The organism is Hymenobacter sp. (genome assembly GCF_036388155.1).
Taxonomy (GTDB): Bacteria; Bacteroidota; Bacteroidia; order Cytophagales; family Hymenobacteraceae; genus Hymenobacter.
Genome location: NZ_DASVSI010000025.1, coordinates 115,344 through 159,674, shown reverse-complemented (window position 1 = coordinate 159,674; position 44,331 = coordinate 115,344). Strand labels below are relative to the sequence as shown.

56 protein-coding genes and 3 pseudogenes (1 of these 59 cut by a window edge) are annotated in these 44,331 nt (G+C 63.3%); 32 read left to right on the top strand and 27 right to left on the bottom strand.

The genetic code is table 11. From position 1 onward, the window contains the following. The 4 genes from VF629_RS04045 to VF629_RS04030 all read left to right on the top strand — a co-directional run. A partial coding sequence (locus tag VF629_RS04045; RefSeq protein ID WP_331057169.1) for a M1 family metallopeptidase occupies positions 1-1,281 on the top strand: 1,281 nt, incomplete at its 5' end. Positions 1,282-1,502: 221 nt separating this feature from the next. Further along, entirely contained in the window at positions 1,503-2,048 is a 546-nt protein-coding gene (locus tag VF629_RS04040; protein WP_331057168.1) for a WG repeat-containing protein, read from the top strand. Positions 2,049-2,060: 12 nt separating this feature from the next. Next, complete coding sequence (locus VF629_RS04035) at positions 2,061-2,678, top strand: M949_RS01915 family surface polysaccharide biosynthesis protein (RefSeq protein ID WP_331057167.1); 618 nt, start codon at positions 2,061-2,063, stop codon at positions 2,676-2,678. Between the two features lie 58 nt (positions 2,679-2,736). Further along, on the top strand, positions 2,737-3,378 hold the full coding sequence (locus VF629_RS04030) for a hypothetical protein (protein ID WP_331057166.1): 642 nt from the start codon (positions 2,737-2,739) through the stop codon (positions 3,376-3,378). 137 nt (positions 3,379-3,515) lie between these two features. On the opposite strand, the gene VF629_RS04025 is transcribed toward VF629_RS04030, so the two are convergent. The 9 genes and pseudogenes from VF629_RS04025 to VF629_RS03990 all read right to left on the bottom strand — a co-directional run bounded on the left by VF629_RS04025 (position 3,516) and on the right by VF629_RS03990 (position 11,841). After that, on the bottom strand, positions 3,516-4,304 hold the full coding sequence (locus tag VF629_RS04025) for a hypothetical protein (protein ID WP_331057165.1): 789 nt from the start codon (positions 4,302-4,304) through the stop codon (positions 3,516-3,518). A 42-nt stretch (positions 4,305-4,346) separates the two neighbouring features. After that, positions 4,347-4,451 carry a WD40 repeat domain-containing protein gene (locus VF629_RS25765; protein WP_414653847.1) on the bottom strand — a complete coding sequence of 35 codons (105 nt, stop codon included), beginning with the start codon at positions 4,449-4,451 and terminating at the stop codon, positions 4,347-4,349. Positions 4,452-4,493: 42 nt separating this feature from the next. After that, positions 4,494-5,750 (bottom strand): annotated as a pseudogene (locus tag VF629_RS04020) (2OG-Fe(II) oxygenase); the annotation flags it as partial. Between the two features lie 143 nt (positions 5,751-5,893). Further along, the gene (locus VF629_RS04015; protein ID WP_331057163.1) at positions 5,894-6,805 is read right to left on the bottom strand and encodes a YwqG family protein; all 912 of its coding nucleotides are present in this window, start codon (positions 6,803-6,805) and stop codon (positions 5,894-5,896) included. Next, positions 6,802-9,342 carry a DUF4132 domain-containing protein gene (locus VF629_RS04010; RefSeq protein ID WP_331057162.1) on the bottom strand — a complete coding sequence of 847 codons (2,541 nt, stop codon included), beginning with the start codon at positions 9,340-9,342 and terminating at the stop codon, positions 6,802-6,804. The genes VF629_RS04015 and VF629_RS04010 overlap by 4 nt, the downstream gene beginning before the upstream one ends. A gap of 51 nt (positions 9,343-9,393) precedes the next feature. Beyond that, positions 9,394-9,786 carry a hypothetical protein gene (locus tag VF629_RS04005; protein ID WP_331057161.1) on the bottom strand — a complete coding sequence of 131 codons (393 nt, stop codon included), beginning with the start codon at positions 9,784-9,786 and terminating at the stop codon, positions 9,394-9,396. 213 nt (positions 9,787-9,999) lie between these two features. Continuing rightward, on the bottom strand, positions 10,000-10,503 hold the full coding sequence (locus VF629_RS04000) for a hypothetical protein (protein WP_331057160.1): 504 nt from the start codon (positions 10,501-10,503) through the stop codon (positions 10,000-10,002). A 6-nt stretch (positions 10,504-10,509) separates the two neighbouring features. Beyond that, positions 10,510-11,157, bottom strand: coding sequence for a DUF4241 domain-containing protein (locus tag VF629_RS03995; RefSeq protein WP_331057159.1), 648 nt, complete (start codon positions 11,155-11,157; stop codon positions 10,510-10,512). Positions 11,158-11,220: 63 nt separating this feature from the next. Further along, the gene (locus tag VF629_RS03990) at positions 11,221-11,841 is read right to left on the bottom strand and encodes a hypothetical protein (RefSeq protein ID WP_331057158.1); all 621 of its coding nucleotides are present in this window, start codon (positions 11,839-11,841) and stop codon (positions 11,221-11,223) included. Positions 11,842-11,994: 153 nt separating this feature from the next. Here VF629_RS03990 and VF629_RS03985 point away from each other — a divergent pair, with 153 nt between their 5' ends. From VF629_RS03985 to VF629_RS03965, 5 genes are all read left to right on the top strand, one after another. Continuing rightward, positions 11,995-12,570 (top strand): hypothetical protein, encoded by a 576-nt coding sequence (locus VF629_RS03985; RefSeq protein WP_331057157.1) that lies wholly within the window; start codon positions 11,995-11,997, stop codon positions 12,568-12,570. 119 nt (positions 12,571-12,689) lie between these two features. Further along, positions 12,690-13,937, top strand: coding sequence for a DUF3298 and DUF4163 domain-containing protein (locus VF629_RS03980; protein ID WP_331057156.1), 1,248 nt, complete (start codon positions 12,690-12,692; stop codon positions 13,935-13,937). A 156-nt stretch (positions 13,938-14,093) separates the two neighbouring features. Continuing rightward, complete coding sequence (locus VF629_RS03975) at positions 14,094-14,372, top strand: hypothetical protein (RefSeq protein WP_331057155.1); 279 nt, start codon at positions 14,094-14,096, stop codon at positions 14,370-14,372. A gap of 92 nt (positions 14,373-14,464) precedes the next feature. Next, entirely contained in the window at positions 14,465-15,685 is a 1,221-nt protein-coding gene (locus VF629_RS03970; RefSeq protein ID WP_331057154.1) for a hypothetical protein, read from the top strand. A gap of 33 nt (positions 15,686-15,718) precedes the next feature. Further along, positions 15,719-16,555 (top strand): hypothetical protein, encoded by an 837-nt coding sequence (locus VF629_RS03965; protein ID WP_331057153.1) that lies wholly within the window; start codon positions 15,719-15,721, stop codon positions 16,553-16,555. On the opposite strand, the gene VF629_RS03960 is transcribed toward VF629_RS03965, so the two are convergent. Then, on the bottom strand, positions 16,552-16,941 hold the full coding sequence (locus tag VF629_RS03960; RefSeq protein ID WP_331057152.1) for a hypothetical protein: 390 nt from the start codon (positions 16,939-16,941) through the stop codon (positions 16,552-16,554). The two genes, VF629_RS03965 and VF629_RS03960, sit on opposite strands and share 4 nt — an antisense overlap. A 101-nt stretch (positions 16,942-17,042) precedes the next feature. On the opposite strand from VF629_RS03960, the gene VF629_RS03955 reads away from it, so the two are divergent. Further along, positions 17,043-17,603, top strand: a complete 561-nt coding sequence (locus VF629_RS03955) for a hypothetical protein (protein ID WP_331057151.1) — start codon at positions 17,043-17,045, stop codon at positions 17,601-17,603. A gap of 46 nt (positions 17,604-17,649) precedes the next feature. On the opposite strand, the gene VF629_RS03950 is transcribed toward VF629_RS03955, so the two are convergent. Together VF629_RS03950 and VF629_RS03945 are read right to left on the bottom strand one after the other, a co-directional pair. Further along, positions 17,650-17,871 carry a hypothetical protein gene (locus VF629_RS03950; RefSeq protein ID WP_331057150.1) on the bottom strand — a complete coding sequence of 74 codons (222 nt, stop codon included), beginning with the start codon at positions 17,869-17,871 and terminating at the stop codon, positions 17,650-17,652. Between the two features lie 300 nt (positions 17,872-18,171). After that, positions 18,172-18,294, bottom strand: coding sequence for a hypothetical protein (locus tag VF629_RS03945; protein WP_331057149.1), 123 nt, complete (start codon positions 18,292-18,294; stop codon positions 18,172-18,174). A gap of 153 nt (positions 18,295-18,447) precedes the next feature. Between VF629_RS03945 and VF629_RS03940 the strand changes: the two genes are divergently transcribed. Both VF629_RS03940 and VF629_RS03935 read left to right on the top strand, forming a co-directional pair. Continuing rightward, a complete protein-coding gene (locus VF629_RS03940) occupies positions 18,448-19,050 on the top strand; it encodes a hypothetical protein (RefSeq protein WP_331057148.1) in 603 nt (200 codons plus the stop codon). A 36-nt stretch (positions 19,051-19,086) separates the two neighbouring features. Further along, positions 19,087-20,661 carry a TPM domain-containing protein gene (locus tag VF629_RS03935; protein WP_331057147.1) on the top strand — a complete coding sequence of 525 codons (1,575 nt, stop codon included), beginning with the start codon at positions 19,087-19,089 and terminating at the stop codon, positions 20,659-20,661. Positions 20,662-20,821: 160 nt separating this feature from the next. Here the strand turns inward: VF629_RS03935 and VF629_RS03930 are convergent, their stop codons facing one another. From VF629_RS03930 to VF629_RS03920, 3 genes are all read right to left on the bottom strand, one after another. After that, the gene (locus VF629_RS03930; RefSeq protein WP_331057146.1) at positions 20,822-21,100 is read right to left on the bottom strand and encodes a hypothetical protein; all 279 of its coding nucleotides are present in this window, start codon (positions 21,098-21,100) and stop codon (positions 20,822-20,824) included. 81 nt (positions 21,101-21,181) lie between these two features. Next, a complete protein-coding gene (locus VF629_RS03925; protein ID WP_331057145.1) occupies positions 21,182-21,892 on the bottom strand; it encodes a hypothetical protein in 711 nt (236 codons plus the stop codon). Between the two features lie 48 nt (positions 21,893-21,940). Then, a complete protein-coding gene (locus VF629_RS03920; RefSeq protein ID WP_331057144.1) occupies positions 21,941-22,621 on the bottom strand; it encodes a DUF6882 domain-containing protein in 681 nt (226 codons plus the stop codon). A gap of 196 nt (positions 22,622-22,817) precedes the next feature. On the opposite strand from VF629_RS03920, the gene VF629_RS03915 reads away from it, so the two are divergent. From VF629_RS03915 to VF629_RS03875, 9 genes are all read left to right on the top strand, one after another. Further along, entirely contained in the window at positions 22,818-23,396 is a 579-nt protein-coding gene (locus VF629_RS03915; protein WP_331057143.1) for a hypothetical protein, read from the top strand. 10 nt (positions 23,397-23,406) lie between these two features. Beyond that, positions 23,407-24,192 (top strand): hypothetical protein, encoded by a 786-nt coding sequence (locus VF629_RS03910; RefSeq protein WP_331057142.1) that lies wholly within the window; start codon positions 23,407-23,409, stop codon positions 24,190-24,192. A gap of 64 nt (positions 24,193-24,256) precedes the next feature. Continuing rightward, positions 24,257-25,057, top strand: a complete 801-nt coding sequence (locus VF629_RS03905) for a hypothetical protein (RefSeq protein WP_331057141.1) — start codon at positions 24,257-24,259, stop codon at positions 25,055-25,057. Positions 25,058-25,512: 455 nt separating this feature from the next. Further along, positions 25,513-25,887, top strand: a complete 375-nt coding sequence (locus VF629_RS03900; RefSeq protein ID WP_331057140.1) for a hypothetical protein — start codon at positions 25,513-25,515, stop codon at positions 25,885-25,887. A 500-nt stretch (positions 25,888-26,387) separates the two neighbouring features. Next, on the top strand, positions 26,388-27,227 hold the full coding sequence (locus VF629_RS03895; protein ID WP_331057139.1) for a serine protease: 840 nt from the start codon (positions 26,388-26,390) through the stop codon (positions 27,225-27,227). A 3-nt stretch (positions 27,228-27,230) separates the two neighbouring features. After that, entirely contained in the window at positions 27,231-27,839 is a 609-nt protein-coding gene (locus VF629_RS03890; RefSeq protein ID WP_331057138.1) for a recombinase family protein, read from the top strand. A gap of 435 nt (positions 27,840-28,274) precedes the next feature. Continuing rightward, positions 28,275-28,664, top strand: coding sequence for a hypothetical protein (locus VF629_RS03885; protein ID WP_331057137.1), 390 nt, complete (start codon positions 28,275-28,277; stop codon positions 28,662-28,664). Between the two features lies 1 nt (position 28,665). Next, a complete protein-coding gene (locus VF629_RS03880; protein WP_331057136.1) occupies positions 28,666-29,121 on the top strand; it encodes a hypothetical protein in 456 nt (151 codons plus the stop codon). Next, positions 29,064-29,381, top strand: coding sequence for a hypothetical protein (locus VF629_RS03875; RefSeq protein WP_331057135.1), 318 nt, complete (start codon positions 29,064-29,066; stop codon positions 29,379-29,381). The genes VF629_RS03880 and VF629_RS03875 overlap by 58 nt, the downstream gene beginning before the upstream one ends. Positions 29,382-29,419: 38 nt before the next feature. On the opposite strand, the gene VF629_RS03870 is transcribed toward VF629_RS03875, so the two are convergent. Then, a complete protein-coding gene (locus VF629_RS03870) occupies positions 29,420-30,073 on the bottom strand; it encodes a hypothetical protein (RefSeq protein WP_331057134.1) in 654 nt (217 codons plus the stop codon). Positions 30,074-30,754: 681 nt separating this feature from the next. Here VF629_RS03870 and VF629_RS03865 point away from each other — a divergent pair. From VF629_RS03865 to VF629_RS03850, 4 genes are all read left to right on the top strand, one after another. Further along, on the top strand, positions 30,755-31,249 hold the full coding sequence (locus VF629_RS03865; RefSeq protein WP_331057133.1) for a hypothetical protein: 495 nt from the start codon (positions 30,755-30,757) through the stop codon (positions 31,247-31,249). Further along, positions 31,141-31,932 carry an HNH endonuclease domain-containing protein gene (locus VF629_RS03860; protein WP_331057172.1) on the top strand — a complete coding sequence of 264 codons (792 nt, stop codon included), beginning with the start codon at positions 31,141-31,143 and terminating at the stop codon, positions 31,930-31,932. Before VF629_RS03865 ends, VF629_RS03860 begins: the two co-directional genes overlap by 109 nt. 3 nt (positions 31,933-31,935) lie before the next feature. Beyond that, entirely contained in the window at positions 31,936-32,253 is a 318-nt protein-coding gene (locus tag VF629_RS03855; protein ID WP_331057132.1) for a nucleoside triphosphate pyrophosphohydrolase, read from the top strand. 596 nt (positions 32,254-32,849) lie between these two features. Next, positions 32,850-33,005, top strand: a complete 156-nt coding sequence (locus VF629_RS03850) for a hypothetical protein (protein ID WP_331057131.1) — start codon at positions 32,850-32,852, stop codon at positions 33,003-33,005. A 48-nt stretch (positions 33,006-33,053) separates the two neighbouring features. Here the strand turns inward: VF629_RS03850 and VF629_RS03845 are convergent, their stop codons facing one another. Then, on the bottom strand, positions 33,054-33,623 hold the full coding sequence (locus VF629_RS03845) for a hypothetical protein (RefSeq protein WP_331057130.1): 570 nt from the start codon (positions 33,621-33,623) through the stop codon (positions 33,054-33,056). A gap of 531 nt (positions 33,624-34,154) precedes the next feature. Between VF629_RS03845 and VF629_RS03840 the strand changes: the two genes are divergently transcribed. Then, positions 34,155-35,276, top strand: a complete 1,122-nt coding sequence (locus VF629_RS03840) for an acyl-CoA desaturase (protein WP_331057129.1) — start codon at positions 34,155-34,157, stop codon at positions 35,274-35,276. A gap of 120 nt (positions 35,277-35,396) precedes the next feature. On the opposite strand, the gene VF629_RS03835 is transcribed toward VF629_RS03840, so the two are convergent. Continuing rightward, a complete protein-coding gene (locus VF629_RS03835) occupies positions 35,397-35,831 on the bottom strand; it encodes a hypothetical protein (protein ID WP_331057128.1) in 435 nt (144 codons plus the stop codon). Positions 35,832-35,935: 104 nt separating this feature from the next. Here VF629_RS03835 and VF629_RS03830 point away from each other — a divergent pair, with 104 nt between their 5' ends. Then, positions 35,936-36,352: an STAS/SEC14 domain-containing protein gene (locus tag VF629_RS03830; RefSeq protein ID WP_331057127.1), complete on the top strand. Its 417-nt coding sequence runs from the start codon at positions 35,936-35,938 to the stop codon at positions 36,350-36,352. 102 nt (positions 36,353-36,454) lie between these two features. On the opposite strand, the gene VF629_RS03825 is transcribed toward VF629_RS03830, so the two are convergent. From VF629_RS03825 to VF629_RS03795, 7 genes and pseudogenes are all read right to left on the bottom strand, one after another. After that, entirely contained in the window at positions 36,455-36,643 is a 189-nt protein-coding gene (locus VF629_RS03825; protein ID WP_331057126.1) for a DUF3606 domain-containing protein, read from the bottom strand. Between the two features lie 37 nt (positions 36,644-36,680). Then, positions 36,681-37,193, bottom strand: a complete 513-nt coding sequence (locus tag VF629_RS03820; RefSeq protein ID WP_331057125.1) for a hypothetical protein — start codon at positions 37,191-37,193, stop codon at positions 36,681-36,683. Between the two features lie 19 nt (positions 37,194-37,212). Beyond that, on the bottom strand, positions 37,213-37,452 hold the full coding sequence (locus VF629_RS03815) for a DUF3606 domain-containing protein (RefSeq protein WP_331057171.1): 240 nt from the start codon (positions 37,450-37,452) through the stop codon (positions 37,213-37,215). Next, positions 37,426-37,545: pseudogene (locus tag VF629_RS03810) on the bottom strand (DUF3606 domain-containing protein); the annotation flags it as partial. The pseudogene VF629_RS03810 and the gene VF629_RS03815, both read right to left, overlap by 27 nt. Positions 37,546-37,649: 104 nt before the next feature. Then, the gene (locus VF629_RS03805) at positions 37,650-38,093 is read right to left on the bottom strand and encodes a hypothetical protein (protein ID WP_331057124.1); all 444 of its coding nucleotides are present in this window, start codon (positions 38,091-38,093) and stop codon (positions 37,650-37,652) included. A gap of 262 nt (positions 38,094-38,355) precedes the next feature. After that, positions 38,356-38,790: a helix-turn-helix transcriptional regulator gene (locus VF629_RS03800; protein WP_331057123.1), complete on the bottom strand. Its 435-nt coding sequence runs from the start codon at positions 38,788-38,790 to the stop codon at positions 38,356-38,358. A 274-nt stretch (positions 38,791-39,064) separates the two neighbouring features. Continuing rightward, on the bottom strand, positions 39,065-39,376 hold the full coding sequence (locus VF629_RS03795; RefSeq protein WP_331057122.1) for a hypothetical protein: 312 nt from the start codon (positions 39,374-39,376) through the stop codon (positions 39,065-39,067). 111 nt (positions 39,377-39,487) lie between these two features. Between VF629_RS03795 and VF629_RS03790 the strand changes: the two genes are divergently transcribed. The 4 genes from VF629_RS03790 (at position 39,488) to VF629_RS25755 (ending at position 42,030) form a co-directional block, all read left to right on the top strand. Beyond that, positions 39,488-39,826 (top strand): hypothetical protein, encoded by a 339-nt coding sequence (locus tag VF629_RS03790; protein WP_331057121.1) that lies wholly within the window; start codon positions 39,488-39,490, stop codon positions 39,824-39,826. A gap of 556 nt (positions 39,827-40,382) precedes the next feature. After that, positions 40,383-41,030 (top strand): hypothetical protein, encoded by a 648-nt coding sequence (locus tag VF629_RS03785; RefSeq protein WP_331057120.1) that lies wholly within the window; start codon positions 40,383-40,385, stop codon positions 41,028-41,030. 401 nt (positions 41,031-41,431) lie between these two features. Further along, a complete protein-coding gene (locus tag VF629_RS25760) occupies positions 41,432-41,671 on the top strand; it encodes a transposase (RefSeq protein ID WP_414653846.1) in 240 nt (79 codons plus the stop codon). Further along, on the top strand, positions 41,668-42,030 hold the full coding sequence (locus VF629_RS25755) for a transposase (RefSeq protein ID WP_414653845.1): 363 nt from the start codon (positions 41,668-41,670) through the stop codon (positions 42,028-42,030). Before VF629_RS25760 ends, VF629_RS25755 begins: the two co-directional genes overlap by 4 nt. 86 nt (positions 42,031-42,116) lie before the next feature. Here the strand turns inward: VF629_RS25755 and VF629_RS03775 are convergent, their stop codons facing one another. Then, complete coding sequence (locus VF629_RS03775; RefSeq protein ID WP_331057119.1) at positions 42,117-42,650, bottom strand: SMI1/KNR4 family protein; 534 nt, start codon at positions 42,648-42,650, stop codon at positions 42,117-42,119. A gap of 250 nt (positions 42,651-42,900) precedes the next feature. Continuing rightward, positions 42,901-43,434: an SMI1/KNR4 family protein gene (locus VF629_RS03770; RefSeq protein ID WP_331057118.1), complete on the bottom strand. Its 534-nt coding sequence runs from the start codon at positions 43,432-43,434 to the stop codon at positions 42,901-42,903. 421 nt (positions 43,435-43,855) lie between these two features. Here VF629_RS03770 and VF629_RS03765 point away from each other — a divergent pair. Next, positions 43,856-44,331, top strand: a pseudogene (locus VF629_RS03765) (sigma-70 family RNA polymerase sigma factor) (its annotated part continues 97 nt past the right edge of the window); the annotation flags it as partial.

The following is a 44,331-nucleotide window of genomic DNA, read 5'->3' as shown; positions in this document are numbered from 1 at the left end:
CTCTACGACGTGGCGGCCCGCCGGTACGCTCCGTTTCCCGAGCAAATCCGCTTTGCGGCCACCGTGGGTACGGATGCCGGCCAAACGGTGGTGGCGCCGGGCACCCTGCGCCGGGCCTGGACCAAAGCGGGCCGTCGCTATTTCCACTACGCCACGGACGCGCCCATTCGCAACGAATACGCCTTCTTCTCAGCCGACTACGCGGTGCACGAAGGCAACTGGCACAGCCCATCGGCCGGCCCAGGGCAGGAAGTGGCCATCCAGATTTTTTATCCCCCGGGGCTCACGGAAAACCCCGCGCGGATGGTCCGCAGCGCCCAGGCTTCGCTGGACTATTACACCAAGCAGTTTGGGCCTTATCCGCACCGGCAGCTTCGTTTTGTGACCCATCCCAGCTACGCCTTCGGCCACCACGCCGCCCCCATCGACATTACTGCCGAAGAGGGATTTTTCCTCCTGAACCCGAAAGCGGATAAGCGGGGCTTCGACCTGGTAACGGCCGTGGTCGCGCACGAGGTAGCGCACCAATGGTGGGGCAACCAGCTCAAACAAGCCTATGTAGAGGGCGCCGGCCTGATTACCGAAAGCTTGGCCTGGTACTCGGCCATGGGCGTGCTAGAGGACAAGTACGGCGCCGAGCACCTGAAACGGCTCCTGAGTTTCCTGCGGGAAGAAAACGAAACCCCGCGCACCCGCGCCGCCTTACCGCTGCTGCAGGCCGACGACTTTTACCAGAACTACCGCAAAGGCCCCTTCGCGCTGTACGCGCTGAGCCAATACATCGGGCGGGACCGGGTAAACGGCGCGCTCCGGAATTTGCTGGCCCAGCACCGCCCCGGCACGCTGCCGCACCCAACTTCGCTGGACCTGTACCGGGAGTTGCGGAAGGCCACGCCGGACACGCTCCAGCCGCTGCTGCACGACCTATTCAAAGCCAACACCTTTTGGGAGCTGGCCACCGAAACCGCCACCGCCAAACAGCTCAAAGGAGGCGCCTGGCAGGTGACGCTCACCCTGCAAGCCAGCAAGCTGGTAGTGGACAGCGCCGGCACCGAAACGAAACGGCCGATGAGTGAGTGGGTGGAAATCGGAGCCTTCGCCGCGGCAACGGGAGAGGCGGGCAAGCAGCTCTATCTGCAAAAGCACCTCATCAAATCTGGCCAGCAGACACTCGTGCTGACGTTGCCTGACCGGCCCGCTAAAGTCGGCTTCGACCCACGCAATTTGTTAATTGATTGGGAGTTGGAAGACAATGCTAAGGCGGTAAAGGTAGAGAAGTAGCTGACTTGGAACAGTGCCCGTTCAGCGTACGCAACACCCTCGACGCAGCAACTGCGGCTTGGTGCTCCTGTCTTGGCAAGGTGGCGCCGCACCGAGCCGCTTACCTGGGTATGAGGTCTTGCCACTTTTGCGGCCCTGGGCGAACTTAGTAAAATTATCAGTCCGCTCAATCTTTGGTAGGTTGCGGCCGAATACCGGGAGGTCTTCCCCGTTTTGCCCTTATGCCGAAGCAGTCCGCTGCCCTGCTATTCCTTGTCTGCCTCAGCGCAAGCGCCTGCCATTTCGGCGAGCCTGCGCAGCAACCGGAAGGCCCGCTGCGCCTGGTGCAGCGCCCGTCCGACGACGCCTGCGCCTACGTGTCGGCGGCCGGCGACACAGTCATTCCGTTTGGGCGCTACGCCATGGCGGCCACCGAGCGGTTCGACAAGGTGGCGCTGGTGCGGCGGCCCGGCGGGGGCTGGGTGGGCATCGACCGGCAGGAGCGGGTGCTCTTCCACCCATTCCTTTTCGACAATGGCCCCGACTACCCCGCCGAGGGCGTGCTGCGCGTGGTAAACGCCGCCGGGCTGATTGGCTACGCCGACACCGCCACCGGGCGCGTGGTGCTGCCCCCGCAGTACGAAGCGGCTTTTCCGTTTGCGCGCGGCCGGGCGCGGGTGGGCCGCCGCTGCCGGCTGGTGCGCGAGGGCGAGCATTCGTACTGGGACTGCGCAGCGTGGCAGTCCATCGACCACCGCGGCCGCCCCGAGCCCGATTCCCTTCCCTAACACCTGACTTTGATGCTGCGTCCGCTATTCTTTCTGTCCTTGCTGGCCCTGCCGGCCCATGCGCAACTCACCAGCAAGCCGCTGGCACCGAGCGCCGTGCCGGCTACGCTCAAGCGCAGCGGCCGCGTGGTGCAGGCCCTGCGCTACACCGACCGCACCGGCACCTACACCGTGCTGGCCACCGAAAGTGGCCCCGGGCCCGACCCTGCCCCCCAAAGCAGCGACGGTCAGCGCGCCGACCTCTACGCCTACCAATACCCGGCCACCGGCGCCGTCCCCAGCTGGCAGGTGCACGACTTCGTGGCCGACTGCCCCCTCGACTTGGAGGCTCGCTTCCTGCCCAAAGGCCTCGCCGTGACCGACCTCGACGGCAACGGCACGGCCGAAGTCTGGCTGGTGTACCGCACCGTGTGCCGGGGCGACGTGGGCCCGAGCACCCAGAAAATCATCATGCGGGAAGGGCTGCGCAAGTACGCCGTGCGCGGCACCAGCCGAATTGCGCTGGGCGGCGGGCAGGCTGAGGGCGGCACGTACACGTTCGATGCGGCCCTGCAAGCCGCGCCCGCCGCCTTCCGGCAGCACGCGGCCCGGCTCTGGCAGCAGCACGTGCGGGAGAGCTTGGCAGAGTAGCCGGGCTATTTGGAAAGCGAGCCGGACGAGCATTTTACCTCCTCACTAGCGCAAGTTTATGCCTGCATCTGCACCGCTCCCCGCTGGTTTGGCCGAGCCCATTCCGTTCTACGTCACGCCGTACTATAACTCCGAAGGGCCCGAAATCAACGTTGGCCCGCTCAGCCCGGCGCTGCTTTATGCCACGCCCGACACCATCGGGCCCATTGCCGAAGGCCTGGCCCCGGCGCTGGCCTACCAGCCGGCGGTAGTGCTGTTCGTGCTGGCCGTGCGTCTCTTCGACCTGGGCCAGCGCGACGAGGGCCTGTACTGGTTTTACCAGGCGCAGTACCGGGCCCGGCTGCTGCACCGCGTGCTGGACCCCGAGCAGGTGGGCCAGATATTCGACCCGGCCTTCGAGGTGGATAGTGCCCATGGCGCCTTTATGGACTTGGCCGGGCCGTATTTCAACGGGTACGCCGGCTGCTCCCTGGAGCGCTGGCTGGGCACCATTGCCCGGGTGCAGGCCGACAACCAAACCGCCCCCGACTTTTCGCTCAGCTACCCCGGCTTGGCCCTGCGGCCCGCCGCCGAGTGGCCCGCCCTCAACCAGCAGGTAAACGACGGGATGAGCCAGCTGGCCGCGGCCCTGCGCGACGGCTGGGACGAGGTGCAGGCCGAGCGCCGCGCCAACGGCACGCACGAGCGGTTTTGCGGGTAGCGTTGGCGGCATCGGTGGCGCCTGGGTTGTTCCGATTGCCACGGTGGCAGCGGTTATCAAGGCATTGCCCGCGTTGCCGAGCACGCAACGAAGACCGGCAAAAGCTGCCCAATTTTAGGCGTGCGGGCTGTAAGGAATCATAGCACAAAGTCTTCGTCCGCCATGCGCACCACGTGGGGGCCGCGCCGTGGGTAATGGGTTGGGTGGCGGCCGCGGTGGCCGGGCTGGCCCCCGTGGGCGGCCAGGCAAGTGCGTACGGCCGTGGTCAGCGCGGTGGCATGGGTGTAGCGGAGGGGCTGCCCGCCTACGCCCTGGCGGCCGTTGGTTAAAAACACCATTAGGTTCACTTGGTCTGGCAGTTCGTGGTCAAAGTAGTACAGCACGTCCAGCCCGGCTTGCCCCCGCAACCCATCAAGGGCAATGATGAATGCGGCTTTTTGCGCTCGTGGGAGGTGGCAATCGAGGCGGAGCATTGCTACTTCGGCCCGGTGTTTCCGGGAGTTGGCACTCACGGCCTGCAGCAAGCCGTCGCCGTAACTGTAGAGCGGCGTGGGGTCCTGCGGTTGTGCCAGGTGCAGCAGGGTGGCTTCGGCGGGCAGGTCCTGGTCGGTGCGGGTGGCCTGATGCTGGCGCAACACGGCTTCCAGCTCACCGGCCACGTGAAAAATGTAATCGGTCACCGACCAGTCGCCCAGGGTAAGGCGCAACAGCTCGCCGTGGGCGTAGGCAAACAAGTAGCCGTCGGGGTAGCGTGCCGCCACGGCTTGCACGGCGGCCAGCAGGGCGGCTGGGTCGGGCGCACGCACGGTGGCCGTCAGCTCGGCCGGGCCGTCGGCGTGCCCGCCGAAGCCCGGCTGGAAAGTGAAGTAGTCGAAGTGGTAGAGCCCTTCGGGAAAGTCATAGTACCAGTACACGCCGAGCAGCATGGTGGGAAGGAAAAGAGGATTGAATAATGATGACTTGCGCGTTCAGGCCAGTTCCCAACTTCGCAGCGTGCCGTCGTAAGAAGCGCTCAGCAGCCGGCGGGCATCGGGCAACCAGGCCAGGGCCTGCACAAAATCGTCGTGGTGCATTTCCTGTTCGCAGCGCCCGGTCGAGAGCTGCCAGATGCGCACCTTGTTGTCTTCTCCGCCGCTGGCCAGCCGGTCGGGGCCCAGCCAGGCCAGGGCGCGCACAATGCCCCGGTGGGCGGCCCAGCGGTGTAGCACGGGCCAATGCGCGTAGTCGGGGCTGGCTTGCCGCACCTCGATGTGCCCTGTGTAGTCGCCGCTAATCAGCAGGCGCTGCTCCGGCTCGAACAAGAGGGCGTGCACGGGCGGCTGGCCGCTGGCGATGACGCCCAGCGCCTGCCCCCGCCGCCAGTCCCAGCGCCGGAGCGAGCCGTCCTCGGAAGCCGACACCAGCTGGCCGAGCGGCAGCGGCGCCACCTGCCATACCCAGTCGGTGTGGCCGGCCAGGGTGCAGTGCACGCGCCCGTCCACGTCGCTCACCTTGATGGTTTGGTCGGCCGAGCTGCTGGCAAACAAGGTGTCAGTGAGGGGCGCGATGGCCAGCACTGTGGCCGCGTGGAGGGCCAGCGTGCGCACCAACTCCACCGCGTCCGAGTGCTGCCGCCAGACCTTGATGGTGGCGTCGCGCGAGCCCGAGAGCAGCAGGGTAGGGGACAGCGGGCAGAGGCTCAGCACTGAATTCTGGTGGCCGGGCAGCGTCTGCCGCAGCCGCCCCTGCGGGTCCCAGACCTTGATGACTTTGTCGCGGCCGGCGCTGACGATGTTCGTTCCGAAGGCTGCTACTTGCCAAATGTAACCCAAGTGCCCGGCACCAAACGGAGCGTTTGTCTCCGGCGCGGGCCGGGCGGTGGTTTCGTAGAGAATGTCGCTGCGGAGCACGAATTTCTCGCCGTTGCCCAGCTGCTCGCCTTCGTGCCAGATGCGGTGGTCGAAGACGATGAGGTCGCCCCGGACGGGCTGGTATTCGGCCCAGATGGCGGGGTCGTCTTTGGTGCGGTAAAACAGGGTGCGCCCGCCGCTGAATTCGGTGGCGTCATTCAGATAAATCATGAACGTGAGCCGCGACTGCACCGTGGCCGACTGGTGGTGCACGCCGTCGAGGTGGCGGTGAAAGTACTGGCCCGCCGCGTAGCGGCAGAAGCGCAGCCGGGGGTTGAGTTCGCGCAGCTGCCACGGGGCCGCGCCCGGCTCGTCGGCGGGCAATTCTGTGGGCAGCACCGGCCGGATGGCGGCCAACAGCCGCTCGGCCAGGGCCTCGTCGTCGACCACCAGGCGCTCGTTGTTGCGGTAGTACGTGGGGTAGTGGGTGCTCGCGGCCTGAAAACCAACGCTGGCCGCGGCTGCCAGCAACTCTTCGCACATTGCCGCGGAGAAAGCGCCGGGCACCACAAAGCACAGCAAGTCGCTGCTGGGCAGCAGGTGAACGACGGACGCGGGCACAGGCATTGCCGGGAATGAGAAGGGTGAAAAAAGCCGACGTGAGATTATTTGGCCGTTTCCTCTGCTTAAAAGCACTGCAATACCGTCCACACCGCCCCAAAATCGCGCTGGGCTAAGGCAGTGCGCGGCAGGCAGAAGTAGAGGCGGCCCAGGTCTTCCCACATCATGTTGGCCTCGTCTTCGTGGCTGTCGAGTTGCAGCAGCACCTCCCAATCGGCGGCCGCCTGCTGGCGCCATGACTCCACCGCTGCTTCGCTGAAGCCCAGCGCCTCCCGCGTTTGCTGCATCGCCTGGGGGTTGCCGAAGCTGATGCCGCGCGACACCAAGGCGCACTGCTGGCGGATGGGTCCCTGAATGGCATCGGGCGTGCCAAAGAGGCGGCTGGTGCCGTCGCCGTGGCGGTGCAGCAGCCGCCAGATGGCTTCGCGCTGCTCCTCGGTCAGCTCGGCTTCGGCCAAGTCGATGTCATCTTCCCAAGGGTCGGGCAGGGTCATTTCGGCGGCAAAGATGAGTGGGGCCACCGGAAAGGCGGTGTAGGCCTCGGCCGACAGGCCCTCGGGCAGCAGGTGCGGGGCCAGCGTGGCTGCCGCCTCGTGGTAGAGCACCGCGGCGCGGCCCCGGTCGGCGGGGTTGTAGCCCCAGGGCTGCTCCTGGGCATCGTAGAAAAAGGACAGCAGCCCGTCGGCGGGCAACGCGGCGGCGGTCGGGAATGCGGCTAGTTCGGCGAGGTTCAGCTGGGCCAGAAAGCTCAGCGGGCGGCCCTCCCAGGCGGGCCAGGCGACCCCGGCCGGCAGGTCGGGCGCACCGCCCAGCCGCGACGCGCCCGCTGGCAGGGGCGCCGCCGGGGCGGCTTGCGGCAGCACCCTGATGCTGGCGCGGCAATGCGACGCCAGCCGCGGCCAGAACGCGCCAAGTCCTTCGGCTTCGACGGCGGCTTGCAGGGCGGCGAGGGTTTGCGGGGGGAGGGGCGTGTTCACAGTTGGCGCAGGATGGTGGAGTCGGTGATTTTGTCGTCGTCCATCAGCAGCTGGGCTTTGCTGAGGATGATGGAGAGCACGGCGTCGCCCTCGAAGGGCAGGAAGACGTCGCCGGTGCCGAGTTGCTTGCTGGAGCGGTCGGGCACAATGCAGAGGTACTGGTCGTTGGGCTCCATGAGGATGTTGCCCGAGCCGAGGTGAATTTTGTAGACGTGGCGGTGGCCTTTCACCACCAGAAAATTGCCCTTGATTTCGCTCACTTTGCCGATTTTCAAGCGGGGCACCAGCCGTTCCAGGGCCAGCTTGCGCGACTTGGCCACTTCGCTCAGGTCGCCGAAGCTGTAGCTTTCCCAGTAGGGGCGGAACTGGGCCAGGCCGCCGTTGTCACGCCACTGCGGGTCGTTGCCCACCGAGGCCACGCCCACGAACAGGTCCACGTCGCGCATCACCTCCGAGAAGGCCAGCGGCGGCACCTCGGGCAGCGGCACTGGCGCGTCATTGCGCGTGAAGCGGACTTGGTCGGTGCTCACGTAGTTGTAGATTCCCGTGTCGTTCCACTCGCCGTCGGCGTACACTTCGCTTACCCAGTATTCGGCCGTGAGGTTGTGCGTGGGCAGGGGCAGGCTGGCAATCTCGGAGTCGTAGCCCTTGTCATAGGCCCCGAGCAGGCGGTAGCGCCAGCCGCGCAGCTTGGCCAGGGAGTTAAACTGGTGTTGCTTGAGGATGTGCGCGGCCATGCGGTTGGAGTAGGTGGCGGTGCGCTCCTCGGGCGGCGTGAGCAGGTACACTTCCCGGAAAGCCTGCTTCAGCGGTTGGCGCAGCTGGTTGCGGTCGAGCAGCTCGCGCCAGGCCACCACTTGGTTGGGTTCGGTGAGGAGTGGGTGCCAGAGCTGCACGGTTTCGGCGGCGTCGGCCGGGTCGGGCAGGGGCTGGCCGCGCACGTTGTGCCAGGCCTCGCGCACCCAGAGCGCGTCCTGTTGGGTGCCATCGGGGTAGTGCAGGCGCCAGATGAGCCGGCGGGCCAGCTCGCTCATTAGTCCGTGGTCGAAATAATACTGCGCAAACCAGGGCCAGGGCATGCGGCGCTCTTCCACGAAGCCGCGGTCGAGGCGGTCGCGCTGGGCGCTGTAGGTTTGCTGGGCCTGGGTTTGGGCGGCTTTCAGCTCCTTCAGCTCGTCGGCGTGGGTGGCTTTGAGGGCGGCGGGGGCGCTTTTGAGGGGTTTGCCGCTTTTCTGCCACTGCACGTCGGCCTTGCCATCGGCCAGGGTGAGCGTGACGGTGTATTCGCCTAGCTCTTCCACCAGCCGGCCGTTTTCGAGCCCAAAATCCGGCACGGCCATGTCCTCAATCTCGGCCGGACTCACCCCCAGCTTTTCCGATTCCTGGGCGATGTAGTGGGCAATGGTCTCCTGGGTGTTGGTTTGGCGGATTTTGCTGCGCACCCGGGCCAGGGCCGCCACGCCGGGCAGGCCGTTTTGCGACAGTGCGAGCAAGCAGGCATTGCCCAGGCCAGCCGCCAGTGGCCCCTTGCCCGGAATCTTGCGGAAGCATTTGGCCGCCAGCGTCGTCAACAGTTGCAATAGCGCCGGGTCGGCCAGTGACTGCAGGGTCCAGATGAGGCCCTTGGCCACGGTGGCGTTGGACTCCGTCACGAAGTCCCAGGTGGAGTAGCGGTAATCCCGTCCGCCTTCATACGTATAAACGTGCTGCTTCTCCCTCACCGGCGTATCGGCCAGTAGCTGCAGCCAGGTGCGGCCCTGCTCGCGCACGGCGTCGGGGCCGATGGCGGCCGTGGCAGCTTCCAGCTCCTTGCGCAATTTGGCCGTGGGTTGGCCGGCGGTGGCTTTTGGCCACAATTGAAGCAGTCCCAGCCAAGCGGCGCTGCGCGGGTCGGCGCGGTTGAGGCCGGCCACGAACTGGTTGAGGGCCTGGCCCAGCGGGTCGCCGTCGGCAAAGACCACCACGGGCAGGGTGTCATCCCCGGCGACTTGGCTGATTATCTCCTGGGCTTTGAGGTGAATTTTGAGCAAGTCGCCGGTTTGGCCGGTGCTGTGCTCGCGCAATTGCCGCAGAAAGGCCAGCATCGGCTCGCCCAGCGGCTCGCGCTTGGCCAGCTTGGCTACCTGGCTGAGTGTCAACAGCAGCGGGAATGGGTACACGTGAAGCGACACCTTGTCGGGGCTGCTGAAATCGAGCCCGTAACTGGCAAACAGGTGCAGGTAGTCGGCTTCGGTAAGGGTGAGGGTGGTACGCAGCAGGGCGGTCATCACCTCGGCCATGCCCCAACGAATTCGGTAGTCGTCCGAGCGGTCCACACGCTTGATGGACGCCGTCAGGGCCAACACCAGCCGGCTTTGGTAAGCCGCGTCCTGCGCCCGAATGGCCTGGTAGGCGGGTAGTTCGTTGAGCTTGGTGCCGTAGGTTTTGGCTTGCAGCTGCGGCAGCAGCTCGGCCAGCACGGGTTTCATTTCCACGGCCTCCGTGCTGGCAGCATCCAGAATGGCGGGGTTGTAGGCGTCTTTTTTTGTAGCGGGCATGGCGGCGGAGCGGGTAAATAGGTCGAGGAAAAGGGTCAAGAGTCCCACACTTCAGCCGCCCACCAGCGGGGTAAGCTTGAGGAAGCTGGCCGTGGCGCCGCTGCCCAGCCACACTTCCTCGTCCAGGCTTTCCACCTGCCGGTCGTTCACAAGCACGAAAAAGCCGTTCTGCTGGAACGCCTCAAGGGCGCGGTACACCTGCTGCTCGGCGTCGATGAGCTTGTGGGGCCGCAGGCGGTAGCCGTTGAGCTCTTTTTCCGACTCGCTGGGCTGCACCAGGCCCTGGAACACGCCAGTTTGGAGCTCGTTGTAGGCCCGCACTTCGTCGTGCACGCGCCGGGCAATGAGCTCGCGCACGGTGAGCATTTCCTGGCTGATTTCCAGTTCCAGCCGGTGCAGGATGTCGCCGCCGGCGGTTTCGTCGAGGATGGTGAGCAGGGGCATAAGCAGGAATGAAAGTGGTTAAGAGAAAGCCGGTTTTGGAGCTGACTTAGAGATTATTTGAAAGACAAGAACGCAATAAGCCCGTCATGCAGAGCGCAGCGAAGCATCTCGCGTGGGGTAGTAACTCCATCATCAGGATTACTGGTGGCGGGCGAGATGCTTCGCTGCGCTCTGCATGACGGGCTACTTATTTCCGACAGGCCCTTATGGTGTTTAGCGGTACAGCTCATCTGAAATATCGGTGTCAGCACGCAGCACTTCTGCCAGGTTTTTCCCGAGCTCAACGGCGCCTTCGTAACCGATATCACCCGCCGCTACGGCCACGATGGTGGGGGCGCCCGGTTGTTGAAAGCTGTAGGCGTAGAAGACCCCGCCGCCGTTCAGGCCGATGGGCAGCAACGCCGGGGCCCAAATCGGAAATCCGTAGCTAATGTAGTAGTCTCGAATGTCCTCGGGCACGAAGTAGCTGAACTCGCGCTCGCCGTTGAGGATGACGCCCCCGTCAGAGTAAGCCAGCAACTCCTCATACTCGGCTGGCAGCCGCAGCTGCACTGGCACGGGAAAAGCCGCCGCCGTTTTGCCCTGCGGGTACAAGCTGTCGATGGCCGGGAAGTCGGCAAACTCCGGCTCCGAGAATGGCCGCGCAAAATAGTCCTTTGCCACCGGCTGCGGCCGGCCGGGGTTGGTTTCCCAGAACGTAAACTGCTCGTACCACATGGCCGGCTAGGATTGTGCGGGCGGGGCACTCTCCGCCGCGTCGATGAATTCGGTCACGAACTTAACCGGCTGGCCGGCCGCGTCCAGCCCCACGTAGGTGGCGTAGAAGCCGTCGCCGTAGCCCGACTGAAACACGGCCACGTTGTTCTCGCGGTCGGCGTAGGGCTGCAACAGGCAGTGCTCGTGGCCGGCAAGGGCGTCGTTTTCCAGGTGCTCAGCCACGTAGTCGTCGTAGCTGACGTACTCGTCGCCTAGCTGAGCCTCCAGTTCCGCGTCGTGCTGCTCGAGCAGGGGCAGGGTCGAGGCATCCATGAAGCAGCCCAGGCCCGCCGATACCGGGTGGCCAAAAATCTCGTCGGCGGCCAGCGTGGCCGGGTCCTGGCCGGGCACCACGGCCATTTCCCAGCGTGCCACGTCGGCGGTGCTTAGGCGCAGCTCGGCGTAGGCAATGCGGCCTTCGGTGGGCAGCAGGTGCAGGTACACCGGGTAGCGGCCGGGCGGGCAGGCGTGGGTTAAAGGCTGCGGGTTGAAATAGGCCAGCGGGTCGCAGGCCACGACGTGGCCGGTGGGCAGCCACAGGCCGGGCAGCTCCAGGGCGCGCAGCCCGCCGGGGGAAGGGGCTGCGGATGTGAAAAGACGCGCAACGGTGGTCATGAGCAGAGCGAGAGGAGGAAACAAACCAGCCGCGGGGCTAGCGAGCCGGTAGCAACACCGAAGCTATTCGTTGCCGGTCAAAGCCGGCGTGGCCCGCATTTGGCGCGCGCCCGCCGCGCCCCGGTAAATGGCGAAGCCCAGGAATATGCGCACCACCAAGCCGCCCGTGCCCAGTCCGCTGCCCAGCAGCAGCACGCCATCGAGCACCAGCAAGCCCAGGGCCACGTAGAACGCCCAGGCCGCTTGGCGGTATTTGCCCAGCCAGCCCAGGCCGGCGTAAATCAAGCCTTCGATGAGCGTGCCCCAGCCGAGGCCAAACGCGAGCAGCGTTTCCACCGGCACCAGCATTGCCACGGCCGACAGCGCCACGTTCAGGCCCGCGATGAACATGACGGCCCCAAAGCCGGTGTTGACTTGCGTGAGCGGGTCGTTGATGGTGCCGCTCAGGGGCTGGCCTTCCACTTGGAAGTCGAGGCCCTGCGCCCCGAACTTTTGCTGGAGGCGCACCAGCAGCCGGCGGCCGTCGGGCAGCGTGAACTCGTGGCCGGCTTTCAGCTCGGCTGGGGTGAGGCGGCCCAGCTCCTGGCCCTGGTAGTCGAGGCGGAAGTTGCGGAAAAACAGGCCCCAGGTGGCGGTAACGCCGTCGGTTTGAGCAGCGTCGAAGTAGTAGGTTTTGGTGGGCATAGGCGCGGGATGTATGGTTCAGCTAACGTGCTGAGCGCGGCAGACGTTGCGCCCACGGCGCGGCCGTGGCTGCGCGGGTCCAAGCGTTGGTGTGCCACGCGCCCCCATCTTGCGGACTCAACCCAAGACTTGCCAAAGCTAAGCCGCTTCCTTATGCCGTATTCATCGCAAAGCATCATTCGTCTGCTGGTTGGGGCCGCGGCGATTGGAACGACGGCCTGCCAAAGCCCGGAAAAACCGGCTTCCGTCCCAAAGGCTGCCCCCGCCCGGCCGCAGCCAACGGCCGGGCCGGTCCCGCAATTGATAGAACGGCCTCTGGGCAAAAGCGGCTACTTTGTAACGTTGCCCAGCACCTACGCCCTGAAAAGCACCGATGCGGAGGATTTTGTGGTGTACTACTTTGCTCCGGCCGACACCACGGTGCGCACCCACTTCAAGGGCGGAATCTACCTGGGCGGCCACCCCCAGGGCACCGACAGCGCGGGGGCTGGCTGCCAGGTGCGCCGCGTGCCCGCCACCCTGCTGGGCCGTCCCGCTACCTGGCGGGTGCAGCGCTGCGCCACTGGCTACGCCCTCGACGCCGTGTTCGACAGCCAAAGCGGCGAGGGGTGGAACCCGTTAATCAACGCCTTTGGCGAAGCCAAGTCCGCGGCCGAGCTGCGCCAACTGCTGGCCATTTTCGCCACCCTGCGCCGCCAGGCCAAGCCCGCCGCTCCGCCGGCCCGCTGAGCGAGGATATGCAGCAAAGGCATGCGCGAGGCGCTTGCTTATCATTGATTAACAAGGGTTCATGCCGCAGTCGAGTAAGCTCGTAAGCTCCTCAGCTGCATTTCTGCTTACTTGCGACCATGAATCGTTTCGTTCTGCTCTGGGCCGCGCCCTTGCTTTTGGCGCTCACCGCCTGCCCGTCTAAGAAAAAGGAATCTTCCCAAAGCGCCGTGGCCCCAGCTTCGGCGCCGGCGGATTTTCGTGAGCCCGGCTACGTGCTGTACCGGGGCCTGCTGGCGGGCGCTGCCGACTCCCTGACGCTGAACCTCACCACCGCCCCGGCCCGCCTGGGCAGCGAGGCCGCCGGGGGCATCAGCGGCTCCTACTACGGGGCCGACGGCGAGCCGCGCGAGCTGCAACAAGCTTCGTCGGCGGGGCGCCCGCACCCCGACAGCCTGCTGCTGGCGTATTACGACCGGGCCAAGCTCGATGGCAACGGCAACGAGCAGGAAACCCGCTGGCGCCTCCGCCGCGAGCCCGATGGCCGCCTGGCGGGGACCGTGGGCGGGCAGGCCATTCAGCTGCGGCCGGTGCGGCCGGCCCTGGCCCTGGCGGTGCGCACGTTTGCCGATTCCGTGGCGGCGTATCCCGGCCGGGCGCGCTCGCCCTACGGCCACATCGGCTTGCAAACCCTGGAGCCCGTGGGCACCTCCCCCGTGGCCCTGGCCGTGGCCGCCAACCTCCGGCGCCAGCACCGCGGCGACACGCTGCCCAACCTGGCCGTGCCCGGCCTGGCCCAGCTGTGGCAGCAGCAGCGCACTGATTTTATCAAGTTTTACCGCGAAGACGCCACTGCATTGGCCGAGGACCTGGCCGCCGACACGGCCGCCACCGCCCCCGATTCGGCCGATACCTACCGCCCCAGCATGCGCTACGAGAGCCAAAGCAGCGCGTCGGTTATCTGCCAGCAGGGCCATTTGCTGAGCGTGCGCCTTTTCGATTATAGCTACACGGGGGGCGCGCACGGCAACTACGCCAGCACGGTGCGCAGCTTCGATTTACGCACTGGCAAGGTCCTCGCGTTTGATGATATTTTTCGGCCCGGCGCCCGCACCCAGCTGCTGCCCCTGCTGGAGCGGGGCGTGCGGCGCACTTTGGGCATCGGCGACAACGAGCGGCTGGACACCCAGCTGCTCGACAACGACATGCGCCTGACCACCAACGTGTGCCTCACGCCCGGTGGGGCGCTGTTTGTGTACGTGCCCTACGAAATCACCGCCTATGCCTTGGGCGAAGTTTCCGTGTTCGTGCCCCTGGCCGAGCTGCGCCCGCTGCTGCGTGAGGGGCTGCCGCTGCCGGGTTCGGGCACGCGGATGGCAAAGCGGTAGGGGAGGTGCCGGTCGAAAAAGCGGTTCCTGCGCCCGTGTGAATCGTTTTTGAAACGAACGAGCACATATCGGGAGCAGAGCAAGGGTCTTAATTGGTGCCAGCGCTTCTTGATGACAGTGAATGGTTGATGTAGTTGAGCGCAACCCCCATTACCGATGATAAAGCAATTCCTTGCCTTTTGCTTGCTAAGTGGCGCTGCCGCCGCCCAAGTTCGTCCCAAGCCGGCCGCTCCGCCGTGCCCCTACCGCTACCCCGCCGCCAGCCGCCCGGCCTGCGTGGGCGGGCATACCGACCGGCTGATTCCCATCCTCTACGGCCTGCCCTCGCCCCAGATGATGGAGCAGTCCCGGCAGGGCAAGGTGCGCCTGGGCGGCTGCGAAATCACCGGCTGCGACCCTCGCTACTATTGTCCCATTCACAAAAAAGATTTGTAGCGCTGGCGCCTTATTCTCGGACAAAGCCGGGGCAGTGACTTGCCCCAAATTGCGCCCCGGTCTGGTTCAGCTTTTTCTCGTACTACCACAGCATGGCTAAAACCCTTCGTCCCATTCAATGCCCGCAGTGCGGCGGCACGCAAAAGACCCCGCTTGGCCCCGGCCTGTTTCGCTGCGCCAGCTGCCACACGGAGTACTACCTCGATTCGGACGACGTGACCGTGAACGTGCAGCACCACTACCCCGACCAGGTGGTGCGGCCGGTGCCGCGCCAGCCGCTCACGCCGAAGCAGCGCCTGATGCTGGGGCTGTGCGCGCTGGTGGGCGCGGCCGCCGTGGCCGGGCTGGTGTTCCTGGCTTCCCGGCTCGACCGGCCCGGCCAGGCGTACAACCCCACGGCCCCGATGGCCGGCCCCACTTTTTACCCCACCTACTACGTGTACGCCGACGCCCGGCAGCAGCCCGTGTACGCGACGCTGCGCACCGAAAACCCAAGCCTGGCCAGCCGCGACTCCGTGAAGTGGACGGCCGTGTTTTTTGACCCGCGCACCGGCCAGATGCGCCGCGAGCAACCCCTGCCAGCGCAGGGCCACGGCCCCGACGAGCACTTCTACACCTGGCACACCTTTCCCGGCGGCCGGGTGTTTCTGCTGGGCCGCCGGACGCTCTACCAGGTCGATACCCGCGCCAATCAACTCGTGGACGTGACCGAAACCTTGCTGGCCGACCAGCCCGCCGCCAGCAGCGGCGTGGCGCAGTACAGCTTCGACCCCACCCACGAGGCCCTGCGCGCCCTCACCAACGAAGGCCAGACGCTGTACTACCTGCCCGCCACCGGCCAAACCTTCGCCGACGGCGCGGCCCTGTACCGCGCCGCCGACCGGCAGCGCCCCCGGCAGTATTTCTACTTTGAAGAAGCCCTGGGCACCCACATCCAAACGGCCGCTCCCAGCCGCCTCATCCGCAGCCGCCAGGTTGGCCAGCCCGGTCAGGCCAACGACACCGCGGCCGTTACGCCTGGTCGCCGCTTTTTCGATGGGCGCGTGCTCTACCAAGATGCCACCACGCTGCTCGTGCAAACCGCGCTCACGCCGCGGCGCGACGGCCCCCAACGCGTGCAGCGCCTCGACGTGCGCGACGGCCGCGTCCTGTGGTCGGCCCCCGCCAAGCCGTACGACTTCAAGCACGCCGTGCGCACCGCCGACGGCTTTGCCCTGCACTACGCCGGCGGCCCCGACTACGCCCACGGCGCCCTGCTGCTGACCGAGGACGGCCGCGAAATTCGCGACTTTCAGCGCAAGCGGTTGGAGTAACTCCGGCTTTATTAATTTCCTTTTGCTTTCCGCATGAAACACTACGCCGCCCTGGCCCTGCTGCTGGCCGCCTGCCAGCCCGACAAGCCCGCCACCACCGGCCCTGCCGCGCCCACGGAAACAGTTGGCCCCGCCACTGCCAACGCTGCGGGCCCGGCCGCCGATACCCTGCACGTGGCCGACTCGCTGGGACGCCCCGCCGGCGTGCTGCGCTTGCGCCCGAGCACCAAGGCTGCCTTCGACCAACTGCGCGCCACCGACCCGCTGCCCCAGCGGCCCGCGGAACGGGAAGATGCCACCGTAGCCAGCGCCCAACCCGCGCCGGCCAACCTGGATGCGCCCCTGCCCGCCGATGGCCGGGTGCAGCGCCGGGGCGAAACCCTCGTTTTCCAGCCGGCGCAGGGCCCGGCGGTCACCCTGCGTCCCGTGCCCTCTTCGCCCGACGGCCCGGAGGGCAACGACATTGGGTACGCGTACTGGGGCAGCCTGCCCGCCGCCCACCAGTGGGTGGTGGACGTGACCACCGACGAAGGTCCCGCCGTGCTGCTGGTGGACCAGCGCACCGGCCGGCGCACCGACCTGCTGGGAGCGCCGGCGCTGTCGCCCGACGGCCGCTACCTGCTCAGCGTGTGCGAAGACGTGGCCAGCGGCGGCACGCCCACCGAAATCAGTTTGTACCGGGTAGATGGCCCCGCCCCGCAGCTGGTATGGAGCCGCTCTCTGGTCGATTGGGGCCCGCGCTATGCCCGCTGGCGCGACGCCCGCCACGTAGTGCTGGCGCGAGCCCACGCCGACCCCGGCGGGGACGTGGTGGCAAGCACGAAGTTGCCGCTTACCTACGTGGAGCTGGAGTTGCCAGCGACGCGCTAGCATCGCCAACCTGCTGCCACCAGTGCAATACGGCGAGGTCGGCGGGCCGGCCCACCTGCGCTTTCTGCCGCAGAATGGCGGCGGGCGCCAGTAAGGGCAGCCCGTGGTGCCACTGGCAAACGGCCCAGAAAGTCATCAATCAGGCGCTTGGCGGTGAGCTGGTGCCCGTCGTAGCGTTGCAGTTCTTCAAAGCAAAACGCGCAATGGGCTGTGCAACGCACGGCGTTGGCGAAGGGCGTGAAGGTGAGGCCCGGCCGCAGCTGCCATTTCCGCCCGAAGACCGGCACCGCCACCGGCTCATATAGCCGCCACGCCTGCCGCCGGAAGTGCGCGAGTTCGGCGGACGTAGCGGCCACCCGAAATTGATTGCGCTGCGAAAAAGTCATCAAAAAATGTGGTCACTCCGTACGTGAAAAACGTGTTCAGGTACACGGTTGGTGCAGCTGCCAGCCGTGGTTATTGTTTGCTTCCAGGTTCGACATTCTCCATGCCAGTTCGCTTATCTATTTGCTTGCTGCTCGGCCTCGCTGCCTGCACCGAAACCACCGACCAGAAGGCTTCGTCTTCCATTAAAACCGCCCCGGCTACAACAACAGCGGCCGACGTGCTGGCTAACTCCCGCACGGTTCCGTATGCCGGCGAGTACAACTGGGGCGACCCCAAGCGCCAGCAGCCCGGTGGCACCCTGACCGTGTACCCCGAGTCCGACTCGACGGTGCTGGTTTACTTCGACATCAGCAACGGGCCGCCGGCGTTTCACCTGGGGGCGCTGTTGCAGCGGGCCGTGGTGCGCGGCGGCATTGCCCGGTGCGCGTTCAAGGAAGACTACGACGAAAAAGGCTGCCGGCTCACCATTGCCTTCACCCCGCAGGCTGCCCGCGTGACGACCGAGGCTGGCTACGGGGAGTGCGGCTTCGGGCAAGGCGTGTACGCTGATGAAACCTACCGCCGCACCAGCACCGCCATCCCGCAGCAGTTCGTCAATGGCGAGGGGACGGCGGTAAAATTCAAGGGACTGGACCCCGCGAAGTATCAAACTGGTGAATAGTAGACAAGCCCCAGACAGGTAGTGCCGGGTGGCCCTGGCGCCTACACTACTTCTTGCGCCGGCTCAGCCACCAGATGCCGCCGCCCAGCGCGGCCACCGCGCCGGCTACCAACGCTACCACGGTCACGGGCGGCCCAAAGGCTTTGCACGAGCAGCTGGCGAATACCGGTTTGCCGCCGATGCGCAGCCGGCGGCGGCAGAACGCGCACGGGACGAGGTTGGGGTCGACTTGGCCAGGAAGGGGCCACTGGTTGGCTGGGGAAACCATAAAGCAAGTGGAGGAAGAGACGCCGCAACACGCGCCGCTGCGGGTAGATACCGGACCTGGCGCAAGGTAACCCGAACAGTCTTGTGCCACCCGCAAGTCACCAGGTTGAGGGGCCTCAGGGGCCGTCATTCGGCCCCGGTAATTTCCGGTTTGCCGCCGGCCCGGCCGTAGTCGGGGTGGTGCCCCATCACGCCAAAACCGGTGTCGGGGTCGCAAAAGCCGGCCTCTGCCCGGCCCCCGACCGTCGTAGGCCACGTAGCGTACCTCGGCGCCGAAGCCGAACTGCCTGCGGACGGCGGCCTAGTTGAAGTAACAGTCGAAGTACACCCAATCCAGCCCTTGGCCGTACGGGTCGCCGCGGTAGGTGGGAGTGAATCCCAAATGCAGTAAGTGCGCAGCGAGCTGCTGTAACCCAGATTTCATACGGTCGAGTAGACGTCGGAAGATAAGTGAGAACAGGCCGGCGACCGGACAGGTGGCAAAGTCCGTAACTCGTCTTAACTAGCGCGACGGTGCGGGTGCTGGCTCGTTGCCGCGCAGCTCTTTCGCTCGAAACTACCCTTCTTTAATTCGACCATGACTTTCAACGAGGCGTTTATTGAAATCCGCCAGTTCTGGCCCGGTGGGGCGCCTTTTGCATTTGGGCACGGCGCATCGGCCAGGCGGCTGGCCGCCGAGTTTAACCGGGAGCTGCCAGCCGAGCTAGTGACCTATCTCGACACCATAGCCCCGGTGGAAGAAGTGGATTTTAGCACCGTCGGTAACCCGTTTTACCTGTACGGCCTCGACCGGCTGGGCGTCCGGCAGCCGGGCTACAACTGGAATCCGGTGACCAACACCCCCATAACCGACTGGCCGGCCGGCTTTTTCCTGCTGGGCGACGAGGGCGCCGACCCGGTCCTGCTCGACTTGGACCAGCCCGAGCGGGGCATCCAGAAGCTGTGGCACGGCGAAGGCGACTGGGAAACCGGCGACATCCTGGCCGCTACGCTGGGGCAGTTTCTGCTGTGTTGCGCCGCGTTGCACCACGCTCTCACGGGCTTCGAGGAAGAACCAGTTATTGACGACGAGCGCGGGTTCAATCTGGCGCCGCAGGCCGCCGCGTGGCTGTTTCCGAGGATGAAAACCTGGGCCGGGCCGTACTACGCCGCGTGGTGCTCGTCCTTTGACAATGCCTGAGCTTCGCTGTAGCTTACGATTCCCTACTTGCTGCCTATGCTTCGTTACTACTTGTTTTGCTGGCTGTTGTGCGTAGGCGTGCTGGCCGGTTGCCAGTCGCCGGAGCCGGCCCACCGCATCACGGCCGCCAACTACCTCACGGCCATTCCCGACCCCAAGACGCTGGGCGAAGCCTACGTGAGCGACCCCGACGGGGTGCTTGGCCCCGGTACAGCGCCCGCCCTCAACGCCCGCCTCGACAGCCTCGACCGCAGCGGCCGGGCGCACGTGGACGTGGTGCTGGTGCGCAGTATTGGCGAAGAAGTGCCCAAAACGGCCGCCACGGCGCTGTTTAATAAGTGGAAGATTGGCCGCAAGGACACTAACAACGGCTTGCTGATGCTGCTGGTGCTGGACCAGCGCCGCGTGGAGTTTGAAACCGGCTACGGCCTGGAAGCCGACCTGCCCGACATCATCTGCTACCGCATTCAGCAGCGCCACATGGTGGAGCCCGCCCGCGCCGGCGACTATGACCGGGCCGTGCAGCAGGGTGTGGCGGCCCTCATCGGGCGGCTGCGTCCGCCGGCGGCGCTGCCCAAGCCCGCGCTGCTTACCGCCGATGATTCGACGCAATACTATGTCGACAGCCTACAGCGGGCCATGATGGCCCAGCACGGCCTGCTGGACGCAGAGGACCCCTTGAACACCGCGTTGGCGGGCGAGGACCCTTCGAACTATTACTACTCCCCACCCGAGCCGGGCCCGCCCATTGGCACTTTGCTCGTGGCCGTGCTGGCGCTGGTGCTCTACCTGGTGCTGTGGTACCGCACCACGCAGGGTGTGCGCGGGCGGGGCTGGCTGGTGCTGCTGCCCCTCGGGCTGCTGGCGGGGCTGGTGGTGCCGGCGCTGCAAGACGAACTGGCTACGGGCGCGTTTCTGGCGCTGGTTTACGGGCTGCCGTGGCTGTACCTGCATGGGTATTTCGGGTGGCAGTACCGGCGGGCGCGGCGGCCCGTGGCGCCCGCGGCCCGGCCCGAAGCGTACGGGCAGCTGCAGGCGGCGCACCGGGGGCTGGCATTCACGGCGTACGTGTTTCCGGCGGCGCTGGCGCTGTATTGGCCCTGGTACCGCCGGCACCTGGCCGAGCTGCGCGCGGCGCCCTTCGCCTGCCCCGAGTGCGGCCAGCCCATGCACAAGCTCGACGGCACCGCCGAAAAAAGTCACCTCGAACCCGGCCAGCAGGCCGAAGAAACCTTCCGGGCAGTGGACTACGACGTGTGGGCATGCACCACCGGCCACCACCTGCCGCTCGCCTATCCCAACCCCGCCACCAACAAGCGCGAGTGCCCTGCCTGCCACCACCGCACGCTCGCGCCCATGCGGCTGCGGGTGGAAAAAGCCGCCACCACCACGGCCGAAGGGTGGGGCTGGCGGGTAGAGAAGTGCCGCTTCTGCCAGCACGAAGAGAAAACCAAGGAAGTTATTTCGCGCTTGCCCAGTCCTAACAGCGGCTCTTCTTCTGGCGGTTCGTCGTCGTGGGGCAGTGGCTCGGGCGGCAGTTCCGGCTCCAGTGGCCGCAGCACCAGCAGCGGCGGCTCGTCGGGCGGCGGCGGGGCCGGCAGCAGCTGGTAGGACTGGGCTAGCGACTTTCCTGCTAAGTGGAGCAGAAGCATCAAGCAAGGCAGTGTAGGGGCGGGGCTTGCCCCCGCCCGTGGTGGCACGAAAATGTTGATTAGGCGCGAACGACGGGCGGGGCAAGCCCTGCCCCTACGCTCAGCTGGACAAAATCTGCTCACCAAAACTTCCACCACGGCCGGTTGGCCTTGGCCTCACGCTCTTCCCGGAAGCCTTGCAGCAGCAGCTCGTAGAAATCGGGGTCGATGTCGATGGGCTGCCCGGCGGTGGCTTGCTGCTGCACCTGCTCCAGGGCCTCGGGCGTGAGGTAATGGTCGGTGAGGGCCAACGAGTGCGCCAGCTCCTCGTCGGTTTTAGGTTCGGCCCCGCAGGTTGGGCAGGCCGTAAAAGCGCCGACTTTGAATTCGCCGCAGGTGAAACAGATGGCAACGGTCATGGCGGAATGAATGCTAGGTGGTTGGCTGAGGTTGTCTTTCCTCGTTGCGCCGATGGGAAGTAGGCCATGCGGCTGGAAACCTCATTCCGTGAGTTCGGCCGATGCGCGCCCCAGGTAGTAGCTGGCCCAGTAGCCCGCCGCCGGAAGCAGCAGCAGCACGCCCCACGAGGAGCCGAGCCAGAGCAGCACCAGCGCCGCCGCCAGCGCCGCCCAGCTCACCCACAGCAGCACCCGCGCCGCCGTGGTCTGGTAGAACAGCAGGCGGCGGCGCGGTCCGGTCTTGGCGCGGCGGGCCAGGCGCTTGGCCAGCACATCGAGGCGCACGGTGCCGGCCGGGTCGTCGGGGCGCGTACCGGGGCGGTCGGCCAGGTGCAGCACCCGGCCGTCGGCCAGCTCCAGGCGCAGGTGGTACTGCGCAAACGCCCGGAATTTCAACAGCCGGAGCCAGTACGTGTAGGCCGTGATGCTGCTGAGCGGAATGGTCTCGGGCGGCGGGTGTTGCTCTGGACCCAGCGGCCCGAGGTGCATTTCCTCCCGGCCAATGGTTAGCAGCCGGGGTTGGTTGCCGCGCGCCGTCACGTACCCGCCGCCGAGCAGCAGCCCCAGGCCCACCAGCCCGGCCGGCACGGTGCGCCACGGCGAGTAGCCGGCCGCCAGCTTCAGCGCATTGGTTCCGAACAGCACGGCGCCCAACAGCAGCGTTGCGAACACCAGCGGGCCCAAAGGCCGCAGCACCACCAGACTGCGTTGGGGCGGCCGGACGGCGAGGGTGGCTGGCGAATGGTCGGGCATGCGTTGGAGGATGCAGCAGCAGAAAAAGCCCAGAAAAGTAAGGAAATCCTAGCTGCTGCGGCCCTGCAGGTTGGCCAGCCGGCCCAGCGGGTCGAAGGTGGCGGTGAAGATACCAGAATCCACGACGGCGCTCACCGTGTCGGCGGTTTCGGTCACGGCGTAGCCTTTCTGGGTGAGATAGTGAATGAACGCCGGCCGGTGCTGCATCTCAAACGCGCTGATGACCTGCGGGAAAGCGTGCGGAATCCGGACGAAATCGTTTTTAGGAACTTGGTCAATCAGTTCGCTTTCCACGGTTACGACCATAGTGCCCTGGCCATAATCGGCCAAATAGTAGCCACTGGCCCCGAACATGCCCGAGGCAATGATGCCGACGAGGTGCAGGTCCTGTTCGGTCGCATCAAACTCGCTGGTCGTGAGCACCTCAATGCCGTGTTGCTCGCCGTAGGCCCGCAGCTGCTCGGCCTGCGCCAGCAGCCGAGCCGGCAGGTCGGATTGGGCGTTGGCCCAGGCCCACAGCCAGGTTTCGGAAGAGGCCGAGAACGTGCCCAGAATTTGGAGGGGAAAAACCAACTCCGGGCCGAAGGAAATGGTGCCGGCCTCCAGGTCGGCGTTCCACGAATTGTCGCCGATGACTTCGTACAAGTCGTTCTGCTTGTCGTAGGCCAGGGCGGCGTAGCGTTCCAGCAATTCTTGCTCGGTCTGGGCAGGCGGAAAATCGGAGGTCATTGGATGGAAAAAGGAGTGGGGACTTTCGGCCCAGCAGTGGCGCGGAAATGGCGGCAACTTACCTGGACTTTACTGAACCTCAGCCGGCAAGGTTACTGGCCAGCCAACGCGAACGGGAAAGGCCGCGTACCTAACGGAGCGCGTGGGGCCTGCGTCGGCAATTGACGAGTAACCGCCCTGCGTTTTTATGCTCCTTATGCTGCTTTCTTACTTGTTGAGCTTGCTGGCGTTCGCCGGCCCGCCCCAAGCCCCGCGCGACCCTGTTCCGACGCTGCCTGCCGCAATTCGCCGCGCCCTGCCGGCGGGCTACGCCGTGCTCGATGCCGCCCAGGGCGACCTGAACCGCGACGCCCGGCCCGATTGGCTGGTGGTGCTCAACAAGCCGAATGAAGCCAAAACCTCGGACGTCGGGGACCATCCCACCAAGCGGCCGCTGCTGCTGTTCGTGGGCGGCGCAGGCGGCACCTACGCGCTGGCCGTTCGCACCGACAACGCCGTGTACTGCGTGGATTGCGGCGGCATGATGGGCGACCCCTTCATGGGCCTGGCCATCAAGCAGGGCTATTTTACGGTGGAGCACTACGGCGGCAGCGCCGAGCGCTGGACGCGCTACGTCACCTTTCGCTACGACCCCACGGCCCGCACCTGGCTGCTGCACCGCGACGGCCGCGAGCGGTTCCACGTCCTCAACCCCGAGCAAGGCACCACCACGGCTACTACCGCCAAGGAGTTTGGCCGGGTGCCGCTGGCAACATTCGACATTTATAAAAGGTAACCCCGGCCATATGTCCTTGCTGCATTCCTGCCTGAAACACCTGGCCTTTGGCGTATTGCTAACCAGTGCCGCCTGCCGGCCCGACGGCACCCCAACCCAGGAGTCGCTCGCCGACAATAGTATAGCCGACCTCGGCCCGCCGGCCCTCCCGGGCGACACCCTGCACCTGCCCGGCGACCAGGTGATACCGCTCCGCCCGAGCAGCACCGAGGCATTCAACCAACTGCCCGGCAACGGTATGCCGGAGATGGTGAACCAGCCCGATACGGAGCCGCTACCCTCTGCCCAGGGCAGGGTGCGCCGCCAGGGGCTCGATTTGTTGTTGCGGCCCCTGCGCGGCAACGAGGTCAAATTGTCCTCGTCGCCCGACGCGCAGTTCACGCTGCAAAATTCGGGCGCCGTGCGGTACATATACTGGGGGAGCTTGCCGGCGGCTCACCAATGGGTAGTGCGGGCCTGGTACCACGAATCGGACGGCACGGTGCTCGTGGACCAGCGCACCGGCCAGCGGCTGGAGGCGGAGGGCACCCCCGCCACCTCCGCCGACGGCCGCTTTGTACTGCTGGCCAGCCCCGGCCTGGGCGGCGGCGACCAAATCAACGCGCTGACCCTTGTGAAGATAGACGACGCCGGCCCCCGCTTGCTTTGGAAGCGCGAGCCCACCACCTGGGAGCCGCAGGAAGCGCGCTGGGCCAACCCCGGCATCGCAATACTAAAGCTGCGCCACCTCAATGCCCAAGGCGAAATGCCCGACGATGCGCCCGACGCCTACGTGGAGTTGCCCTTGCCCCGCTGAACGCCTTGCCTCGCCGCAGTCATTCGCCCGTAAAGCTTTACTCCATCTTTTAACCAAGTCAATCATGCTCACACTCCTGAAACCCCATGGTTCTCTGTTAGGCCGTGGCCTGCTGCTGGCGCTGCTGCTCGCTCCGTTCGCTGTCCGCGCGCAGATGTCGACGGACCTCATCATGGAGACTTACAACAGCAACATCAGCGTCATCACCAACGGCATCATCAACAAGTCCATGATGGACAAGGCAGTAGAGCGTAACAACGCGGGCCGCAATGCCGGGCGTGCAGCGGCTACCCCCAGGACATCGGCCAGTGCCAGCGCCAGCGCTACCGCCAGCGCTACCGCCAGCGCCAGTACCGCCTACACGTCCACGCCCGCCCTGCGCCGGCAAACGGTACAGAACTGCATTGACCGCCTGAAAACCAGCAACCCGACCGGGGCGCAGGCCATTGCCACCACCTTTGGCCCCGGCAAATACGACTACGGGCAGGTGTTTCAGGGCCTCGTGCGGGATTCTGGCCTGCGCGAGAACGACGCCGCCGACAACCTCGCTTCGTACCTGATTTTGGGGTGGATGATAGTCAACAACGTGCAGGACGGCAACGCCGTCACCGTGCCGATGGCGCGCGGCGCGCGGGCCCAGGTGGCGCCGCTGCTGGCCGCCAATGCGCAGGCGCGCACCCGCGCCGCGCAGGTCGGCGAGGAGCTCAAGCTGCAAGCCGTGGTGGTGCAGGGCGGCTGGCAAGCGGCTGTCAAGGGCGGGAGCTTAGCCGCTTACCAGGAAAGCATCGGCAACCTGTTCAAAACCCAGTACGGCATGGACATGCGTCAGTTTAAGCTCACCAGCCAGGGCTTCGTAAAAAAATAGCATGAACCGTGAACCCTCGGTGGCCGAACAACTTCGCACCCGGCTGCGGGCACTGCTGATGAATCTGCTCCTGCTGGTCAGCGGCGGGCTGGCGCTGGCCAACCCTGCCCCAACGCCCCCGCCCAGCACCGACTACTACGCCGCCCTCAAGCCCCACAACCTCAGCACGCTGTGGCACGCCACCCAGCGGGCGCACCCCGACCAAGCGTACGGCAAGCCCTTCGCCATGCCCGACCCCATCGGCTTTATTGGCCCCAGCTACCAACGCTTCTACCTGCACTACACCAGCATGCAGAAAGACGCGGCCCGGCCCTACGTGTACCGCGTGACGGGCAAAACCCGGGTGAAAACCAACGTCTGCACTTTCACGGGCACCATCACTGTGCTCAAGGCCCGGCTGTACCAGGCCCCGAACGCCGAGTTTCCGCAGTATCGGGAAGGCGAGCTGACCTGCCGTGTGGGAGCTGGCCGAAGACCGTCGCCAGTCCGGCAGCGGCACCATCCGGGGCACGCTCACCACGTATTTCTACGTCGACCAGCAGGGGCGGCCCCAGTACAACCTGCTGGAAATGTTTGCCGACGGCTACCGCAACAACGAGTGCACCGGCACCTGGACCAGCTACGCCAGCGGCCAAACCAAAACCTGCAATTGGGGCGACTTCTACATCCCCAACGCCGGCCCGCTGCGCTTCAGCGACACCGAGTTTCAAATTGCCCCGCAGTACCGCGCCAACGGCTGGCAGACCTACCAGCAGGCGAAAGTCGGCCGCGCCGATGACCCCGCCACCCAAAAAGCCCTAGCCGAGGAAAAACGCCAGTGGTGGAAATAAGCCATGCCGCAACTGCTGTCCCTTCGACTAGCCGCTGAGGCGGGGAGCGTAGCCCAGCGCTTCCCTTGCTGTATGCGGCCGTTTTGTACGTGGCCCGTAGGCCCGATTGCAACAACGAGGCGCCGCCGGCGGGCTGGCGTTTCCGCTGATGTCGGCCACTGTGCTGAGCTTGCTCATGCACAGAACAAGAACTGTCAAAACCCTCGATTTTCTAAACTTACTTCAACACCGCTGCAAAAAAGGGCCGACAGGCCGCTGCCGCACTGGCGGAGTTCAAGAAACTCGTCTACTATTCAAAGTTCAAGAAACGCATGAGGGCGATGAGTTTCGTAAACTCCGTTCCCTCCAATTAACGACCGTATTCTGGAGGGTTTTTCACCCTGCGCAAACGGCCCAGAAATGCAGGTTTTCGGGCCGTTTTTTACATCCTTTATTGGAGGGTAGAATCTACCTTTATATCACTCTTTTTTTACCAGCCATTACTCATTATTTCTGACACGATGCCTTTGCACCCATTATCCTTTTTCCCCTCTTTACTCAGAATGGTTTTTGGTGAAACTGGAGGTGAGATGGCAATAGGAACCGGCTTTTTCTACGAGCACAACGGCGACTACTATCTCATCACGAATGGACATTGTGTCACCGGTATCAATCCTGAAAACAACATGCGAATCTCAGACCACGCAGGCTACCCGACCGTTGCTAGCGTGGGGCTCTTGAGTAAGCATCAACAAACCGTGATTAACCCTAAAGAACCACCTCGGCCAATCGGCATTACAAATTTTGATATCCCACTCTACATGGATGAGCATTACGCTCAGCCGACTTGGTTCACCCACCCTGCGCACGGGTACCGGGTCGACGTCGTCGCTATCCCGGTTTGCAAGGTAAATGAAGTGCCTTCCCACCTAAGCATCTTTCCTTTAAACTCATATCCATTCGAAGTGGAGCCTGCAGTCGGCGATGAGGTGTTTGTTCTGGGATATCCATTTGGTATAACTGACTCATTCGAAATGCCTATTTGGAAAAAAGGCAGTATCGCTTCTGAGCCCTTCTTCCCCTTCAAGGGCTTGCCGATGATGTTAATTGACACCGCCACGCGCTCCGGAATGTCGGGCTCACCCGTTATCATAAAGAGAACAGGCGTCCACGGTCCGGAAGAAGATGAGCGTTTTGGTACAGCTGCAGGGTTTGCCGGTGTCTATTCAGGACGGTATGGAGTAGAAAATGATAAACTGGGCAGGAGTGACGTGCAGTTAGGAATCGTTTGGAAAAAGGAGGTGATACAGGAAATCATTGAAGGAAAATACCACGGCACAATTGCATTTCAGAATCTCTAATTCATGCGAGTTGCCATCTACGCCCGAGTGTCAACCCGCGACAAAGGCCAGGACCCAGAGAACCAAGTGCACCAGCTGCGCGCCTTTGCCGAGCGGCACAGCACCGTCTACGAGGTGTTCACCGAGGAGGTGTCGGGCGGCAAGTCTGAGCGCAGTGAATTCAAGCTGCTGCTCGAGGCGTATCAGAAGAAATTTGACCTGGTCGTCTTCTGGCGCCTGGACCGCTTCAGCCGGGAAGGCGCCCTTCCCACGCTCCGCTACCTGAAGGAGCTGAAGGACTACGGCGTGAACTACAAATCCTTCACCGAGCCCTATTTCGACTCGCTGGGCCCCTTCGGCGACGTGATTGTTTTGATGCTGGCCACTATTGCGGCCCAGGACCTGATTAAAATTTCGGAGAACACCAAATCCGCGCTGGCCAAGAAGAAGGCGGCCGGCGCCAAACTCGGTGCCCCGACCAAAGCCGCCGCGGTGGTAGCCACGGTGCTGGAGCTGAAGGGAGAGGGCAAGTCCAACGGCTACGTTACCCGGACGCTCGGCATTTCCCCGGGCACGGTGGCCAAGTACCTGACACCGTCACAGGAACCACAGAAATATTTCGCGTTTTCCTAGAACTGACACCTAAACTGGCACCCACTGCAAGAAAAAAGGCCCTCACATTGCTGCGAGGGCCTTTTTAGTAGTCCGTAGGTGACTTATACCCCACGACTCGGCTCGTACGCCAACCGACACAAAAATGCCCTATTGCGGGCAACAGGGGCACTTTTACAAAAAGCCTTGTCGGGACAAGTCGGGTTGAATCGGTTTAAATCGGGGGTTTTGTCCCAGGTTTGTCCCATGGTTTGTCCCATGGTTTGTCCCAGAATCTGGGACAAAATGAAATCACATGGTAGCTTTGAATTAGCACGCAACACCACCTTTCATGGCCAAAATTTCCTTCCTGCTCACCGAGCCTGGCGCCACCAAGCCCACCCCCGTTTTTGCCTTTCTCTCCTTCGATGGCAAGCGCGTCAAAGTGTACACGGGGGTGAGCGTGGAGCCCCGCCAGTGGAACAAAGGCGACCAGCGTTTGCTCACCCGGGGCTTCCCCAAAACGGCCTCACCAACGACGCCCTGCAAGGCATCGAGGACCGCTTGCTCACCTACTACGCCGAGTGCCGCGCCCAGGGCGTGCTGCCCACCGCGGATGAGTTGCGCGCGGTGGCCGCGCCCCAGGAAAAGGAGGTGAAATCCGTTGCTCCCGCGTCGACAGCCCCGCCCACCTTCTGGTCGCGCTTCGAGGAGTTCCTCGCGCAGTCCCGCGAGCAGGGGCAGCCCCGCACGGCCCAAGCCAGCGCCACGGCCGGGCGGCACCTGCGCGAGTTCGGCCAGCAGGCGAAAGTGACCATCGACTTCGACGCCATCACCCCGGGCCTGGGCGACAAGTTCGCTTCCTAATTTGCTCAAGATTGGGCAGACCGACAACACCATCGCCAAGCAGTTCGTCCGCCTCAAGCGGTTCATGAAGTGGGCCGCTGACCGCGGCTACCACGCCAACGCCAAATACCAGCGCCTGACTTGGCAGCGCCACGACCCGGAAATCCTCACCCTGACCCGGGAAGAGGTAGCGGCCATTGAGGGTTTGTCCCTTCCCGAGGGTGGCTACTTGGACAACGCCCGCGCCTTGTTCCTGCTGGCGTGCTACACGGGCCTGCGCTACTCCGACCTGGTCAGCATCCGGCCCGAGCACCTCAAAGGGCAGCTGCTGCGCTTAACGATGCAAAAAACGCGCGAGACGGTGGTCGTGCCCCTCACCGACCGGCCCTGGCCCTGGTGCAGCGGCAGCTCGCCGGCGGGGTGCGGCTCATCACCAACCAAAAGCTCAACGAGTACCTCAAAGAACTCGGCCAGCTAGCTGCCATCAACGAGCCGTTTGAGCTGATTCGCTACCGCGGGGGCAAGCGGGAAACGACCACGATGCCCAAGTGGGAAAAGATGGGGTGCCACACCGGCCGGCGCACCTTCGTCACGCTGAGCCTGGAGCGGGGACTGCGCCCGGAAATCATCATGAAATTTACCGGCCACAAGGACTGGAAATCGTTTCAGCGCTACGTGAACATCACGGACTCGGCCGTGGAGCGGGAGTTTCGGCGGGTGCACGCCCAGCAAGGGTAGGGGAGTGGGCGTTAACTATTTTTAGCGACTCCATCTGCTCAACGGCGAGGCGCACCAGTCGCCCCCGGAGCAGGGCCATAGAGCTGGAGCAAGTAGTCGCGCACTTCGTACTCGCCCATGTCCCGCTCGATGGCAAACGGCAGCTTGCCTTCGAACCGGGCGCGGGCGCGCAGTTGCGCCAAGTAAGGGTCGTAGTGCCCGGGCTTGAGGTGCACGTAGGTGATGATTTTCCCCTCGGTGTAATCCGACTCGATGCGGTCCACGAAATACGAGCTGCCACCGGTAAATCCCCGCACGAAATTCAACTCCATTCCCTCGCCCAGCTGCGGGGTAGCTGGCAAGCGGCAGCTAATGGACCAGGCGGCCCGGCGCCCGCTTACCAGGAGGCAGTGCTCTACCTGCGGAAAGGCGATAAAGTCGGGCTCGGTTTCCATCGCCGTGAGGAAGGCTTGATACAGAGCCTCAAGGGTACGCTTGAAAGCGGGCGGCTGCAGGCCGGCGTGCTGCTGTAAGGCTTTGGCCGTGGGCAGGGGAGCGTCGGGGGTGGCGCGGGCCGCCAAGGCATCGAGCAGGGCATCGAGTAGCGCGTCGTGCCCGCTTTGCCCTCGCAGCTTGGCCAGGGCCTGCGGGGCGCAGCACAAGTCCGCGAGCATGGCGCGGGTCGAGACAGGGTCGTGGGTACGGGCGGGCATGGCTGGAAGGCTGGGGGGTGAGTGTCAGAATTAAGTGTTCGGAATCGGTAACTGTTCTTGCTAGAATCGCGGCCTAGTGTTCCATAGCAAAGTCGCAACCGAGGAGGGGATACACGTTTTATGAGAGGGGTAAAGGACACCCGCAGGGGCCGCGAGTTGACGTGCGGTGAAGCCGTCCGGGACGTTGCTGAAGTGTGTCAAGAGACGGTGCTGTGGAGGGAGTTTTTTATCCATTTAATGCGGGGAAAGAGCACGCCCCCTGGGAAGTAAAAACCCGGGCACCGGTTATTGCTAGAATCGCGGTCCACGCTAGTGTCTATAGCAACGTCGCAACCGAGAACGACCTGCGTCAACGCTGGGTGCGTTGACGCGAAATGACAGCCTCAAATCATACTGCCCATCCAGCAAATTTCAAGGCCCGCGGCGCCCCCAGCCGCCTGCCCCCGCCGTTGCTAAATGGCGCGCACCGTTTTAGCTAGAAACGCGGCCCGCTTAGCATTCCATAGCGTTAACGCATCCCAGAACGACGCGGTGAAAAACGCGGCCCCAGACGCCTCGGTTTTTACGCTTGTTAAGAAAGGATTTTGGCGAGCCAAGTCGGGGCCGTTAGCGGCTGGGCGGCGCTCTGCTAAGCCTAAGTGCTCCGTGCAATACCTTGCTGCTCCATTCCCCCAACCCCTAATGCCCGTCCTCTCCGGTGAGCAAGTGCTGGCCGCCATCCTCAAGCACGACACCAAAAGCACCAGCTACAAGATTGCCCTGCTGCGGGCCCTCAACGACGTGGTGCTGCTCTACCCCGACGTGGCCCGGCTGGGCCAAGCCGTGGCCGTGCCCCTGACCCGTCTAGCCGAGTTGTGGGTGGCCTACTATTGGCCGTTTATGGATGCGGAATCGCCCATCTACCAGGGGGCTCGCGCTCTCCGGGATGACGCTACCCGCAACGACGTGGCCTTCCGCCTGGCCTTGACGAAGCTACGCGTCGAGTGGCAACGGCTGGTGCAGCTCGCCCCCCAGCCCGCCGACGGCTTCTTCCTGCTCACAGAGATGCGCACGCCCCACCGGCTTTGGTGCAGGCCTACCGGCAGGCCGTGTCGGCCGCGGCCAAGGCCTTGCCCATGCCCATCAAGTACGCCGGGCCCGGGCACTGGTCGGTGTTTGACAAGCCCGAGACCTTGAGCCAGCTACCGCCCTCGATTCTGCCCCTGCCCGGCACGCAGCCCCAGGACGTGTGCCTGGTTATCGCGCCCAGCCTGTGGGAGGCGTTTCACCGCCTCTCGCTCTACGTCGAGGCCCTGTGCCTGCACGAGTGGTGCTTGTTCACCGAAACCGTGGCCCAGGACAGGACGGTCGACCGCGGCCAAGTCTATACCCTGCTCACCGCCCACCCCGCCAACCGGCGGCCCCTGACCTGGGAGCGCAACCAAGTGGACGTATTGCTCTTCGAGCAAATACCCTTCTCCTGTCCCTGGACGGGCCTGCCCATCACCCGGCCCGAGGACTACGACCTGGACCACCTGCTGCCCGTGGCCGTGTACCCCATCAACGAGCTGTGGAACCTGTTACCCGTCAACAAGCACTTCAACCAGCGCGTCAAGCGCGACCGCATTCCCGACCGGGCCATGCTGCTCGCGTGCCAGGGACGCGTGGCGGCCGCCTACGCGACCTACGAGCGCTCGGCCAAGCTGCGGGCGGCCGTGCACGAAGACGCCCGCCTGCGCTTTGCCAGCGTTGCGCCGGGGGACGTGGACTTTTCGGCCGCCCTGGCCCACCAGGCCGTGGAGTTCATCGACGGCGTGGCCGCCAGTCGCTACGCCAGTCGCTACGCCAGTCGCTACGCCAGTCGCTTTACCAATCTCTAAGCTATGTCCCTCCCCAAGCTGGTGCGCGACCGCATCCCCGCCCTCATCGCCGAATCCGGCCGCCGGTGCGCCACCGAAGTCCTGACCGAGGTGGAATTACAGCAAGCCCTGCGCGCGAAGCTGGTCGAGGAAGCCCAGGAAATCCTGGCGGCCGACCCGGGCGAACTACCCACCGAGTTGGCCGACGTCCTGGAAGTGTTCGAGGCCCTCGTGGAAGCGCACGGACTCGACCCCGCGGCCATCCGGCACGTGCAGCAGGCCCGACGAGCGGAACGCGGCGGCTTTTCCCAGCGCCTGCGCCTGCTCTCAATCGAAGCATAGTCTCGGAGGTGAGCCGGTGGTATTCTTCCCGCGTGGTGTTCTCTCCGGTTCTTAGACCTGCGCTCTCGCCCCAGGGGAACACCGCCAAGGGCCTGTTCTCATAGCCAAAAGAATCGATTTTATCGACCTGTTATTCCCTGTAAAGGCCCATTATCTTTGCTTTGTTCGCGTTGGGGTTATGCCCCGCGACCCACAATCGACTTTTCTAAAAACGAAAGCCCGAACCGTTGGAGCGGCCGGGCTTTCAGAAGTGCGGGGTTATGGTACAACCCTCTACTTCAGTCGAAAATGGAGAGAAACGCGAAAAAACTGCTGCAAGCCCTGGCGATGGGTGTTGCAAGTGGCACCGGGAAAGCCGTAGGGGCGGCCCTGGCGGCGTACTTGCTGGCCCAGCTCGCTAGCTGGCTCTTGCCGTAGTTGGTAAGGCAGTCGGGCCGGGTGCTCGGCTGCCTTATTTAGGTGGTCAGAATCCGGGACAAATATACACCGGCTAGTGGTCAAGTGTAACGGCTCGTTACAACTTTTAGTTTACCATGGCCTACGGGAGCAGAACGTCACGCCAGGCGATTTTAACCCAGTAGTAATCTTGGCCCCGTGTGACCCTCGCCGGATTTGCCGCCCTGCCCGAAGCCGAGCAGATGACCTTGGCCCTGAACACGGGCACCTTCGTGGCCACGCGCTGGCAGGAGGTGGACGAGGCCGTGCACCTCTACCAGGGGCGCCAAAGAAAACAACTGTGGAGGGAGGGATAGACTGCGGCCGCCATTGTTCGGCCAATACTTGGTGCTTGGTGCTCCTCCCTACTCGTCCGCGTATTTCTTGTATTCCTCGGTCTCCAGGAAATCCTCCCCCAGATAAATCAGCGGCAGGCCCTCCTCCCGGGCGGCCTGGAGCTGCGCCTCGGTCCCGCAGAAATACCACGCCTCCTGCCCGGTCAACCCCACCGCCGGGTTAATGCTGTACAACTTGTCGTCCGACCCCAGGGCGGCCGGCAGCTTCTCCAATTCCTCGAAGAACTGGTCGGCCAACCAGTCGTCGTCGGCGTGGGTGCGAAAAACGACCGCAGTGTCCGCGGTTGAGAGCGTCGCGACAAAGTATTTTTTATCGGGGGAGAGCTCTTCGCGGAGGTGAATGGCTTTCCCGGGGAAGGTTTCTTCCACAATCAATTTCAGCAGCGCGGAGAGGTCGCCCAAGTTGTAAATGCATTCCGTGTCGAAGCTAACGTCCCGGATTCCGTGCTTTTCGACAATGCGCGGGATGTCTCGGCCGAGTTCGTCGAGGGGAGTCATGGTAGCAGATTTTTCGGTAGCCGGGCTGCTACAAGCCGCAGTGGCCGTCAGCAGCCCGGCCAGTAGATAGGCGGGTTTCACGCCTGCCAAGGTACCGACCGGCCAGAAAATAAGTAGGAACGGTGCTCCAGGGCCGGTAACTCGCCGCCCCGTAAACAGGGCGACGCTTTGGGCTCGTGCATGTGCCAGGCCACAGCGGAAATTTCGGAACGAATTTCGCATGACAACTGGCTTTATAACAGATAATTATCGCCGGATTAGCTATTCTGATTCCGGAAGCTGCTCCGAGTGCTTTGTTACCATTCCCGGTCTAGTAGTCCCTGTCAGTTAGTTGTTCCAACGCTGACCCCGCGTGACCAAGGACAGGCCCCTGAGCAGAAGCGGTCATCCTTTGGTCAGGGGGCGCTCCATGGATAGCTAATCTGCCGCATGCAAACCCTCGATGCGGTATGGGTTTTTAGTAACAGAACCGCCCTGCCTGCGCCCTTTGTAAACTTTGACCTACCCAACCCAGTTGAGGGCTGGCAAGCTGAACCGCACGCCGGCTCACTGCTCGTCCTTTCCTACGCGTTGCCCAGAGCCTGCCTACCCTCCGCCGTCCACTCGCTGCCTATGCCCAAGCTGAAGTTCTCCGCCGCGCGCGGAGCGCCCTTTTACGCCACGCTGCGCGAGCGCGTGGACGCCTACTTCCAGACCCGGCAACTCTCGCGCCACGCCAACGGGGCCATGTGGGCCAAGACGGGGTTCTTCCTGACCAGCTTCGTGGTCCTGTACGGCCTAGTGGTGTTCGGTCCCTTCGACCCGGGCACCCGGCTGGCTTTGGCCGGGTTGCTGGGCGCGTGCAACGCCTTCATCGGCTTCAACGTGTGCCACGACGCGCTGCACGGCGCTTTTTCCGCCAACCCGCGCGTCAACCGGGCCCTGGGCCTGCTCTTCAACTTGCTCGGCGCCAACCCCTACGTGTGGACCCTGACCCACAACCTGGTGCACCACACCTACACCAACATTCCCGGGCACGACGAGGACATCGAGGTGGCCCCGGGCCTGCTGCGCCTGTCGCCCGAGGAGCCGTGGCGGCCCTGGCAACGTTACCAGCACCTGTACGCCTTTCCGCTCTACGGGCTCGCGTCCCTGTCCTGGGTGTTGCGCAAGGACTACGTCAAGTTCTTTCAAGCCCAAATCGGGCAGCACGCCGCCCGCCACCCGCGCCGGGAGTACGTCAACCTGTTTGCCTACAAGGCCCTGTACTTCGTGCTCTTCCTACTCGTGCCCTGGGCGGTGCTGCCGCTCTCCTGGGGCCCGGTCCTGGTCGGCTTCGTGGCCTTGCACCTGGTCGAGGGCGTCGTGATGGGCCTGGTGTTTCAACTGGCCCACGTGGTGGAGGGCACGGCGTTTCCCGCCGCCGACGCCAGCGGCACCATGCCCGAAGCCTGGGCGGCGCACCAGCTGCGCACCACGGCCAACTTTGCCCCGCGCAGCGCGGCGGCGGCGTTCTTCTGCGGGGGGCTGAACCGCCAAATCGAGCACCACCTCTTCCCCCGGGTCTGCCACGTTCACTACCCCGCCCTGGCCCCCATCGTCCGAGAAACGGCCCGGGAGTTCGGGCTGCCCTACCTGGAAAACCCCTCGTTTGGCGCGGCCCTGCGCTCGCACTACCGCCTGTTGCGCGGCTTGAGCCGGCCAGGGGCGGGGGAGACGGGAGACAGGAGACGCCTGCCCGTCGTGCCGGCCTGAGTCCATGTAGTCGAAGGGTGCCTTTCCTACGCAAGGGGGCGTTGTCTGACGCTTGAAGGCCTGAGCACAGGCCTACCAAGAGAAAGCCCTTGGGCCCACATTCTCCTATGAACGCCCCGGTTACAGCAGGAACGCCGCGCGTGCGCCTTGCTTGGCGGCTTCCAGGGAAGGATAATTGGCCGTGACAATTTCGTACTGGTCCCGGCGGGCGGTGGTGTTGCGCACGTATTGCTGGGTGGCCAGCTGGCCCAGCACGTTTTCGGCGACGACGATGCTCACTTCGCGCACGCCGGCCTGGAACGCGCGCACGTTCCAGTCGGCGATGAGCCATTCCTGCACGGCTTGGGGGATGGCGCCCATGCGGCGCACGTCGCCAATCCAGCCCCACGGCCGCTCGGGGGTGGCGCGGGCTTCGTAGTACGCCAAGCCGGTTTCCATGAGGTGCGTGAAGGCGGCGCGGTTGGCGAAGCCGTGGAGCTGCACGATAACGCAAGGAACCGCCGCGTCGGCTAACACGGAGCCGTAGGATTCGGCAAGGACAACGTCGTCGGGCATGGGGCGGTAACAATGGGGTCAAAGGTAAGTTCGACCATAAGCAAAAAAGCAAGTTGGGTGTTGTTGGTAAAGGTTACCTTCGCGGTCCTTCCTTTTCCCGCTCCATGAAAACAGAACTGACCAACGGCTTTGGCAAGGTGTACTTAACCACCGAGTTTGACCAAGCAAACGGCTGGGTGTACAACAATTGGAAAGGCTACCAAACGCTGGCGGGCATCCGGGTGGGGGCGGACGCGTGCCTGGCGCCGCTGCAGCAACACGCCTGCGCCTACCTGCTCAACGACAACCGCGAAGTCATTGGCCCGTGGGACCACGCCGTGGAGTGGATTGTGACGGAGTGGGCCCCGCGGGCCCAGGCCCAGGGCCTAACCCATTTTGCCAACGTGGTCAGCCCCGAGTCCCTGGCCGCGCAGTCGGCCGAAGCGATGGCCCTCGGCCTGGGCGAGCGGCTGCACATGCGCCTGTTTGGGAGCGTCGACGAAGCCAAAGCGTGGTTGCGCGCGGCCCAGGCAGGGGGGTAGGAGGGGGGACGTTTTTGCTTGCAGTATTGCGCTCAAGGACCGCCAGTTCCAACTGTTTGCCGCCGCTCACCAGCGCCAGGTTTGGGTTTGTCGTGTTAGGTCTCAATCCAGCTTCCGCTCCTGCAGCCACTTATACACCTCCGCCACGCCCGGCCCCACGGCGGCCACCGCTTCCTGGAGCTGCTTGCGGGTGCAACTGAGCGCCTCGCACCAGCCGAGCACGGCTTCTTCGTCAGTGAGGTCAACGGTGTTGCCCTCCTGTCGAGGGCTTAGAAAAGTATTGTGGAGCATAGGGGTAGAGTAGCGCTAGGGTGAGGGAAAACGTGAGCTAGGGGCGCACGTCGGTGAATACTCCCTCCAAAGTGTAATCCTTCTGGTTAGCGAGGCCAATCATGATGCTTCTAGAGGCGGTAAAAGTGCCCGAAAAGCCCCCATTTCTCGTGGGTGTAATCGTTGCACGGTCGTTCATAAACCAAAGCCCTAGGGGCGCCACGCCGTCGTACAAGCTGACGCCAAAATAGCGGTATGCCGTGTCAGGCTGGCCCTTCGGTTTGGCGAAAACGAGGATAAGCGTCTCGACGCCGATGGCCGGCTGAGGAGTGGTAGTGAGGCGCACCTCCACCTCGTCGTTGTTGGCGTCGGTGCTAAAAACCAAATGCGCTTTGGCTTCCACTTGACGGTTGACGACTTGGCCCGTGTTGGGTTCGCGGCTATCGAGCTTGTAGCTGCCGACATTGGTTGGGCCGGCGGCAACGGGGTCGTCTTCTTTCTTAGAGCAGCTCAGGACGCTGAGCAAAAGAGCGGCGGCCAGCAAGGGGGTAGAGAGTAGGCGTGGAAGCATAGGGTAGGAGGGGGAGTGATTAGGAATTCTTGCGCAAACGCTGCCGCACGGCCAGCATCATGGGGCCGACGGCGAACATGGCCGCGCGCAAGTTATCGGCGGTGCAGCCCAGGGCCCGGGTCCAGTAGCGCACCTCGAACTCGGTGGTGATGCTGATGCGCAAATCGCCGGGTTGCCCGGGGCCCGCGTCGGAAAACGCGGCCCCGTAGCGCTGGCCCGTCAGGTGCTCCTGCACGCGCAGCACTTCGTTGCCCACCATCGACACCGCCGCCCGGAGCTGGGCGCCGCTGCACTGGAACCGCTCGGCCCAGTAGCGCACGTCGGCCGCCTGCTGGGCATCGACGCGCAACGGGTCGGCGGGTTGATACGAGGGGGGGGGGCTTTGCCACGGGCAGAGGGGCGGTCAAAGATGCTTAATTCGGGGTGTTGGGGTCGCCCTGCAACAGCGCGATGGTTTCACCGTGCGCGGCGATGAGGGCCTGACTCAGTGCCAGCTCCCGGCTGAGCGCGTCGCAGCCGTCCTGGCAGAGCCGCCGCGGCTGCACCCGCTTCCGGGGCACGGGTTGGGGATTGCCATGGCCGAGCGGGCGGGGGATGGTTAGGAGGGAGGGCTTCGGCTTCCGCCGGCGCTTGGGAAGTTTCCTGGTCGGGGGCAGGGGAGATGCCCGGGGCGGGAATTGGTGGGGTGGCGGAAGAAGAAGGAGGGGGCAGGGGCAGCTTCAGGGCGTTTTTCACGCGCTTCAGGTCGGAGGCCATCACCCGCAGCTCGCGGTAGAATTTTTCCTGGTCGGTGCTGATGCGGAACAGCGTGCTTTGCAGGTTGTGGAGCCGGTTGTCGATGGCGTCCTGGTTCAGGAGAATTTGCTCCAACAGCTCTTCGAGCTTGGGGGTGTCGGACATAACAGAGGAAATAAGGCGAGGAAGAGGATACAGGCGTGGCCATGGTAGAGGGGGTAAGTGGCCGGTATAAACGGGTTATCAGGTGTTTCGGAGTTCATCACGCCGCCGCACTTCTGCCTAGAGTTGGTCGGTGAGCAGGGGTTGGAAGGCCGGTTGGTTCTTGTCGTTTACTAGTTGGACCCGGGCCCGGCCGCCGTGGGCATAAAGTATTCGGATAGTTGCGGCCGGTAAATGGTGACGGTAAAGTGCAGTGGTGACGCCTCTATGCGGGACGGTTGTAGCTGGCGCGCAGCAGGGTAATGGTTTCGTCTTTGGCCGCCACCAATGCGTTGGCCAAGGCTAATTGATTCTTCAATGACTCGACGTCGCGCAGGCAGCTATCGAGCTGGATAGCTAGCTCTTGGGCTGGAGCCTTCGTACTGGTTTTGATTTTCTGGGTGTTGCCGCTTCCTGCTTGATTGTTGATACCAGCCTGTAGCGTGGAACCAGAAGAAGAAGCTGAGTCATCATCAAGAAAATAATTGAGTGACACACTTAGAGCCTCAGCTATTTTTTCTAATTGGGATAGTTTAGCGTCACCTCTATTGAGGATGGCATGCAGCGTTGGTTCGGAAATGCCTGACTGAGTGGCGAGACGCTGAATCGTTATTCCTTGCTCACCCAGCTTCTTTTTGATTTTACCCTCAATAGATTTCATAGCGGAACCACGGATTTCGAGATTATATCTAAAATTACTTAAAAAAGATGAGATATTATTTTAAGTATGACTCGGCTTTATTTAGTTACGCCTCGTAATTCGCCGTAAATCTGAAAAATATCGTCTGAAAATCCTAAAAAAGCAGGGCGTTTCTCCAACCTATTTTATGGAACCCAAAAACCGCCTCCAGCTCAAGGAGTCGGACATGAGCCCCACGCGCTTCAACCAGCGCGTAACCGGGCGGCAGCAAGCCCTGGCCCGCTCGTGAGGCGGGTTAGTCGCGGGGCGCCTGTGCCCCCGGCCGCCGGGCCCGGAGCTGCTGCACCCGGGCCGGGTCGCTGAGAAAGCTGCCCTGGGCGTGTTCCAGCACGCCCCAGGCCTGCGCGGGGCTCATGCCGGGGTCCTGGTGCAGCAGGTGCCCCAGCAGCACGCGCTCCACGGCGCGTAACAGGGCTTCAATGCGTTGAGCGGGGGCCCCGGGCTCGCGCAGGGCCAGGTACAGCCGCACGCTGCGGCGCAGTCCGGTTTGCCACACGGGGCAGTGGCGGTCCAGGCGGTCCACCAGCTTGGCGAAGTGAGGGTTCATCGTGGTAGAGGTAGAAAAGGTAGGAAGGGGAAGCAAGCAACACCACAGATTGTTGGTAATCAAGTATAGCGGCGCTTTTCGCTGAATAATGCAACTGCCGCGCTGAACCCAATGGTCGAGCTTTATCGGCCTGATACGGCCGGTTTTTATTTCTGTTTCACCCCCTCTCTGGCCACCTACATCCATTTCGGCCGCCGCACGGTGGAGCAGTGGGCCGAGGAAGGCCGCTTTGACGCCAAAGGTCAAGAAGGCGTGCCTGCCGCCTTACAAATACTCGGGCCGGCTGCGCTTCAAGTGCCCCAAAGGCATCGACGCCACCTCTTCGCGCCTGAGTTGGGAGCTGAGCAGTTCCGCCCGCGACCTTCCCCAAACCGCCTACCAGGTGCCGGTGACCTCAGCCTCCAAAAAACGGAAGGAGCTTTGATGTCAACACTGCTCTTTATAGGGTAAGGAGTACTGCCACCAGGAAAGCGGCGTCCCTGCCGAGCGGCGCGAGTTCCGGCCGCTACTGATGGATGCGTGCGGCGGCGCTTTGATGTGGGCTGTGCTAGAGCCTCGAACGTTTCCGCCGCGGAGGGGGCGCTGCTCGACGTAGGGGGTGGCTGGGAGGAACTTGGTGGATAAGACGTAGGTTGCATTAAAGAGCACTCCGGCTTAACCTGAACAAATTACCGTTTAGATTGCACTTAGATGGCACTCTCGAAAAATGTCTCCACAATCTGCTTTTTGTAAACTTATATGGAGAGTTATAGCGTGTTCAACAAAGAAATCTTAGTTGAACGAACGCTTGTATGAACAACCACTATCGATTGGTGCAGTGTCTAGCTTTTGGGTGTGTCCTACCTTGGACGGCTCTACTACTGAGCCTTTAACAGCCAGAGCAAATGTAAGCTGGGAAGTAAATGGCTGGTTTATAACAAGCGCGGAGCGAATAAATCAGTGGTACCACTGATTTATTCGCTCCGCGCTCGCTCTTATTTTTAAGCTCTCTCATTCACCGACTCCCATGCTACTGCTTAGCCACCGCGTACTGTTGCTAGTCGCTTTCCTGCTCTCATTTGCCAGCAAAAGCCCGGCGCAACCAGTCCGGTTCACCTTGAAAAAGTTTTACGGCGGTGGTCGCCCCGGCCTGCAGGATTCGGCTATGAGAGCGCTGGCCATTCAGTCCCAAGTACTCTCCTCGCAAGAGTTCAAGGATTCGCTACTGGCCTACACCTTTACCTGTGACAATCGCCCGGCGACCAAGTGCGACTGCTGGTACAACGATACCGAGTGTACGACACGCCTCACGGGAGCCGACGTCTACCAAAGCCTGATGAAGCACAAGAAGGTGGGAATGGACCTGGAAATTGTTACCTCTAGGTTTCAAAACGGCAAAGCCAGACTTTCGGGCACCTACGGTACCTCCTGCCCCTGTGAGCCTGCGACTACTACCTTTACCTGGTGGCTGGGCAACGGCAATTTGTCCTTCACTCAGTATTACGCGGCTCATTTAGCCCACGAATACACGCACATCGCGGGCTATTTGCACGGCGACCATTCGACCTCGGATGATGCGGCTTACGTGGTGGGAAACATCGTCGAGCATATCCTGCTTAACCGCAGGAAAGTCGCGTCAGGGATTAAGGGTAACGCACCAAAGTCAACAAAGTGAGGCTTTGAAACTTTCCTATCATTGCAAGCAACAGACTCCGAGCGGGTGCGTTGGCCGGCCGACAACGCGCGCAGGTCCTTCCAGATAAGTTGCACCAACTGGGTCGAATCTTTGCCGATGCTGAATTCCAGTCCCATGGGCAGTCATCGAAACCCTCCCGAAAACGTCCGTATTTTGAAGGATTTTGCCTCCCGCCCAAACGGCCCGGAAACGCAGGTTTTCCGGGCCATTTTTCGATACTGTTTATTGGAGGCCAGCAAAGACCTTTTTCCACCAGTGTTTATCTAGACGGTGTTATGAACTTGTGAGCGAAATTGGCGGGCATGGAAGTTACCCGCCGCGCCTATCCGAGCGACGTCACGGACGACGAATGAAGCTTTTTGCTCCCGTAATTGCTGCTGGTGCGCGAAGACGCGGGCCAGCGCCGGCCGCCACTGCGCGAGCTATTTAACGCTTTGCGCTACGTGGTGCGCATGGGCTGCACCGGGCGCTACCTGCCCCACGATTTGCCGCCCTGGGCCGCGGGTTACCAGCAATGGGCCCGCTGGCGCGACGCCCGCGTCTTTGAAGCGCTGACCGACGACTTGCGCCAGGTGCTGCGCTTGAACCAGGCCCGACCCGCGCCGACCCCCGTGCGGTGATTTTCGATTCGCGCACGCTGCAGAGCACGCCCGAAAGCGGGCACCGGGCCGGCTACGACGGGGCCAAACGGCGCAAGGGCAGCAAGGCGCACGTGGCCGTCGACACCTTGGGCCACCTGCTGGCCGCCGCCGTCACGCCGGCCAACGAACAGGACCGGGCGCAGGTCGGTGCCCTGGCCGAAGAAGTGCCAGTGGCGTCGGGGCAGGGCGTTGCGCTGGCCGATGCCGACCGGGGCCACACGGGCGAAGTCCCCGCCCACGCCGCCGAGCAGCACGACATCGACCCGCGGGGCGTGAAGTTGGGCCGCACCAAGCGCGGCTTTGTGCGGCTGGCCTTCCGTCGGCAACAGCTCCATTAATTGGCCTTCGCGGGGCTCATCTTGGCCAAAGCCGCTGGCCTTCATTTGCTCCCAAGTGCCTAACACCGTCTAGGCAGACAGCGCGGCTATTCATCGTCCTCATCGTAGGAGGTGCCTTCGACCAACCCATCGAGAAATGCCGTGAAGGAAGGAGCAAGAAAATGCACTCCTTCCCCGTACTGACGCGGCGCTAAAGGGTTTACCGTATCGGTTTCATCGTCGTAATCGTCATCCGAAAACGGAGGCACGTAAAATTCGTGCGCGATGTAATGTACGCTGCCGTAGTCCTCCGGGCCAATGCTCAGCACGAACACATCGCCTCCCCCCTCGTTGGCAAATGGGACCAGGTCATCATGAAATTCGCTGCGCAACGAACGAATACTGCTTTCCAACGTGGTTTCACCGTGCTTAACCGCGTCAAAGCTGCTGATGTTACGCTCCACTTGCCGCCCATCCTGCATTTGCTGCACAAACACGGTGCGGGTGGGCCAGCCGCCATTGTGCCGCAAAACATGGGCTTTGTAGTCAGCAGGTAGCGTAAACCCATACGCTGATTCAATAGCCTGGATATCGGCCAAAGTAGCCGGCTGTTCAGTACCGATAAAAGGGTTAGGCGCCATGGTGGTTACACGTAAAGAGGTTGGGCAAAATGCTGGTTGCATTGGTCGCAAGACCCGAAATGCACGAAAGTGTCTTTATGCGCTTGGGTTTTGACTAATTCCATCGTGCATGTGCCATAAGGGGCACAACGCAAGAGGCGGCCCCATCCAAGGCCGCCTCTTCCGTTAATGGGTTCATGCAACTTCAATGGGAACGTATAGAAAAGCCCCAGTCATTGTCGATGGCTATGCCAATACTGGGTAAAACAGTTTATACTTGGCTTGGTGCATCCACCAATCCGTCAAGAAAGGACGTGAACGAAGGGGCCAAGAAATAGACGCCTTCCCCGTATTGACGCGGTGCGGGAAGAGGAGCGTCCACATACTCATCTGTTGCCTCATCATAAATCTCTTCTCCGAATGGGGGGACATACGATTCATGGCTGATGTAGTACACTGCTCCGTAATCCTCCGGTCCAACGGATAGACAAAATTGGTCCCCGCCCGCCTCGTCAGCAAACGGGACCAAGTCCGGATGAATTTGGTCCCGAAGGTCCTCTAACGCGGTTTGCAGTGCGCCACTACCGCCATACTTTATCGAGTAAAATCTATTCACCCGATACGTGCTGGTTTCTCCGGTGGTGCCAGTCGTTACAAACCGGTCGGCCTGCGGGTAGCCCCCATTGACACGCAACATATGGGCGGTGTAATCCACCGGCAGTTCAAAGCCGAACTGTTGCTCAATTTCCGCCACATCGGCCGAAGTAATTTGTTCTTTGGCGCGAACAAAAGAAGGAGTGTTCATAAATCAAGTGTAAAGCTTTTTGCCCACGTGTTTATTGCACTGGTCGCAGGCACCAAAATGCACGAAGGTGCGTCGATGCGCCACTTCGTCAACCAACTCCATTGTACACGTACCCCCAAGGGGGGCGGGTTCGGATTGGGTTTGAAATCGTCTCGATGGTGCCACGTATAGCCCTCCGGTGGCTTGTGATTAGCCAAACCTTGCGCTTTGACTACATTAAGTAATCCCGCTTCTCGGTTCGCCCGCAAAAAATCGCCATCCCGGTTGCCCACCATGTCAATTACCACCACATTCTTGTGAGGCGGCCTTGGTGGGTACATATGAGCAGTGCCAGCAAAAGTAGGCTCGGCGTTTAAGGTTAGCGGAATGCTCGGAAAACCCTTGCGCGTGCCCGTGATGTTGTAGCTTTTCTGCGCATCATAAGGGGTTTAAGTTCATCTCCTACGCCGTGTGGTGGATTCGCCAGAGCATCCTGCAGGCCCTGGCCGAGCAGAGCCGCATCGTGCGCCTGCCCCTGAACCGGGTCGGGTCGCTCAACAAAATCAGCCGCTCGTTCGCCGAACTGGAGCAACAATTCGAGCGCGAGCCCTCGCCCGACGAGATTGCCGAGGTGCTGGAACTGAGCACGGCCGAGGTGGCGGACACGCTGAGGCTCTCGGGCCGCCATGTTTCCATTGATGCGCCCTTTGTGCAGGGCGAGGAAAACGGCTTACTTGACGTCATGGCGAACGAGGACGGCGAGAGCCCCGATGCCGGCTTGCTGCACGACTCCCTGCGCCGGGAGGTCCAGCGGGCCCTCTCGACCCTGACCCTGCGCGAGGCGGACGTCATTACCCTCCATTTCGGGCTGAACGGACACGCGGCGCGGACGCTGGAGGAAATTGGCGAGCAATTCGC

Bases quoted from the DNA above. Each gene is read 5' to 3' on its own strand.
- VF629_RS03790 (WP_331057121.1), top strand. From the start codon at position 39,488: ATGGTCGAGCTTTATCGGCCTGATACGGCCGGTTTTTATTTCTGTTTC.
- VF629_RS03825 (WP_331057126.1), bottom strand. From the start codon at position 36,643: ATGCTCCACAATACTTTTCTAAGCCCTCGACAGGAGGGCAACACCGTT.
- VF629_RS04030 (WP_331057166.1), top strand. From the start codon at position 2,737: ATGCCTGCATCTGCACCGCTCCCCGCTGGTTTGGCCGAGCCCATTCCG.
- VF629_RS03835 (WP_331057128.1), bottom strand. From the start codon at position 35,831: ATGCCCGACGACGTTGTCCTTGCCGAATCCTACGGCTCCGTGTTAGCC.
- VF629_RS03935 (WP_331057147.1), top strand. From the start codon at position 19,087: ATGCTTCGTTACTACTTGTTTTGCTGGCTGTTGTGCGTAGGCGTGCTG.
- VF629_RS03785 (WP_331057120.1), top strand. From the start codon at position 40,383: ATGCTACTGCTTAGCCACCGCGTACTGTTGCTAGTCGCTTTCCTGCTC.
- VF629_RS03995 (WP_331057159.1), bottom strand. From the start codon at position 11,157: ATGACCACCGTTGCGCGTCTTTTCACATCCGCAGCCCCTTCCCCCGGC.
- VF629_RS03945 (WP_331057149.1), bottom strand. From the start codon at position 18,294: ATGAAATCTGGGTTACAGCAGCTCGCTGCGCACTTACTGCATTTGGGA.
- VF629_RS03980 (WP_331057156.1), top strand. From the start codon at position 12,690: ATGAATCGTTTCGTTCTGCTCTGGGCCGCGCCCTTGCTTTTGGCGCTC.
- VF629_RS03775 (WP_331057119.1), bottom strand. From the start codon at position 42,650: ATGGCGCCTAACCCTTTTATCGGTACTGAACAGCCGGCTACTTTGGCC.
- VF629_RS25765 (WP_414653847.1), bottom strand. From the start codon at position 4,451: ATGCACCACGACGATTTTGTGCAGGCCCTGGCCTGGTTGCCCGATGCC.
- VF629_RS03925 (WP_331057145.1), bottom strand. From the start codon at position 21,892: ATGCCCGACCATTCGCCAGCCACCCTCGCCGTCCGGCCGCCCCAACGC.
- VF629_RS03820 (WP_331057125.1), bottom strand. From the start codon at position 37,193: ATGCTTCCACGCCTACTCTCTACCCCCTTGCTGGCCGCCGCTCTTTTG.
- VF629_RS03975 (WP_331057155.1), top strand. From the start codon at position 14,094: ATGATAAAGCAATTCCTTGCCTTTTGCTTGCTAAGTGGCGCTGCCGCC.
- VF629_RS03960 (WP_331057152.1), bottom strand. From the start codon at position 16,941: ATGACTTTTTCGCAGCGCAATCAATTTCGGGTGGCCGCTACGTCCGCC.
- VF629_RS04040 (WP_331057168.1), top strand. From the start codon at position 1,503: ATGCCGAAGCAGTCCGCTGCCCTGCTATTCCTTGTCTGCCTCAGCGCA.
- VF629_RS03930 (WP_331057146.1), bottom strand. From the start codon at position 21,100: ATGACCGTTGCCATCTGTTTCACCTGCGGCGAATTCAAAGTCGGCGCT.
- VF629_RS03805 (WP_331057124.1), bottom strand. From the start codon at position 38,093: ATGTCCGACACCCCCAAGCTCGAAGAGCTGTTGGAGCAAATTCTCCTG.
- VF629_RS03815 (WP_331057171.1), bottom strand. From the start codon at position 37,452: ATGGTGGGCAACGAAGTGCTGCGCGTGCAGGAGCACCTGACGGGCCAG.
- VF629_RS04005 (WP_331057161.1), bottom strand. From the start codon at position 9,786: ATGCCCCTGCTCACCATCCTCGACGAAACCGCCGGCGGCGACATCCTG.
- VF629_RS03830 (WP_331057127.1), top strand. From the start codon at position 35,936: ATGAAAACAGAACTGACCAACGGCTTTGGCAAGGTGTACTTAACCACC.
- VF629_RS03965 (WP_331057153.1), top strand. From the start codon at position 15,719: ATGAAACACTACGCCGCCCTGGCCCTGCTGCTGGCCGCCTGCCAGCCC.
- VF629_RS03920 (WP_331057144.1), bottom strand. From the start codon at position 22,621: ATGACCTCCGATTTTCCGCCTGCCCAGACCGAGCAAGAATTGCTGGAA.
- VF629_RS03985 (WP_331057157.1), top strand. From the start codon at position 11,995: ATGCCGTATTCATCGCAAAGCATCATTCGTCTGCTGGTTGGGGCCGCG.
- VF629_RS03895 (WP_331057139.1), top strand. From the start codon at position 26,388: ATGCCTTTGCACCCATTATCCTTTTTCCCCTCTTTACTCAGAATGGTT.
- VF629_RS03865 (WP_331057133.1), top strand. From the start codon at position 30,755: ATGCCCGTCCTCTCCGGTGAGCAAGTGCTGGCCGCCATCCTCAAGCAC.
- VF629_RS04000 (WP_331057160.1), bottom strand. From the start codon at position 10,503: ATGTGGTACGAGCAGTTTACGTTCTGGGAAACCAACCCCGGCCGGCCG.
- VF629_RS03905 (WP_331057141.1), top strand. From the start codon at position 24,257: ATGCTCACACTCCTGAAACCCCATGGTTCTCTGTTAGGCCGTGGCCTG.
- VF629_RS03840 (WP_331057129.1), top strand. From the start codon at position 34,155: ATGCCCAAGCTGAAGTTCTCCGCCGCGCGCGGAGCGCCCTTTTACGCC.
- VF629_RS03940 (WP_331057148.1), top strand. From the start codon at position 18,448: ATGACTTTCAACGAGGCGTTTATTGAAATCCGCCAGTTCTGGCCCGGT.
- VF629_RS03870 (WP_331057134.1), bottom strand. From the start codon at position 30,073: ATGCCCGCCCGTACCCACGACCCTGTCTCGACCCGCGCCATGCTCGCG.
- VF629_RS03970 (WP_331057154.1), top strand. From the start codon at position 14,465: ATGGCTAAAACCCTTCGTCCCATTCAATGCCCGCAGTGCGGCGGCACG.
- VF629_RS03950 (WP_331057150.1), bottom strand. From the start codon at position 17,871: ATGGTTTCCCCAGCCAACCAGTGGCCCCTTCCTGGCCAAGTCGACCCC.
- VF629_RS03795 (WP_331057122.1), bottom strand. From the start codon at position 39,376: ATGAACCCTCACTTCGCCAAGCTGGTGGACCGCCTGGACCGCCACTGC.
- VF629_RS03890 (WP_331057138.1), top strand. From the start codon at position 27,231: ATGCGAGTTGCCATCTACGCCCGAGTGTCAACCCGCGACAAAGGCCAG.
- VF629_RS04035 (WP_331057167.1), top strand. From the start codon at position 2,061: ATGCTGCGTCCGCTATTCTTTCTGTCCTTGCTGGCCCTGCCGGCCCAT.
- VF629_RS03770 (WP_331057118.1), bottom strand. From the start codon at position 43,434: ATGAACACTCCTTCTTTTGTTCGCGCCAAAGAACAAATTACTTCGGCC.
- VF629_RS03800 (WP_331057123.1), bottom strand. From the start codon at position 38,790: ATGAAATCTATTGAGGGTAAAATCAAAAAGAAGCTGGGTGAGCAAGGA.
- VF629_RS03915 (WP_331057143.1), top strand. From the start codon at position 22,818: ATGCTGCTTTCTTACTTGTTGAGCTTGCTGGCGTTCGCCGGCCCGCCC.
- VF629_RS03910 (WP_331057142.1), top strand. From the start codon at position 23,407: ATGTCCTTGCTGCATTCCTGCCTGAAACACCTGGCCTTTGGCGTATTG.
- VF629_RS03955 (WP_331057151.1), top strand. From the start codon at position 17,043: ATGCCAGTTCGCTTATCTATTTGCTTGCTGCTCGGCCTCGCTGCCTGC.
- VF629_RS03990 (WP_331057158.1), bottom strand. From the start codon at position 11,841: ATGCCCACCAAAACCTACTACTTCGACGCTGCTCAAACCGACGGCGTT.
- VF629_RS03855 (WP_331057132.1), top strand. From the start codon at position 31,936: ATGTCCCTCCCCAAGCTGGTGCGCGACCGCATCCCCGCCCTCATCGCC.
- VF629_RS04025 (WP_331057165.1), bottom strand. From the start codon at position 4,304: ATGCTGCTCGGCGTGTACTGGTACTATGACTTTCCCGAAGGGCTCTAC.
- VF629_RS04010 (WP_331057162.1), bottom strand. From the start codon at position 9,342: ATGCCCGCTACAAAAAAAGACGCCTACAACCCCGCCATTCTGGATGCT.